Origin of the sequence: Micromonospora sp. H33 (assembly GCF_052068455.1) — a bacterium.
Classification (GTDB): Bacteria; Actinomycetota; Actinomycetes; order Mycobacteriales; family Micromonosporaceae; genus Micromonospora.
This window is the reverse complement of record NZ_JBQHDE010000001.1, coordinates 790975-847619: the sequence shown is the minus strand read 5'-3', so window position 1 is coordinate 847619 and position 56645 is coordinate 790975. Positions and strand designations below refer to the sequence as shown.

Annotated in this window: 52 protein-coding genes and 1 pseudogene (2 of these 53 only partly in view); 28 read left to right on the top strand and 25 right to left on the bottom strand. The window is 72.5% G+C overall.

The features are described from left to right. Together ACTMS0_RS04045 and ACTMS0_RS04040 are read right to left on the bottom strand one after the other, a co-directional pair. A protein-coding gene (locus ACTMS0_RS04045; protein WP_441153698.1) for an LPXTG cell wall anchor domain-containing protein crosses the window boundary here: on the bottom strand, window positions 1-958 show its 5' portion. 596 nt of this gene lie to the left of the window's left edge; only the first 958 of its 1554 coding nucleotides appear in the window; it begins with the start codon at window positions 956-958; its stop codon lies off the left edge, out of view. 276 nt (window positions 959-1234) lie between these two features. Continuing rightward, complete coding sequence (locus ACTMS0_RS04040) at window positions 1235-1447, bottom strand: hypothetical protein (RefSeq protein ID WP_441153697.1); 213 nt, start codon at window positions 1445-1447, stop codon at window positions 1235-1237. 371 nt (window positions 1448-1818) lie between these two features. On the opposite strand from ACTMS0_RS04040, the gene fbaA reads away from it, so the two are divergent. After that, complete coding sequence (gene fbaA, locus ACTMS0_RS04035) at window positions 1819-2841, top strand: class II fructose-bisphosphate aldolase (RefSeq protein WP_441153696.1); 1023 nt, start codon at window positions 1819-1821, stop codon at window positions 2839-2841. Between the two features lie 55 nt (window positions 2842-2896). Here the strand turns inward: fbaA and ACTMS0_RS04030 are convergent, their stop codons facing one another. Next, on the bottom strand, window positions 2897-4144 hold the full coding sequence (locus tag ACTMS0_RS04030; RefSeq protein WP_441153695.1) for an LOG family protein: 1248 nt from the start codon (window positions 4142-4144) through the stop codon (window positions 2897-2899). 227 nt (window positions 4145-4371) lie between these two features. On the opposite strand from ACTMS0_RS04030, the gene ACTMS0_RS04025 reads away from it, so the two are divergent. Then, entirely contained in the window at window positions 4372-4800 is a 429-nt protein-coding gene (locus ACTMS0_RS04025) for a DUF3151 domain-containing protein (protein ID WP_441153694.1), read from the top strand. 52 nt (window positions 4801-4852) lie between these two features. Here the strand turns inward: ACTMS0_RS04025 and ACTMS0_RS04020 are convergent, their stop codons facing one another. Together ACTMS0_RS04020 and ACTMS0_RS04015 are read right to left on the bottom strand one after the other, a co-directional pair. Continuing rightward, on the bottom strand, window positions 4853-7183 hold the full coding sequence (locus tag ACTMS0_RS04020) for a chromosome partitioning protein (RefSeq protein WP_441153693.1): 2331 nt from the start codon (window positions 7181-7183) through the stop codon (window positions 4853-4855). A gap of 69 nt (window positions 7184-7252) precedes the next feature. After that, entirely contained in the window at window positions 7253-8248 is a 996-nt protein-coding gene (locus ACTMS0_RS04015) for a hypothetical protein (protein ID WP_441153692.1), read from the bottom strand. Window positions 8249-8374: 126 nt separating this feature from the next. On the opposite strand from ACTMS0_RS04015, the gene ACTMS0_RS04010 reads away from it, so the two are divergent. The 3 genes from ACTMS0_RS04010 (at window position 8375) to purD (ending at window position 12112) form a co-directional block, all read left to right on the top strand. Beyond that, window positions 8375-9664: an adenylosuccinate synthase gene (locus ACTMS0_RS04010; protein WP_441153691.1), complete on the top strand. Its 1290-nt coding sequence runs from the start codon at window positions 8375-8377 to the stop codon at window positions 9662-9664. Window positions 9665-9841: 177 nt separating this feature from the next. Further along, entirely contained in the window at window positions 9842-10771 is a 930-nt protein-coding gene (locus ACTMS0_RS04005) for a hypothetical protein (RefSeq protein ID WP_441153690.1), read from the top strand. Window positions 10772-10861: 90 nt separating this feature from the next. After that, entirely contained in the window at window positions 10862-12112 is a 1251-nt protein-coding gene (purD, locus tag ACTMS0_RS04000; RefSeq protein WP_441153689.1) for a phosphoribosylamine--glycine ligase, read from the top strand. Window positions 12113-12192: 80 nt separating this feature from the next. Here purD and ACTMS0_RS03995 read toward each other — a convergent pair whose 3' ends face one another. From ACTMS0_RS03995 to ACTMS0_RS03980, 4 genes are all read right to left on the bottom strand, one after another. Next, on the bottom strand, window positions 12193-13518 hold the full coding sequence (locus ACTMS0_RS03995; RefSeq protein WP_441153688.1) for an MFS transporter: 1326 nt from the start codon (window positions 13516-13518) through the stop codon (window positions 12193-12195). A gap of 22 nt (window positions 13519-13540) precedes the next feature. After that, window positions 13541-15103: an AMP-binding protein gene (locus ACTMS0_RS03990; RefSeq protein ID WP_441153687.1), complete on the bottom strand. Its 1563-nt coding sequence runs from the start codon at window positions 15101-15103 to the stop codon at window positions 13541-13543. A 96-nt stretch (window positions 15104-15199) separates the two neighbouring features. After that, the gene (locus ACTMS0_RS03985; protein ID WP_441153686.1) at window positions 15200-16414 is read right to left on the bottom strand and encodes an acyl-CoA dehydrogenase family protein; all 1215 of its coding nucleotides are present in this window, start codon (window positions 16412-16414) and stop codon (window positions 15200-15202) included. Window position 16415: 1 nt separating this feature from the next. After that, window positions 16416-16868 carry an SCP2 sterol-binding domain-containing protein gene (locus ACTMS0_RS03980; RefSeq protein WP_441153685.1) on the bottom strand — a complete coding sequence of 151 codons (453 nt, stop codon included), beginning with the start codon at window positions 16866-16868 and terminating at the stop codon, window positions 16416-16418. A gap of 70 nt (window positions 16869-16938) precedes the next feature. On the opposite strand from ACTMS0_RS03980, the gene ACTMS0_RS03975 reads away from it, so the two are divergent. Then, window positions 16939-17598, top strand: a complete 660-nt coding sequence (locus ACTMS0_RS03975; RefSeq protein ID WP_441153684.1) for a TetR/AcrR family transcriptional regulator — start codon at window positions 16939-16941, stop codon at window positions 17596-17598. 47 nt (window positions 17599-17645) lie between these two features. Here ACTMS0_RS03975 and ACTMS0_RS03970 read toward each other — a convergent pair whose 3' ends face one another. Genes ACTMS0_RS03970 through ACTMS0_RS03960 form a run of 3 tightly spaced genes read right to left on the bottom strand, consistent with a single transcriptional unit; the run spans window position 17646 to window position 20746 of the window. Further along, a complete protein-coding gene (locus ACTMS0_RS03970) occupies window positions 17646-18263 on the bottom strand; it encodes a DedA family protein (protein ID WP_441153683.1) in 618 nt (205 codons plus the stop codon). Between the two features lie 54 nt (window positions 18264-18317). Further along, the gene (locus ACTMS0_RS03965) at window positions 18318-19388 is read right to left on the bottom strand and encodes a MaoC/PaaZ C-terminal domain-containing protein (protein WP_441153682.1); all 1071 of its coding nucleotides are present in this window, start codon (window positions 19386-19388) and stop codon (window positions 18318-18320) included. Next, a complete protein-coding gene (locus ACTMS0_RS03960) occupies window positions 19388-20746 on the bottom strand; it encodes a 3-oxoacyl-ACP reductase (protein WP_441153681.1) in 1359 nt (452 codons plus the stop codon). The genes ACTMS0_RS03965 and ACTMS0_RS03960 overlap by 1 nt, the downstream gene beginning before the upstream one ends. 55 nt (window positions 20747-20801) lie before the next feature. On the opposite strand from ACTMS0_RS03960, the gene ACTMS0_RS03955 reads away from it, so the two are divergent. Continuing rightward, window positions 20802-22094 carry an acetyl-CoA C-acetyltransferase gene (locus ACTMS0_RS03955; protein ID WP_441153680.1) on the top strand — a complete coding sequence of 431 codons (1293 nt, stop codon included), beginning with the start codon at window positions 20802-20804 and terminating at the stop codon, window positions 22092-22094. Window positions 22095-22098: 4 nt separating this feature from the next. On the opposite strand, the gene ACTMS0_RS03950 is transcribed toward ACTMS0_RS03955, so the two are convergent. Together ACTMS0_RS03950 and ACTMS0_RS03945 are read right to left on the bottom strand one after the other, a co-directional pair. Further along, complete coding sequence (locus ACTMS0_RS03950; RefSeq protein WP_441153679.1) at window positions 22099-22584, bottom strand: hypothetical protein; 486 nt, start codon at window positions 22582-22584, stop codon at window positions 22099-22101. Continuing rightward, window positions 22581-22913 (bottom strand): hypothetical protein, encoded by a 333-nt coding sequence (locus tag ACTMS0_RS03945; protein ID WP_441153678.1) that lies wholly within the window; start codon window positions 22911-22913, stop codon window positions 22581-22583. The genes ACTMS0_RS03950 and ACTMS0_RS03945 overlap by 4 nt, the downstream gene beginning before the upstream one ends. Before the next feature lie 452 nt (window positions 22914-23365). Here ACTMS0_RS03945 and ACTMS0_RS03940 point away from each other — a divergent pair, with 452 nt between their 5' ends. Continuing rightward, window positions 23366-23926: a GntR family transcriptional regulator gene (locus tag ACTMS0_RS03940; protein WP_441153677.1), complete on the top strand. Its 561-nt coding sequence runs from the start codon at window positions 23366-23368 to the stop codon at window positions 23924-23926. Continuing rightward, window positions 23927-24664 (top strand): GntR family transcriptional regulator, encoded by a 738-nt coding sequence (locus ACTMS0_RS03935; RefSeq protein WP_441153676.1) that lies wholly within the window; start codon window positions 23927-23929, stop codon window positions 24662-24664. A 222-nt stretch (window positions 24665-24886) separates the two neighbouring features. Here ACTMS0_RS03935 and ACTMS0_RS03930 read toward each other — a convergent pair whose 3' ends face one another. Both ACTMS0_RS03930 and ACTMS0_RS03925 read right to left on the bottom strand, forming a co-directional pair. Next, window positions 24887-27205: a right-handed parallel beta-helix repeat-containing protein gene (locus ACTMS0_RS03930; RefSeq protein ID WP_441153675.1), complete on the bottom strand. Its 2319-nt coding sequence runs from the start codon at window positions 27203-27205 to the stop codon at window positions 24887-24889. A gap of 78 nt (window positions 27206-27283) precedes the next feature. After that, window positions 27284-29584: a right-handed parallel beta-helix repeat-containing protein gene (locus ACTMS0_RS03925; RefSeq protein WP_441153674.1), complete on the bottom strand. Its 2301-nt coding sequence runs from the start codon at window positions 29582-29584 to the stop codon at window positions 27284-27286. A gap of 220 nt (window positions 29585-29804) precedes the next feature. On the opposite strand from ACTMS0_RS03925, the gene ACTMS0_RS03920 reads away from it, so the two are divergent. From ACTMS0_RS03920 to purB, 3 genes are all read left to right on the top strand, one after another. Continuing rightward, entirely contained in the window at window positions 29805-30323 is a 519-nt protein-coding gene (locus tag ACTMS0_RS03920) for a SigE family RNA polymerase sigma factor (protein WP_441153673.1), read from the top strand. Next, window positions 30320-32257 (top strand): hypothetical protein, encoded by a 1938-nt coding sequence (locus ACTMS0_RS03915; RefSeq protein ID WP_441153672.1) that lies wholly within the window; start codon window positions 30320-30322, stop codon window positions 32255-32257. Before ACTMS0_RS03920 ends, ACTMS0_RS03915 begins: the two co-directional genes overlap by 4 nt. A 196-nt stretch (window positions 32258-32453) precedes the next feature. Further along, complete coding sequence (gene purB / locus ACTMS0_RS03910; protein WP_441153671.1) at window positions 32454-33878, top strand: adenylosuccinate lyase; 1425 nt, start codon at window positions 32454-32456, stop codon at window positions 33876-33878. 93 nt (window positions 33879-33971) lie between these two features. Here the strand turns inward: purB and ACTMS0_RS03905 are convergent, their stop codons facing one another. Then, on the bottom strand, window positions 33972-34544 hold the full coding sequence (locus ACTMS0_RS03905; protein ID WP_441153670.1) for a YbjQ family protein: 573 nt from the start codon (window positions 34542-34544) through the stop codon (window positions 33972-33974). A gap of 24 nt (window positions 34545-34568) precedes the next feature. Further along, the gene (locus tag ACTMS0_RS03900) at window positions 34569-35252 is read right to left on the bottom strand and encodes a S1 family peptidase (RefSeq protein WP_441153669.1); all 684 of its coding nucleotides are present in this window, start codon (window positions 35250-35252) and stop codon (window positions 34569-34571) included. A gap of 395 nt (window positions 35253-35647) precedes the next feature. Between ACTMS0_RS03900 and purS the strand changes: the two genes are divergently transcribed. From purS to ACTMS0_RS03880, 4 genes are all read left to right on the top strand, one after another. After that, the gene (gene purS, locus ACTMS0_RS03895; protein ID WP_155329437.1) at window positions 35648-35911 is read left to right on the top strand and encodes a phosphoribosylformylglycinamidine synthase subunit PurS; all 264 of its coding nucleotides are present in this window, start codon (window positions 35648-35650) and stop codon (window positions 35909-35911) included. Continuing rightward, on the top strand, window positions 35908-36591 hold the full coding sequence (gene purQ, locus ACTMS0_RS03890; protein WP_441153668.1) for a phosphoribosylformylglycinamidine synthase subunit PurQ: 684 nt from the start codon (window positions 35908-35910) through the stop codon (window positions 36589-36591). The genes purS and purQ overlap by 4 nt, the downstream gene beginning before the upstream one ends. A 67-nt stretch (window positions 36592-36658) precedes the next feature. Beyond that, window positions 36659-39406 carry a phosphoribosylformylglycinamidine synthase subunit PurL gene (purL, locus tag ACTMS0_RS03885; protein WP_441153667.1) on the top strand — a complete coding sequence of 916 codons (2748 nt, stop codon included), beginning with the start codon at window positions 36659-36661 and terminating at the stop codon, window positions 39404-39406. 4 nt (window positions 39407-39410) lie between these two features. After that, the gene (locus tag ACTMS0_RS03880; RefSeq protein ID WP_441153666.1) at window positions 39411-40166 is read left to right on the top strand and encodes a 2-phosphosulfolactate phosphatase; all 756 of its coding nucleotides are present in this window, start codon (window positions 39411-39413) and stop codon (window positions 40164-40166) included. Window positions 40167-40335: 169 nt separating this feature from the next. On the opposite strand, the pseudogene ACTMS0_RS03875 reads toward ACTMS0_RS03880, so the two are convergent. Further along, window positions 40336-42281 (bottom strand): annotated as a pseudogene (locus tag ACTMS0_RS03875) (hypothetical protein). Window positions 42282-42411: 130 nt separating this feature from the next. On the opposite strand from ACTMS0_RS03875, the gene ACTMS0_RS03870 reads away from it, so the two are divergent. The 5 genes from ACTMS0_RS03870 to amcA all read left to right on the top strand — a co-directional run bounded on the left by ACTMS0_RS03870 (window position 42412) and on the right by amcA (window position 47151). After that, window positions 42412-42765, top strand: a complete 354-nt coding sequence (locus ACTMS0_RS03870) for a sterol carrier family protein (RefSeq protein ID WP_441153665.1) — start codon at window positions 42412-42414, stop codon at window positions 42763-42765. Between the two features lie 159 nt (window positions 42766-42924). Continuing rightward, window positions 42925-44457, top strand: coding sequence for an amidophosphoribosyltransferase (gene purF, locus ACTMS0_RS03865; protein WP_441153664.1), 1533 nt, complete (start codon window positions 42925-42927; stop codon window positions 44455-44457). A gap of 62 nt (window positions 44458-44519) precedes the next feature. Then, entirely contained in the window at window positions 44520-45674 is a 1155-nt protein-coding gene (purM, locus tag ACTMS0_RS03860) for a phosphoribosylformylglycinamidine cyclo-ligase (protein WP_441153663.1), read from the top strand. 168 nt (window positions 45675-45842) lie between these two features. After that, the gene (gene amcB / locus ACTMS0_RS03855; protein ID WP_441154003.1) at window positions 45843-46946 is read left to right on the top strand and encodes a cyclophane-forming radical SAM peptide maturase AmcB; all 1104 of its coding nucleotides are present in this window, start codon (window positions 45843-45845) and stop codon (window positions 46944-46946) included. Continuing rightward, window positions 46915-47151, top strand: coding sequence for a multiple cyclophane-containing RiPP AmcA (amcA, locus tag ACTMS0_RS03850; RefSeq protein WP_441153662.1), 237 nt, complete (start codon window positions 46915-46917; stop codon window positions 47149-47151). Before amcB ends, amcA begins: the two co-directional genes overlap by 32 nt. A gap of 142 nt (window positions 47152-47293) precedes the next feature. On the opposite strand, the gene ACTMS0_RS03845 is transcribed toward amcA, so the two are convergent. After that, window positions 47294-47509, bottom strand: a complete 216-nt coding sequence (locus tag ACTMS0_RS03845; protein WP_091624720.1) for a DUF3073 domain-containing protein — start codon at window positions 47507-47509, stop codon at window positions 47294-47296. 291 nt (window positions 47510-47800) lie between these two features. Then, window positions 47801-48883, bottom strand: coding sequence for a Glu/Leu/Phe/Val family dehydrogenase (locus tag ACTMS0_RS03840; RefSeq protein ID WP_441153661.1), 1083 nt, complete (start codon window positions 48881-48883; stop codon window positions 47801-47803). 232 nt (window positions 48884-49115) lie between these two features. Between ACTMS0_RS03840 and ACTMS0_RS03835 the strand changes: the two genes are divergently transcribed. After that, entirely contained in the window at window positions 49116-49955 is an 840-nt protein-coding gene (locus tag ACTMS0_RS03835; protein WP_441153659.1) for a hypothetical protein, read from the top strand. A gap of 242 nt (window positions 49956-50197) precedes the next feature. Then, entirely contained in the window at window positions 50198-50407 is a 210-nt protein-coding gene (locus ACTMS0_RS03830; RefSeq protein ID WP_007073996.1) for a BldC family transcriptional regulator, read from the top strand. 76 nt (window positions 50408-50483) lie between these two features. Here ACTMS0_RS03830 and ACTMS0_RS03825 read toward each other — a convergent pair whose 3' ends face one another. Beyond that, window positions 50484-50864 carry a PPOX class F420-dependent oxidoreductase gene (locus ACTMS0_RS03825; RefSeq protein ID WP_441153658.1) on the bottom strand — a complete coding sequence of 127 codons (381 nt, stop codon included), beginning with the start codon at window positions 50862-50864 and terminating at the stop codon, window positions 50484-50486. Between the two features lie 54 nt (window positions 50865-50918). Between ACTMS0_RS03825 and ACTMS0_RS03820 the strand changes: the two genes are divergently transcribed. After that, window positions 50919-51701, top strand: coding sequence for a class I SAM-dependent methyltransferase (locus ACTMS0_RS03820; RefSeq protein WP_441153657.1), 783 nt, complete (start codon window positions 50919-50921; stop codon window positions 51699-51701). Window positions 51702-51711: 10 nt separating this feature from the next. Here ACTMS0_RS03820 and ACTMS0_RS03815 read toward each other — a convergent pair whose 3' ends face one another. After that, window positions 51712-52011, bottom strand: coding sequence for a hypothetical protein (locus ACTMS0_RS03815; RefSeq protein ID WP_441153656.1), 300 nt, complete (start codon window positions 52009-52011; stop codon window positions 51712-51714). Window positions 52012-52220: 209 nt separating this feature from the next. On the opposite strand from ACTMS0_RS03815, the gene ACTMS0_RS03810 reads away from it, so the two are divergent. Continuing rightward, on the top strand, window positions 52221-53078 hold the full coding sequence (locus ACTMS0_RS03810; RefSeq protein ID WP_441153655.1) for a 3-hydroxyacyl-CoA dehydrogenase family protein: 858 nt from the start codon (window positions 52221-52223) through the stop codon (window positions 53076-53078). Continuing rightward, the gene (locus tag ACTMS0_RS03805) at window positions 53075-53818 is read left to right on the top strand and encodes an enoyl-CoA hydratase/isomerase family protein (protein WP_441153654.1); all 744 of its coding nucleotides are present in this window, start codon (window positions 53075-53077) and stop codon (window positions 53816-53818) included. Before ACTMS0_RS03810 ends, ACTMS0_RS03805 begins: the two co-directional genes overlap by 4 nt. Before the next feature lie 59 nt (window positions 53819-53877). On the opposite strand, the gene ACTMS0_RS03800 is transcribed toward ACTMS0_RS03805, so the two are convergent. Further along, a complete protein-coding gene (locus ACTMS0_RS03800) occupies window positions 53878-55230 on the bottom strand; it encodes an ABC transporter substrate-binding protein (protein WP_441153653.1) in 1353 nt (450 codons plus the stop codon). Window positions 55231-55385: 155 nt separating this feature from the next. Here ACTMS0_RS03800 and ACTMS0_RS03795 point away from each other — a divergent pair, with 155 nt between their 5' ends. Beyond that, window positions 55386-55775, top strand: coding sequence for a hypothetical protein (locus ACTMS0_RS03795; RefSeq protein ID WP_441153652.1), 390 nt, complete (start codon window positions 55386-55388; stop codon window positions 55773-55775). A gap of 37 nt (window positions 55776-55812) precedes the next feature. Here the strand turns inward: ACTMS0_RS03795 and ACTMS0_RS03790 are convergent, their stop codons facing one another. Then, complete coding sequence (locus ACTMS0_RS03790; RefSeq protein WP_441153651.1) at window positions 55813-56262, bottom strand: hypothetical protein; 450 nt, start codon at window positions 56260-56262, stop codon at window positions 55813-55815. 123 nt (window positions 56263-56385) lie between these two features. Between ACTMS0_RS03790 and ACTMS0_RS03785 the strand changes: the two genes are divergently transcribed. Continuing rightward, window positions 56386-56645: the start of a DUF2786 domain-containing protein gene (locus tag ACTMS0_RS03785; RefSeq protein ID WP_441153650.1), read on the top strand. The gene runs 442 nt beyond the window's last position; only the first 260 of its 702 coding nucleotides appear in the window; it begins with the start codon at window positions 56386-56388; its stop codon lies beyond the right edge, outside the window.

The window sequence follows — 56645 nt, the reverse complement described above, 5'->3', positions numbered from 1 at the left end:
TGCCCTTGACGGTCACGTGGATCTCGGTGGCGTTGTTCGACGGGTCGGTGTCGATCTGCTTGAGCCCGCGAGCAGTGGCGGTCACGGCGGGCACCAGCTCCAGGGCGCTGCCGCTGCCCTTCTCCCAGTCCTCGGCCGGGACGGGGAACTCCGCCAGGAACTCCGCCCAGTCACCGCTGCCGAACCACACCGCCGCGCCGTACTGCTCGCCCGGCGCCCAGGCGTCGTCGGCGATCTTCAGCGCGGACGAGGCGCCCAGCTGCAGAACCGCACCCGGTGCGATCTCGCCGATGCCGCACTGGGCGAACTGGGTGCCGAACGCGAAGAGGTACGAGCAGTTCGAGTGGCGCTGCGCCGGAACGAGGCCCGGAGTCATGGCGAAGAACAGCACCGCGTCGCGGGCGACCGTCTTGCCGACGTTCGTCACGCCGAGCGGCGCCTTCGCCGACGTACCCGGTGCGCCGGAGAACGCGAAGCTCTCCTGCGCCTTCAGGTCGATACCCTCGCCGATCTCGACGGTGGCCGTGGTGCTGACGCTCTTCTCACCCTCGGTGGCGAGGGTGAAGGTCAGGTCGCCCTTGTCGCCGGCGGCGGCCGAGTCCTTGGCCTCGACGGTCAGGTCGAGGAGGTAGTCGATGACGTCCGCACCCTTGAACTTGCAGGTGATGGTGCTGGCGGTGTCGGTGCAACCGGCCAGGGTGTCGGTGAGGGTGACGTCGGCGAAGTCCTTGACCGTGCTCTTGTCGACCGTGACGGTCAGGTCCTCGGGGAGGGCCTCGGTGAAGGCGTGCAGCGTGACGGACTTCGGGTCGCCACCGGGCGCCAGGAGGACGCTGTTCGCGAAGAGGAAGACCTCGTCCCCGCTCTCCTCGGCGGAGGCGGGGGTGGCGGAGGCCGCGATGAGCGCGCCTGCGACGCCGATCCCGGCGAACCAGCGCCGGGTGGAGTGCTTGAGCATGGGGGTTCCTTTAGATGGGGGCCAGGGGTGGTGGCCAGGGGATCTTAAGGAGTCCTTAAGCATGTCCGCTGCCCCCGGCGCGCCCCGAGCGGCAACATCGACCGAACGGCCGATCACCTCCGACGCAATGGCCCGGTCTGCCGTCACGCGAGGTGACGGCATCCACCGCCCCTGGCGTGGGTGCCCCTCCCGGTCACCGCGTCCGCTGAACGGATCCGGCCGGTGCCTGCCCCTGCTCGGGGCGGCACCGGCCGGTCGGTCACGCCTGGCCGCGCCTCAGCGGTAGTCGTCCTCGTCGCCGGCCACGACCCGGGCCTGCTCCATCGCGTCCCAGTCGTCGACCTCAAGGCCGCGGCGCGGCTCGATGTCGACCTCGCCGGGATCGACCATCGTGGCCTGCTCGACCGCGTCGGCCGGCTCCGCCTCCAGGTTCCGCTCCTCCGGAGCGAGGTGGTCGCTCGGGGCGAAGTCCTCGTGGGGCTGACCCATCGTCCCTCCCTGGATCTCGTGCGGACACCTACCCACACACCGTACGGGTTGACCTCCGTCCCCGCTCGGAGCCGGGACGAACCAGGAAACCGGGAATGGTGCCACCCGCCCGGCACGCCGGTGCCACGATGGTGGCATGGGCTTCCTGATCCGGCTGGCGATCACCGCGCGATCGTGATGGCCGTCGTGACCTGGCTGATCAGCGTCGTCGTGCCGGACCGCGTGGAAGGGCGATGACTGCGCGCCCCGGGTCGGTTGTGCCGGCCGCCGCCTTCTACGGGATACTGCCGGCGGTGGACAGCGCGGTCCGGCGCACCCAAGGACAACAGCGGCCGGTGACGGCCGAGAGCGGTAAGTAAGGAGCGTTCGACATGCCCATCGCTTCCCCCGAGGCCTACGCGGAGATGCTGGACCGCGCCAAGGCAGGCCGGTTCGCGTACCCCGCGATCAACGTGACCTCCTCGCAGACCCTCAACGCGGCGCTGAAGGGCTTCGCCGACGCGGAGAGCGACGGCATCATCCAGGTCTCCACCGGTGGCGCCGAGTACCTGTCCGGTCCGTCCGTGAAGGACATGGTGACCGGCGCGGTGGCGTTCGCCGCGTACGCGCACGAGGTCGCCAAGAAGTACCCGGTCAACATCGCGCTGCACACCGACCACTGCCCGAAGGACAAGCTGGACAAGTTCGTCCGGCCGCTGATGGGCATCTCCCAGGAGCGGGTCAAGAACGGCCAGGAGCCGCTGTTCCAGTCGCACATGTGGGACGGCTCGGCCGTGCCGGTCGCGGAGAACCTGGAGATCGCCGAGCAGCTGCTCACCGAGGCCGCCAAGGGCAAGATCGTCCTCGAGATCGAGGTCGGCGTCGTCGGCGGCGAGGAGGACGGCGTCGAGAACGCCATCAACGAGAAGCTCTACACCACCGTCGAGGACGGGCTGGCCATGGTGGAGGCGCTGGGCCTGGGCGAGAAGGGCCGCTACATGGCGGCGCTGACCTTCGGCAACGTGCACGGCGTCTACAAGCCGGGCAACGTCAAGCTCCGCCCGGAGGTGCTCGACCACATCCAGATGGCGGTCGGCGCCAAGTACGGCAAGGAGAAGCCGCTCAGCCTGGTCTTCCACGGCGGCTCCGGCTCGCTGCTGTCGGAGATCCGCGAGGCGCTGGACTACGGCGTGGTGAAGATGAACATCGACACCGACACCCAGTACACCTTCACCCGCCCGGTCGCGGACCACATGTTCCGCAACTACGACGGCGTGCTGAAGGTCGACGGCGAGGTCGGCAACAAGAAGATGTACGACCCGCGGGTCTGGGGCAAGGCCGCCGAGGCCGGCATGGCCGCCCGGGTGGTCGAGGCCTGCGAGCACCTGCGCTCCACCGGCACCAAGATGAAGTGACACGCTGACGCGTACGGCGGCCGGCTCCCCGCAGGGGAGCCGGCCGTTCGCGTCTTCAGGCTGCCGTGAGCAGGCGGACGGCCTCGTGGGCGTCGTCGGTCAGGTGGATGGTCGGCGACAGGTCGCCGAAGGGGGACGCGGAGAGCAGCGGGCGCAGCAGCGACTCCACCGGCAGCTCCCGGGTCCAGTACGCGCGGTCCAGGAACACGTACGCGCCGCTCGCCCCGTCCGTGCCGTAGTAGGTCTTCGTCGCGGCCTGGAACACCTCCTGCACGGTGCCGGCGCGGCCGGGCGCGAACACGATCCCGCCCCGGGCCAGCCGCAGGATCGTGTCCTCCCGGATGGCGTTGGAGAAGTACTTGGCGATCCGCCCGGCGAACAGGTTCGCCGGCTCGTGCCCGTACAGCCAGGTCGGGATGGCGAGCCCGCCGCTGCGCGCCCAGTCCAGGTCGCCGGCCGCGAGGGCGACCGAGTCGGCGCGGGACCGGCTGGAAGCGTCGCCGGTGCCGCCCGGCGGCGGCAGCGCCGCCCCGAACAGCTCCCGGACGCGCAGCGCCGCCGCCGTGTAGCGGTCGTGGTCGGTGAAGTCCGGTGCCTGCGCCAGCAGGTCGATCGCCGCGTCCAGGTCGGCGGGCGGTCGCAGCGCGAGGTACGCCCCGAGGTTCGCCGCCTCCATCACGCCGGGGCCGCCGCCGGTGACCACCAGCCGGTCGGCCCGGGCCAGCTCGCGACCCAGCACGGCCGCCATCCGGTACGGCGTGCTGCCGCGCGGCACGGCGTGCCCGCCCATGATGCCCACCACCGACTGCGGGCCGTGCGTGGCGAGCCAGGCGCGGGTGGCGTCGGCGAGGGCGTTGTCCACACCGTGGTCGTGCAGCCGCTGGCCGAGCGCCTCGCGGACGTCCGGCAGCGCCCCGCCGTGCGCGCGGAAGTGCGCGTACACACGGGTGTCGTACATGCCTTCGAAGCCGCCGTCGGCGAACCCGGCGGCCAAGTCCTCTGGGGTGTAGAGGTGCGACGGCTGCGTCGGGTACGGCAGCCCGGAGAAGGGCGGCACCACGTTCGCGCCGCGCCGGACCAGGTCGGCTCCGACCTCCCGGGAGGCGAACCGGCAGCCGACGAAGAGCGTGCCGGCAACGGTCACGCCGGTGAGGTCGGGAGGATCGAGGTCGAGCCGAAGCCCCTGCACGGTCAGCCCGGCGAGGCTGCCGGTGGCCAGCCGCCGGTCGAACTCGGCGCGGGTCTCGACCTCGTCGGTGCAGATGTGCGGCTCGATGACGTCCGCGGGTGGTGGGCTCGGCACCCGATCATCCTGCCCGGTCCCGGCAACCCGAAACGGGCAGGAGCCCGGTGGCTCGGCCACCGGGCTCCTGCGAAACCGGGTCCTGGGGAGGCTCCGGACCATTAGTTGTAGTGGAAAGTATCCCGCTGCGGCATGGGCCGCAGGCGTGACCAACTCCTCACCCGTTCAGCCAACCGGCTCCGCCAACCCTCTCGCGTGTCGCGTCGCGAAGCGGGTTGAATGGGGCGATGCAGAACCTGTTGCCGGAGCCACCGGCCACCCTCCTGCCCGCGCACGACGAGGCCGAAGCTGCCCTGGCCGCCGCCGAGGAGGCCGGCAGCGACGAGGCGTTCGCCGAGGTGGCGGCGCGTTACCCGACGTTCAGCGCGGCCTGGGCCGCGCTGGCGGCCCGCGCCTTCGCGGCGGGCCAGGTCGTTCCGGCGTACGCGTACGCCCGCACCGGCTACCACCGCGGCCTCGACCAGCTGCGCCGCAGCGGCTGGAAGGGGCACGGCCCGGTGCCGTGGTCGCACGAGCCGAACCGGGGCTTCCTGCGGTGCCTCTACGTGCTGTCCCGGGCCGCCGACGCGATCGGTGAGGCGGACGAGGCGGCCCGCTGCGCCCAGTTCCTCCGCGACTGCGACCCGGCCGCGGGGGACGCCCTGGCCAGCCACTGAGCGCCGGTGCGAGGGCCGGTCCGCTCGGGTCGGCCCTCGCACCGCCTCAGCCCTAGAGACCCTCGGCCACCGCTGCGGCGATCTTGAGCCAGGCGTCCCGGGTGGCCGAGGAGAGTGCGCCGTACCGGATCGGCTCGCCGGTGTCGATGAGCCGCTCGTAGGGGGCCAACAGGACCGCCCGGGTCCGCGCCGAGAAGTGCTCCTGGATGGCCGGCAGATCGATCTCCTTACGCGACGGCGGCATCGAGACCACCGTCACCGCCTGCCGGACCAGCCGCTGCCGCCCGCTCTGCTCCAGGTGGTCGAGCATCCGGGCGGCCGTCTCGGCCGAGTCGTTCCGCGCCGACATGGTGACCACGAGCTGGTCGGTGGCGTCCATCGCGGCCTGCCAGTTCTGCGCCCGGACGTTGTTGCCGGTGTCCACGAAGATCAGCTTGTAGAAGCGGCTGACCACCTCACGGATCTCGGCGAACGCGGCGGCGGTGAGCATCTCACCGCCGGTGGCCGACTCGTCCGAGGCGAGGACGTCGAACATCCCCTCGCCCTGCGACCGGACGTACTGGGACAGGTCGCCGACCCGCCCGTGCGAGCCGTGGAACTGCCCGAGGTCGCGCAGCATGTCCCGCACGGTCCGGGCGTGGAAGTCCTGCTGGGCGCGCATGCCCAGGGTGCCCTGCGTCTCGTTGTTGTCCCAGGCAAGCACGTAGCCGCCGCGCTTCTGGCCGAAGGTCATGGCGAGCAGCAGGATGGCGACGGTCTTGCCGGCGCCCCCCTTCGGGTTGACCACGGTCACCTGTCGCAGCCCGCCGAAGTTGCGGCGGACCATCTCGATGTCCCGCCGCAGCTCCTGCTCCTGCCGGCCGGGCGGCAGGCGCAGCCCGATCCGGTTGGCCACCGCCCGGACGCCCATTGTGGCCACCGGGTCGGCCGGACGCACCTGCCGGCGCCGCGCGAAGTCCTCGGCCGTCGGCGGGGCACCGACCTCGGGGCTCCACCCTGTCTCGGGGTACGCCGGCGGGGCCGCCTCGGGTGTCGGGTACTGCCCCGGCTGCGCCACCGCGCTCTGCTGCCACGGCGGCGGATACCAGCCGGGCTGGGGCGGGAACGGGCCGGGCGGCGGTGGCACGGCCGCCGCCTCACCGGTGGTTCCGCCGGGTGCGCCCGATTCGGGCGGCGTCGCGGCCGGGGCCGCTTCGGTCGGTGCCTCCCACGCGGGGGCGGGCGGTACGCCGGCGGTGTCGTTGCCCCAGGCGGCGGCGGGCGTACCCGCCACGGCCGGCTGCGCGCCGGCGGTGTCGTTGCCCCAGGCGGCGGCGGGCGTACCCGCCTCGGCCGGCGGTGTCCAGGCGGGAGCCGGCGGGGCCGACCCGGCGTCCGGGCGGGCCGGGTCGGCGGGCGATGCCGCCCCCGGATTGCCGGGGGGCTCGATCGGCGCGGGTCGCTGCGGGGGCTGGGCCCAGGGCGACTCGCCCGCCCGGCCGGCTGCCGTGCCGCCGGGGGCGTCGGAGCCCTCCGTGCTGTGCTCGGCCGCCGACGTCCCGCCCCGCGGCCCAGCGGCGCCCGGCCCAGCGGTGCCCGGAGCGCCGGTGCCCGGTCCGCCGGTGCCTGGTCCGCCCGGACCCGCCGGGTCGAGGCTGAACGGCAGGTCGAGGTCGACCCCGGCGGGCTGCCCGGGTCGAGGCGCCGGCACCGCCGCAGCGCCGGACGCCGGTACGGTGCCGCCCCGGCTCGCGCCCGTGCCGCCCCGGCTCGCGCCCGTGCCGCCGGAGGCCGCGCCCGTGCCGCCCGGCCCCGCCCCCGTGCCGCCAAAGGGAACACCGGAGCCGACACCGGCGTCCGGGATGGCGTGCGGGTGCGGGAAGGCCGGGGGCGCGGTGCCGGCGTCCGGTGCGGGGAAGCTCCGCCCGCCCTCGTTCGTGGTCGGGTAGGTGCCGGGCTGGGTGGCGCCCGACGTCGGTCGGGGCGTCGGCGGGGGCATCGGGGTCTGGCCGCTCCACCGGGCGGGGTCACCGGGCTGGGCCGGGTCACCCCCGGGCGCCCAGCCAGACGCGGGAGTGCCGTCGGGGGCCCAGCCAGACGCGGCGCCGCCGGGGGCCCAGCCGGGCGACGCGTCCGCGTCGGGTGCGCCGGTCGGGTTGGCGTTCGGGTCAGGAGCCCATGCGTGGGCGGCTCCGGGCGGGCCGATCATCGCCCATCCGCCCGGGACGCGCGCCCCGCCACTCACCCCGGGTCCGGTGGCCGAGGGTGGCTGGCCGGGGCCGCTCGGTGGCGCCCAGGACGGCGCTCCCTCTGCCTGGGCCGCCGGCCACAGTGGCTCGATGTCCCGCTCGGGCACCGGCTGCTGGCCGGGCGCGTACGACCGGTCGGCGTTCTCGTCCACCACGGTTCCTCCCCATTCCTCCTGCCGAGGATAGGCCCCGGGGGCCGGCCGGGTCGGATCGCCGGGACGGGGTCAGACCGCCCACACCGCCCAGGCACCCGGCTCGGTCCACCAGGACCGCTTGCGGCTCAGCGTGCCCTCGGCGCCGTCGTCGACGAACGGGACGGTGCCCTCGCGCGGCACCACCGCCACGGCCCGTCCACGGGCGCGGCGGACCTCGAGGCGTACCCGCCTGCGACCCCACCGGGACCGGGCGACCACCGGGACGGCCACCGCGACCTCGACCAGACCGTCGGTCGGGTCCGGGGCCGCGAGCAGCGCCACGTCGTCCAGGCGGGCGTAGCCGCCGGCGTTGCCGATCGCGCAGGCCAGCAGCGGGTCGTCACCGGCCGAGAGGATCGTGTCGTCGACCTCGACCCGGCCTCGCCAGTGCAGCGGCCGGCCCCCCTCGTCGGCCGCGCCGAGCAGCGCGCCGTCCAGCGTCACCGAGCCGCCGTCGTTGCGCAGCAGGTCCAGGCGGCGGGGCGTGCCGTCCAGCACCGCGGCGGCCACCGCCGCCGGGTCGCGGGGCAGCCCGAGCTGCGCCGCCAGGTCCCGGTGCGCGCCGCTGCGGGCCGGATCGAGCGGCAGTACGCCGAGAGGCGGCAGGTCCGGCACGGTCCGGTCGGCCGCCAGGTCCGCCGGGCGGCGGCTGGGCGGTGGGGCGTACCGCCGGACCAGCCGGCGCACGACGGTGCGCAACTGTGCGTCACTGGCCGTGGCGACGACGAGCCGGGTCTTGGAGTCGGGGTCGGGCCAGGCGAGGCCGTCCGGTCGGGGCGGACCGTCGAGGCGGGTGAGCACCTCGTCGATCTCCGCGTCCGAGCGGGCGGTCACCGTCGCCACCCGCGCGCCCCGCGTGGTCAGCGCGTCCGCGCAGGCCAGCACCGGTACGCGCGGCGTCTCGCAGCGCTCCTCGGTCGGCTTGGCGGCGGCCTCGCCCGCGCCACCGCAGCAGGCGTCGCCGCTGCCGCAGCCCCCCGGGGCGTCCCGCTCCGAGCCGAGGGTGAGCAGCACCACGTCGTACACGGGTAGGAGCCTCCTGCCTCTCGGCGCGAACCCCTGCCGGCCGCGCCGTCACTACTTGTTAGCCTGACACCCCGGGCTCGCTGACCGGTCGCCACCTGGCACCCGAGCCTTCTGGAGGCGGAGAAGATGCCAGCGATCGTGCTCCTCGGCGCCCAGTGGGGCGACGAGGGCAAGGGCAAGGTTACCGACCTGCTGGGTGAGCGGGTCGACTACGTCGTGCGCTACTCCGGCGGCAACAACGCCGGTCACACGGTGATCACCCCGGACGGGCAGAAGTACGCGCTGCACCTCATGCCCTCGGGCGCCCTCTCGCCGAACGCGAAGATCGTCATCGGCAACGGCGTCGTGGTCGACCCGAAGGTGCTGCTCACCGAGATCGACGGGCTCGCCGAACGCGGCGTGGACGTCTCCCGGCTACGGATTTCCGGCGACGCGCACCTGATCATGCCCCACCACCGGGCGCTGGACCGGGTCGTCGAGCGCTACCTGGGCTCGTCCCGCATCGGCACCACCGGGCGGGGGATCGGTCCCGCGTACGGCGACAAGGTCGCCCGTATGGGCATCCGCGTACAGGACCTGCTCGACCCGGGCATCCTCCGCAAGAAGCTGGAACTCGCGCTGCGCGAGAAGAACCAGATCCTGTTCAAGGTCTACAACCGCAAGGCGATCGACGTCGACGCGACCGTCGAGGAGTACCTGAAGTACGCCGAGCGGCTCACGCCGTACATCGCGGAGACCCGGGCGATGCTCTGGGACGCGCTGGACCGCGGCGAGACCGTGCTGCTCGAGGGCGCCCAGGCCACCATGCTCGACATGGACCACGGCACGTACCCCTTCGTGACCTCGTCGAACCCGACGGCCGGCGGGGCGTGCGTCGGTGCGGGCATCCCGCCGACCGCCATCACCAAGGTCATCGCGGTCAGCAAGGCGTACACCACGCGGGTCGGCTCCGGGCCGTTCCCCACCGAGCTGTTCGACGACAACGGCCAGCACCTGCGCAAGATCGGCCACGAGTACGGCACGACCACCGGCCGGGAGCGCCGGTGCGGCTGGTTCGACGCGGTCGTCGCCCGGTACGCGTGCCGCCTCAACGGCGTCACGGACCTGGTGGTCACCAAGCTCGACGTGCTGACCGGGCTGCCGAAGGTGCCGATCTGCGTCGGGTACGAGATCAACGGCCGGCGCGTCGACGACATGCCGATGACGCAGACCGACTTCCACCACGCCACCCCGGTCTACGAAGAACTCGACGGCTGGTGGGAAGACATCACCAAGGCGAGAACCGAGTCGGAGCTCCCGGACGCTGCGCGCCGCTACATCGCCCGCATCGAAGAACTCTGCGGAACCCAGGTCAGCGTGGTCGGCGTAGGCCCCGGCCGAGAAGAAAACGTCCAATACCACCCCCTCCTCCCCTAACCCAAGCACTCCACCCGGGCCAGCCCCGCCTAGACCCGCGTTGATCATGAGGTTAGCGGCGAAGTCGATCTCCTTTACTGCCGCTAACCTCATGATCAACAATGAGAGGTCAGGCGTTGTCCACAGGGTTATCCACAGGGGCTGTGGTGTGGCGCGGGCTTCGTCCAGGCTCGGCGGATGGATCGGGAGGGGCGGCTTCGTAGGGTCGCGGCGCGGCAGGACGGGCTCGTGTGCCGTGAGCAGGCGCTTGCGCTGGGCTTCACGCGGCATGAGGTCGACAACCTCGTCACCTTCGGACGGTGGCAGTCACTCGCTCGGGCCGTCTATCTCCCCCGTCCCGTCGCGGCGGTGGAACCCTCCCGGCGTCAGCAGATCCGGGCGGCACTGCTGTCGCTGGGGCCGGCTGCGCACGCCGTCCTCGGGACCGCTGCTGAGCTGCACTGCATAGCAGGACTGCCGCCGTCCGACGAGATCCACATCGCCCTGCCGGGCGTGGCCGCCAAGCGGACGCGGGTTGGGCAACCGTACGTGGTGTTGCACCAGCTGGAGCACCCGGCGGAATCGCTTGTCTGCCTGGACGGCCTGCCGGCCACCGATGCCATCTCCACGGTCGGCGAGGTCATCCTGCGACTGGGGCGGTACCCGGCGGTCTCGGTGCTGGACTCGGCGTTGTGCCGAGGGCTGCTCGTGGAGGAGGACTTGGCGACGATCGCGGGTCGCATCAGGCGCAGGCGGGGCGCCGTGGCGGCGCGTGGGTACCTCGCGGAGGCGGACGGGAGGGCTCAGTCTCCCTTGGAGACGCGCGCCCGACTGCGCTGCGTCGACGGACGGGTGCCGCCCGACGCCCTGCAACTTGAGGTCCGCGACGACGACGGATACCTGCTCGGCATCGGCGACCTGGGCTGGCGCGCACCCAGGGTGATCGCCGAAGCGGACGGCCGGGGCCCGCACGGCACCCCGGAGGCAATCTTCGCCGACCGCCGCCGGCAGAACCGCCTGGTCAACGCCGGCTGGACGGTCCTCCGCTTCACCTGGCAGGACACCCTCGACCCGGCCTACATCCCCTGGGTCGTCCGCCAAGCCTTGACCACCGCCCGACGCCGTTGATCATGAGGTTGGCGGCAGTAACAGCGATCCACTTCGCCGCTAACCTCATGATCAACGGGGGCGAGGGTGGGGGTCGGTAGGATCGCCCTTGTGCGGGTTCTTCTTCTTGGTGGTGGCGGGCGGGAGCATGCCCTCGCGCTCGGGCTTGCGTCCGATCCCCGTGTCGAGGTGTTGATTGCGGCTCCGGGGAATCCGGGCATCGCTTCGCTGGCCCAGCTCAGGGACCTGGATCCGGCCGACCCGGCCGCCGTGGCGGCGTTGGCGGTGGAGACCGGTGTCGACCTGGTGGTCGTCGGGCCGGAGGCGCCGCTGGTCGCCGGGGTCGCCGACGCCGTACGCGCCAAGGGCATCCCCGTGTTCGGGCCGTCGGGCGAGGCCGCCCGGCTGGAGGGCTCGAAGGCGTTCGCCAAGGACGTGATGACCGCCGCCGGGGTGCCGACCGCCCGCGCGTACACCTGCGCGGACTCGGAGAGCGCCGGCCGGGCGCTGGACGAGTTCGGCGCACCGTACGTCGTCAAGAACGACGGCCTCGCCGCCGGCAAGGGCGTCGTCGTCACCGACGACCGCGCCACGGCAGAGGAGCACGCACGCTTGTGCGGCCGGGTGGTGATCGAGGAGTTCCTCGCCGGCCCCGAGGTGTCACTTTTCGTCGTCACCGACGGCGAGGCCGCCGTCCCGCTGCTGCCGGCGCAGGACTTCAAGCGCGTCGGCGACGGCGACAGCGGCCCGAACACCGGCGGCATGGGGGCGTACGCGCCCCTGCCCTGGGCCCCTCCCGGCCTGGTCGACGAGGTGATGCGCGACGTCGTCCACCCGACGCTGGCCGAGATGCGCCGCCGGGGTACCCCGTTCGCCGGCCTGCTCTACGTCGGCCTGGCGATCACGGCGGCCGGCCCCCGGGTGATCGAGTTCAACGCCCGCTTCGGCGACCCGGAGACGCAGGTCGTCCTCGCGCTGCTGGAGACGCCGCTCGCCGGACTGCTGCACGCCGCGGCAACCGGCACGCTGGCCGACCACCCGCCGCTGCGCTGGCGCGACGGCGCCGCCGTCACCGTCGTGGTTGCCGCCGAGGGCTACCCGGCGAAGCCGCGTACCGGTGACGTGATCACCGGCGCGGACCGCCCGGGCGTCATCCACGCCGGCACCGTCCGCGGGGCCGCCGACGGCGCGTTGCTCTCCGCGGGTGGCCGTGTCCTCTGCGGTACGGCCACCGGCCCCGACCTGGCCGCCGCGCGGGAGGCCGCCTACGAGCTGGTACGCGGCATCGAGCTGGCGGGCTCGCACCACCGCACCGACATCGCCGCCGCCGCGGTCGAGGGCCGGATCAGAATCCCGGGCTGACCGGGCAACCTGAGGCCCCGCAACCTCCGTTTGAGTCGTGAGACGAGGAGGTGGCGGGGTTGCCCGTCGGGGTTGACGCTCTATCCCTGACCGGGTGGGTCGCGGTGCGCCGAGGGGGTCCACTGCTCGCCGAGCGGCAGGGGCCCCTCGGTCCGCCCCGTCGTCCCGCCGGGCGGGGCGGGCGGGTACCGGGGCGGCTCGTCCAGTGCCCGCAGCACCGGCAGGGGCGCGGCGACGAGCGCCGCCACCAGCAGCGCGCCGGCCAGCACGACGAAGGCCGTGCGCAGGCCGAGCCACTCCACGAGCGGACCGGCGAGCAGGTAGCCGGCCGGGCCGGCCGCGTACGCGAAGGAGGTCATCACCCCGACCACCCGGCCGCGCAGGTGTTCCGGGGTGCGGGTCTGCATCGCGTAGTTGGCCAGCGGGTTGATCGGCCCGTACGCGAGCCCGATGACCACGGCGACGGCGAGCAGCACCGGGTACGCCGGCAGGAACGCGAGCCCGAGCAGGGCCACGCCGGTGACCACGAGCGCGACGGCCATCAGCGTCCGGCGGCGGACCAGCCGCCCGGCGGCACCAGAGCCGAGCGCGCCCACCACCGACCCGGCACTCATCGCCATCAGGACGCTGCCGAGCCGGGCGGGCTCCCCCTGGGCGACGAACCACGCGGGCAGCAGCACGCCCTCGACCGGCAGGTAGAGCGCGACCAGCACCATCGTGATCAGGGCGATGGTGCGGAGCAGCCGGTCCCGCCAGACGAAACGCAGACCCTCCGCGGTACCGCGCCACACGCCGCTCGGCGGGCGTTCCGGCCGGCCCGCGCCGGGCAGCCGGACGGCCGCGATGAGCAGGACGGAGAGCGCGAAGCCGGCGGCGGTGACCCAGAACGTCGCGCCCGGGCCGACGGTGGCGATGAGCAGGCCGCCGAGGCCGGGGCCGACCAGGAAGGCGAGGCCGAAGACCGCCTCGTGCACTGCGTTCGCCCGTTCGATCCGCCATCCGGCGGCCTGCGCGGCGGCGGGCAGCAGCGTCTCCCGCGCGGTCAGGCCGGCCGGGTCGAAGACCGCGCCGAGCACGGCCAGCGCGACGATCCAGCCGAGGTTCAGGCCGAGCAGGGCGTCGACGAGCGGGATCGCGGCGACCGAGACCGCCGACAGCGCGTCGGAGACCAGCGCGGTCCGCCGGCGCCCCAGCAGGTCGACCACCGTGCCGGAGACGAGGCTGGACAGGAGCAGCGGCAGCCCGCTGGCCGCGGCGACGACGCCGGCGGCCGTGGCGCTGCCGGTGCGCTCAAGCACCAGCCAGGGCAGGGCCACGATGGCGACCCCGTTGCCGGTGGCCGACAGCAGCGTCGCCGCCTCGACCAGGAGCAACGGGGTACGGCGGCGGCGCCCGGCGAGGATCACGGTGACCGAGCGTAGAGGGCGGTCAGTCGTAGTAGCGGCGAAGTTCCCGGGTGAGCACCTTGCCGGTGGCGTTGCGCGGTAGGTACTTCACGAACACCACGTCGCGGGGCACCGAGAACCGGGCCAGGTAGTGCCGCACGTACTCGCGGACCGCGTCCGGGTCGAGCGTCTCGCCGGGGTGCAGGGCGAGGAACGCGGCGAGCCGCTGCCCGTACTCGGCGTCCGGGACCCCGATCACGGCCGCCTCGCGGATCTGGGGGAGCTGCGCGAGCAGGTGCTCCACCTCGGACGGGAAGACGTTCTCGCCACCGGAGACGATCATGTCGTCGGCGCGGCCGTCGACGAAGAGCAGCCCGTCGGTGTTCATCCGGCCCAGGTCGCCGGTGTCGACCAGGCCGTCGTGGCGTTCCCGGTCCGCTCCCGAGGTGTAGCCCTCGAAGAGCATCTCGTTGCCGACGAAGATCCGGCCGACCTGGCCGCGTGGCACGGGGTCGCCGACCTCGTCGAGGATGGCCACCCGGGTGCCGTGCGGGGGCCGGCCGGCGGTGGTCGGGGCGGCGCGCAGCTCCGCCGGGCCGGCGATGGACGCCCAGGAGACCTCGGTGGAGCCGTAGAGGTTGTAGAGGACGTCGCCGTACGTGTCCATGAAGGCGGTGGCGAGGCCGCCGGGCAGCGCGGACCCGCTGACCGCGACGACCTTCAGCCGGGGTTTCGGGTCCGGCGGCGGCACCTCCATCAGTCGCTGCACCATCACGGGTACGGCGAACAGCGCGTCGCACCGATGAGTGACGAGGGCGGCGAGCGTGGCGGCCGGGTCGAACCGGCGGTGCAGCACGATGGTGGCGCGCAGCGCGAAGCACACCTGGAGGGCGGCGAAGCCCCAGGTGTGGAAGATCGGGGCGGCGATCAGCACCCGGTCCCGGGTGTGCAGCGGGATGCGGTCGATGATGGCGACCAGCGGGCCGAAGCCGTTCGGGGTGGGCCGCCGCGCGCCCTTCGGCGCCCCGGTGGTCCCCGACGTGAGCACGATGATCCGCCCGTCGCGTTCCGGCGGGCGCAGCGAGCCGGGGAGGGCGTTGGCGATCAGCTCTTCACGGGCCCGCTCGTCGAGGCGGGGCAGCTCGTCGGGGAGGCCGAGCAGCCGCTCGGCGAACTCGTCGTCGTGCACCAGCACCCGGAGCCGCTGCTCCTCGGCGACGGTCGCGAGCTGCGCGGCCGAGAGCCCGGTGTTCACCAGTACGGCGTCGACACCGAGCAGGGTGGCGGCGACGATCGTTTCGATGAGGCCGTGGTGGTTGCGGCAGAGCACCCCGATCCGCTCCCCGGCGTGCAGGCCGTACGCCGCGCGCAGCGCCCGCGCCAGCGCCTCGGACCGGTCGAGCAGGTGGCCGTACGTCAGCTCGGCGCCCTGCTCGTCGATCACCGCGGTGCGGCCCGGGTCCCGCGCGGCGGCCTGGCGCAGCTCGCCGGCGAGGCTCCATCCCCACCGGCGCAGCGCGCCCAGCTGGGAGGCGACCCGGATCGGCCGGCCGGGGGTGAGCAATCCGCGCCGGGTCAGGGTGGCGACGACGAACGGCAGGTCCATGCCTCGGGCCTCCTTCGGCGGTACGCGAAGGGCCCCCGAAGCCGGGGGCCCTTCCTCGACGAACGGTGCGGCCGCGGACCGGCCGGGCCGCGCGGCTCAGCGGATCTGGACGCCGGAGATGGCCCGGGAGATGACGAGCCGCTGGATCTCGGAGGTGCCCTCGAAGATGGTGTAGATCTTGGCGTCCCGGTACCAGCGCTCGACCGGGTGGTCGCGCAGGAAGCCCGCGCCGCCGAGCAGCTGCACCGCCTTGTCGGTGACCGCGACGGCCACCTCGCCGGCCTTCAGCTTGGACATCGAGCCCTCGCCGGCGGTGAAGGGCCGGTTGTTGCGCCCCATCCATGAGGCGCGCCAGACAAGCAGCCGGGCCGCGTCGATCTCCATCTTCATGTCGGCCAGCGCGAACGCGACCGCCTGGTTCTCGATGATCGGGCGTCCGAACTGGACCCGTTCCTTCGCGTAGTCCAGCGCGTACTCGTAGGCGGCCCGGGCCACGCCGAGCGCCTGCGCGCCGACGGTGGGCCGGGACAGCTCGAACGTGCGCATCGCGGCCTGACCGGAGGCGCGCTGCCCGGAACGGGCCCGGGCCAGCCGCTCGTCGAGGGCGTCCTTGCCGCCGAGCAGGCAGTGCCCGGGTACCCGTACGTCGTCGAGGAACACGTCGGCGGTGTGCGAGGCGCGCAGGCCCAGCTTGCGCAGCTTGCGGGTCGCGCTGAGCCCGGCGGTGCCCGGCGGGACGACGAACGCCGCCTGCCCCCGCGACCCCAGTTCCGGGTCGACCGAGGCGGTGACGACGTGCACCCCGGCGATGCCGCCGTTGGTGGCGTACGCCTTCTGCCCGCGCAGCACCCACTCGTCGGTGGCCTCGTCGTAGACGGCCCGGGTGCGCATCGCGCCGACGTCGGAGCCGGCCTCCGGCTCGCTGGTGCAGAACGCGGCGACGGCGGGCGAGTCGATGTCGCCGAAGCACTGCGGCACCCACTCGACGAGCTGGTCGGGGGTGCCGGCGCCGTAGATGGCGGCGACGGCGAGACCGGTGCCGAAGATGCTCAGGCCGATGCCGGCGTCACCCCAGAAGAGCTCCTCGCTGGCGATGGGCAGGGAGAGCCCGGTGGGGTCGGCCCAGCAGGTGGCGAGGAACTCGAAGCCGTAGAGGCCGACCTTGGCGGCCTCCTGGATGATCGGCCAGGGAGTCTCCTCCCGCGCGTCCCACTCCGCCGCGGCCGGGCGCACGACCTCGGCGGCGAAGCCGTGCACCCAGTCGCGTAGGTCCCGCTGTTCCTCGGTCAGGTCGAGCGAGAACTCGGCCATGTCAGGCCTTGGGGATGTCGAACAGGTTGGCGATGTTGGCGGCGAGGCCCAGGTCGCCCTTGGCCTTCAGCTTGCCGGTCATGAACATCATGACCGGGTTGGCGCCGCCGGAGACGGTCTTGAGGAACTCGACCGGGCCCATGGTGAGGCTCAGCTTCGGGTCGTGCTGCGGGGTCTCGTTGACCGTGCAGGTGCCGTCGGCGATGACGACCTCGTAGCTGTCGGTGCCACCGTCGGGGCGGCCGGTGATGTTCCAGTGGATGACCGCGTTGGTCGAGCCGGCCCGGTCGGCGCGGAACAGCTGCGGCATCCGGCCGAAGACCTCGCTGAGAATCTTGCCGCGCAGGTCGCCGGACATCACCTCGGCGATCTTGTCGTCGGGGGTGGACTTGACCAGCTGCGCGAACTCCTTGGGGCCGACGTTGGCGAAGTTGGCCGGGTCGAAGTCAGTCATGCGGGCGCACCTTCCGGGGGAATTGGCTACTCGTGCGTAACCTTACGCACGAGTAGGTATGCTCGCAAGGGTGTCCAGCAACCCCACCTTCAAACGGCTGCCGCGGGCCGTCCGTGAGCAGCAGATGCTCGACGCGGCCGTCAAGGTCTTCTCCCGACGGGGCTACCACGCGGCCAGCATGGACGAGATCGCCGAGGACGCCGGCATCTCCAAGCCCATGGTGTACGCGTACCTGGGCACCAAGGAGGAGCTCTTCGTCGCCTGCCTACACCGCGAGGGGACACGGATGATGCAGGCCATCGCCGGCGCCGCCGCCCCCGACCTGCCCGCGGACGAGCGGCTCTGGCGCGGGCTGCGCGCCTTCTTCGCGTTCGTGGGCGCGCACCGGGACGGCTGGGCGGTGCTCTACCGGCAGGCCCGGGGTGAGCAGCCGTTCGCCGGGGAGCTTGCCGCGATGCGGGCCCGGATGGTCGACGTGGTCGCCGGGATGCTCGACCACGCGCTGCGCGCCGAGGGACGCGAGGTGGCCGAGGCCGAGCTGGAGGTCGTCGCGTACGCCCTGGTGGGCGCGACCGAGTCCCTCGCCGACTGGCTGGCCGACCACCCGGAGGCCGACCCGGAGAAGACCGCCACCCGGATGATGAACGTCGCCTGGCTCGGCGCCGCCCAACTTCTGCACGGCACGACCTGGCGCCCCCCGCCTGCGGCGCAAGGAAGGGCCCCTTCTTAACGCCTCCGGTAGAGGAAGGGCCCCTTGTCAACAGCCGCCGCGTCGGCTCAGCGGCGGGCGGTGGCCCGGTGGCGGGCGCGACGGCGGGCCCGGCGCACCGTCTCGATCAGCACCGTCACCACCACGGACAGGCCCAGGCCGGCCAGGATGCCCCGGAGCGGGTCCCGCTCGAAGGCGAGCCCACCGAAGTAGCCCAGCAGCACGTTGTACAGCGCCCAGCTCACCGCCGCGATCGTGTCGAACAGCAGGAACGATCGCAGCGGGTAGCGCACCGCGCCCATGGTCAGCGTCACCGCCGTCCGCCCGCCCGGGAGGTAGCGGGCGGTGGTGAGGATCAGCCCGCCGCGCCGGTCCACCGCCCGGCGGGCCCACTCCGACGTGGCCCGCCGCCGGCTTCCCTCAGGGAAGCGGGTCAGCCGCCGCGCGCCGCCGCCGCGCCCGATCGCGTACGAGACGTGGTCGCCGACGATCGCGCCGAGCGCTGCGGACGCGAGGACCGCGACCACGTCCGGGTTGCCGCTGGTGGCGAGCACGGCGGCGGTGATCACGGCCGCCTCGCCGGGCACCATCGGGACGACCGCGTCGACCGCCGTGAGCGCGAAGATCAGCAGGTACACCCAGGGTGAGGTGACCGTCTGTCGCAGCAGGTCGAGCACGGACTCCATGCCCTCATGCTCGGGCCGGGCTGTTAATAAGGGGCCCTTCCTATGCAAAAGACGTTAAGAAGGGGCCCTTCCTTCCTCCCGCACCGTCCCCAGGAGGTGCGGGCGGCCGTGGGAGTCGTGCAGGGCGAAGTCCCCGGTCGGGGTGCTGCTGAAGCCGACCGTGCTGGGCAGCGGCAGCGGCAGCTTGAACGCCACGTCGACCGTGTAGGCGTCCGGCAGCCGGGGCTCCAGCGTGGCCAGGCAGCGCGCCTTGCTCCACATGCCGTGGGCGATCCGGCGCCGGAACCCGAACAGCCGGGCGCCGAGCCGGGAGGTGTGGATCGGGTTGTGGTCGCCGGAGACCCGCGCGTAGGCCGTACCGACCGACGGTTCGACCCGCCAGCGGGCCGAGGCGGCCGGCGCCGAGGGCAGCTCGCCCCGGTCGCGCCGCTCGCCGCCGCCGGGCGTGCGCTCCTTCCCGAGGTACGTGGACACGCCGCGCCAGACCTCCTTGCCGCCGACCGAGCCGACCAGCACCACGTCCAGCTGCCGGCCCCGGTCGTGCGGGCGCAGGTTCTCGGCGTACGTGGTGAAGTCGAGCGTCTCGTCGGCGCTGATCGGCCGGTGGACGGTGATCCGGTTGCCGACGTGGACCACGCCGGTGAGCGGGATCGGGAAGTCCGGGGCGGTCATCAGGCGCAGCGCCAGCGGGAAGCCCATGATGTGCGGGAACGTGGCGGGCAGCCGGTCGGTGAGCCGGAACCCGCAGACCCGGTCGTACGCGGCGAGGTGGCTCCGGTCGACGGCGACACCGGCGACGGTCAGCTCGACCGACGGCGGCTGCGGAGCGCGCCGGCGGCCGAGGCCGGGCAGCGCGCCGAGCAGCGCCCGGCGGTAGAGCGCGCCCGCCGCGGGGACCTCCGCCAGCTCGACGCGGGAGCGGACGACCCGCGCCGCGCTCGCGGTCAGGTCGTGCGTCCGGTCGTCGGCGAGCGCGGACAGGTCCTGGGTCGACTCGATGCTCACGTCGTGGTCGGCGGCCGACGCGTGGACCGCCGAGAGGTCGCGCTCGGGGATGACCTGCGTGGGGCCCTCGATCAGCTCGTGGACGGTGAGGTCGTCGGCGGGCTCCTTCCGGTCTGCCATCACGCCCCCAGCAGGCTCTGGCCGCAGACCCGGACGACGTTGCCGCTCACCGCGCCGCTCGCCGGCCAGGCCAGCCAGCCGATCGTCTCGGCCACGTCGACCGGCAGACCGCCCTGGGACATGCTGTTCATCCGCCGGCCCGCCTCGCGCAGCATGAGCGGGATCCGGGCGGTCAGCCGGGTCTCGATGAACCCCGGGGCGACCGCGTTGACGCTGATGTCGCGGCCGCGCAGCGCCGGGGCGAGCGACTCCACCAGGCCGATCACACCGGCCTTGCTGGTGGCGTAGTTGGTCTGCCCGCGGTTGCCGGCGATCCCCGCGATCGAGGAGACCGAGACGATCCGGCCGCCGGCCGGGATCAGCTCCCGCTCCAGCAGGACGTCGTTGATCCGCTCCTGGCTGGACAGGTTGACGTCGAGCACCGAGTCCCAGCGGTCGACGTCCATCCGGCCGAGGGTCTTGTCCCGGGTGATGCCGGCGTTGTGCACCACCACGTCGACCCGGCCGTGCCGGGTGGCCAGGTGCTCGGCGAGTCGGGTCGGCGCGTCCGGGGTGGTCAGGTCGAGCTGGACGGCGGTTCCGCCGATCTCGTTCGCGACCCGGGCCAGCTCGTCCCCGGCGGCCGGGATGTCCAGGGCGACCACCTGGGCGCCGTCCCGGGCCAGGACGCGGGCCAGCGCCGCGCCGATCCCGCGCGCCGCGCCGGTGACCAGCACGATCTGCCCATCCAGCGGGCGGTCCCAGTCGGCCGGCGGCTCCGCCCGCCCGGCACCGACCCGGATCACCTGCCCCGACACGTACGCGGACCGCCCGGAGAGCAGGAACCGGAGGGTGGCCTCGAGGCTGGTGAGGGTGCCCGCGTCCCCGTTCGGCGTGACGTGTACGAGCTGGGCGGTGACGCCCCGGCCGAACTCCTTGCCGATGCTGCGGGTCAGCCCCTCCAGGGCCCGCTGCGCGGTGGCCTCCCGGGGGGATGAACACTCGGCGGGCGTGGTGCCCAGCACGATCACCCGGCCGCTGGGCAGCACCGACCGGGCGTGCGGGTGGAAGAAGTCGTACAGCTGGCGCAGCCCGGTCGAGTCGGTGATGCCGGTGGCGTCGTACACCAGGGCGCCGAAGCGCGCCGTGGCGTCGCTGCCGGCGGCCGGGTCGCACAGTTCGACCCCGGCGGCGGTGAGGATCTTGCCGACCGGCTCGGCGAGGCGACCACCGACGGCGGCGCCGAGCAGGACGGGCCCGGGGACGAGCGGGTCGCCGGGGCGGTGCCGGCGCAGGCGCGGCGGGTCGGGCAGCCCGAGGCGCTTGACCAGCGCGCGGCCGACCCCCGATTGGACGAAGCTCGCGTACCTGTCGGTCATAGGCGTAGCCTACTGGCGAGTAGGTTGAGGGCAAGCCTTTCGAGGAGGCGGGATCGTGCAGAACATCCGGCGGGTCGCGGTCATCGGCGGCAACCGCATTCCCTTCGCCCGCTCCAACTCGCGGTACGCGGAGGCGTCCAACTCGGACCTGCTCGGCGCGGCGCTCGACGGGCTGGTGGCCCGCTTCGGGCTGGCCGGCCAGCGGGTCGGCGAGGTGGCTGCCGGGGCGGTCCTGAAGCACTCACGGGACTTCAACCTCACCCGGGAGGTGGTGCTCGGCTCGAAGCTCGACCCGCACACCCCCGCGTACGACGTCCAGCAGGCCTGCGGCACCGGCCTGGAGGCGACCATCCTGGTGGCCAACAAGATCGCCCTCGGGCAGATCGACGTCGGCATCGCCGGTGGCGTCGACACCACCTCCGACGCGCCACTCGCCGTCAACGAGGAGATGCGCCGCACGCTGCTCAAGCTGAACAGCGCCCGCACCCTCGGCGAGCGGCTGAAGATCGCCGCCCGCCTCCGGCCGACGCAGCCGTTCCGGCCGGACATCCCGCGCAACGCCGAGCCGCGCACCGGGCTGTCCATGGGCGAGCACGCCGCCCGCACCGCCGTCCGGTGGCAGATCGACCGGCGGTCGCAGGACGAGCTGGCGCTGCGGTCGCACCAGCGGCTGGCCGCCGCGTACGAGCGCGGGTTCTTCGACGACCTGATGACGCCGTACCTCGGGCTCACCCGCGACCAGAACCTGCGGCCGGACACCACCCTGGAGAAGCTCGGCGGCCTGCGGCCGGTCTTCGGCGCGAAGGGTCCGGACGCCGACCAGGCGACCATGACCGCCGGCAACTCCTCCCCGCTGACCGACGGCGCCTCCACCGTGCTGCTCGCCAGCGAGGAGTGGGCGCGGGAGCACAGCCTGCCGGTGCAGGCCTGGTTCACCTGGTCGGAGACCGCCGCCGTGGACTTCGTGCACGGCGACGAGGGGCTGCTGATGGCACCCGCGTACGCGGTGCCCCGGATGCTGGCCCGCGCCGGCCTGACCCTCCAGGACTTCGACTTCTACGAGATCCACGAGGCGTTCGCCTCGCAGGTGCTGGCCACCCTGGCCGCGTGGGAGTCGCCGGAGTTCTGCAAGGACCGGCTCGGCCTGGACGCCCCGCTCGGCGCGATCGACCGGGAAAGGTTGAACGTCAACGGGTCCTCGCTGGCCGCCGGGCATCCCTTCGCGGCCACCGGCGGCCGGATCGTGGCGACGCTGGCCAAGCTGCTCGCGGAGAAGGGCAGCGGTCGGGGCCTCATCTCGATCTGCGCTGCCGGCGGGCAGGGCGTGACGGCGATCCTGGAGCGTTGACCGGTCATGCGGTCGGCCCCGGCCGGTCCCTGTCGCGCAGCCAGCCGAGGAATCGCGCGTACAGCGCCTCGGCGGGCAGGTGACGCAGGTCCGACGCAGCATCGACCAACTGCATGCCCAGGTAGACGCCGAGCGTTGCGCGGTCCCCGGCGTACCGGTCGAGCAGGCGCTGTCGCCGGTCCGGGCACGGCCACGCCTGGCCACAGCCGGCGCAGTCCCAGCCCGGCCGGACCGGCACGTGCGCGACCGGGCGCGGTGCCGGCCTGATTCGGACGGCGTCGATGCGGGCGAGCACGCGGCGCTGGCGCGGGCCGCGCGGGTCGCCGAGTTCGATGCCGCGCAGGTGGATCCAGAGGCCGTCGCTGTGTCGCTCCCGCCGGCCTACCTCGACCACCCGCAGGGTGAGGGTGCCCAGGCCGTAGCAGTAGTGCTGCTCGGCTACCTGCACGATGTCACCGACCCCGATCCGCTGCACGCGGCGGGCCGTCAACGCGTCACCCCGACATCGGACCCGAACCGAAGCACCCAGACGAAGGTCAACAGCGGTGCCCGGCGGGGCATCGGCCGCCGCCGTGGCCCAAACCAACCCCGCCAAGCGGTACGCCGACGTTTCGGCGCGTCCGGCGGTAGCAGCGGCCTGCCCAGGTCGACCAGGCGATTCGCTGCGGCGTTCGCTGGCCGACACGGCCCGGCCACGAAGCAGACCACGCACAGATTGGTTTCCGGATCGGGTACGTGGCTGCGCAGAATCTCCCTCGCGGCCTCGGCTTCCGCCTCGTCCCGGCACACCCGGCCGATCGTCGACTGGTAGACGCCCATCTCCCACTCCTGTCAGACGCGGGGCGGGCGCACGGCGGAGCCCCGGGCCGCAGGGGTATGCGGCCGGCGGCGGGTCGCTTGCCGTACGACGGGCCACGCGCCCGCCCTTGTCACGGTCCCGCGTCACGCCGTCGCGTCCACGGGACACCGGATTTGGTGAGGAGCGGCCACGGCCGGACGCGCCACATCACCGCCCGGGTACGCGGAAGCGCGTACGGGTGGTAGACAGGAGGGGAGTCGTCCCCCGGGACGCGATCCGGTGTGGTTGCTCCCTTCGACTCGTGCCGGACCGGGAGTGGGAGAGGCGCCAAACCAGCACCCACCCCGGTCCGTTTCTTCGGAGGTAACCTTACTGCCGTTTGTATAAGGTGCCAAGGGTGTCGGACGCGGCGACACGCCGGGCGGAAGGGATCTACCCTTGCCGGACCGGTGGAGTGGGAAGGAGGCGAGCCATGAATGGACGACCGTGGCTCAGCGTGTCGATGCCGTACGTCCATCCGCAATCCCCTGGTCAGGAAGACGTCTGGGCCGCCGACGCGGCGCAACAAGGCGGTGTTGGTACCCAACGCCTTCTTGAAGTCACGGAGACCATGCCGACGACTGAGGTCGCCAAAGCGTTGCAGCTCGAGGCGGGAACACCGGTCGTCGTTCGCCGACGACTGATGCTGTTGGACGATCGCCCTGTGGAATTGACCGACTCGTACTACCCGCTGTCCATCGCCCAGGGCACCGCGCTCGCTGAGCCTCGCAAGATACGGGGTGGGGCGGTCGGTCTGCTCGCCGAACTGGGCTATGCACCCGGGTTGGTGAGGGAGGACGTCTACACGCGGGTGCCTGACGAGGACGAGCGACGCGTGCTCGGCCTGAGCGGGCGGGAGTGGGTGCTCGGGCTCACGCGACTGCTCAGCACCCGCGGCGGAGTGCCGATCGAGGTCAGCGTGATGACCATGGTGCCGCAGGGGCGGCGCCTGCGGTATGAGATGTCGATCAGCGAGCCGAACGGGGAGAGCTGAGTGGCCGGCGGAAGCGATGGACGCCCCCGACACGAGCAGGTCGCGGCGGACATCCGCGCCCGCATCATGTCCGGCGAGTTTCCACCCGGCTCGCAGTTGCCCTCGATCCCAAGCCTGGTGACCCGCTACGCCGCCGCGACGGCGACGATCCAGCGAGCCCTCGCCGCATTGAAGGCGGAGGGATCGATCTTCAGCGAGGTTGGCAAGGGGGTCTACGTCCGTCGGCGGCGGCCACTCGTGGTGGGGGCCTCGACCTACCTCGCTCCCACGCCCAGCGGATACTCGTACCGTCTACTGGACGTCGCGGAGGTCGTGCCGCCGCGGGATGTCGCAGAAGGTTTGGGCCTCGGCGAGGGCGAAAAGGCGGTGCTGCGGCATCGCCTGATGCTGCACGATGGTGAGCCCGTCGAGCTGTCTTGGTCCTACTACCCGAGTTCGATCGCCGCCGGGTCCGAACTCGCCGAGCGTAAAAAGGTCAACGGCGGGGCGGGCCGTGTCATGGCGGAACTGGGCCTGTTGCAGCGGAGGATGGTTGATCGGCTGTCGGCACGGATGCCGACAACAGAGGAGGTCGCGATGTTGGACCTCCCTGCCTACGTTCCGGTGATCCGTCAGCTCCGCGTGATCCATACCGACGACGAACGACCTATCGAGGCGTCTGTGCTCGTCAAGGGCAGCCACCTGCACGAGCTGCGCTACGAACAGCAGCTCTCTGACGGACCACCGCGCGTCACATGATCGAGCCCGCATGGGTGCGAGGAACACCCTGCGTACGTGCACCGCAGTGGCCCGGTCCAGATGGTCGAGGCTGAAGAGGGAACGGCCTGGTGTGCCCGTGACACCGGTCATGAGGGGTGGCCTGGCCGCGGCCATCAGTCCGCTTTGGAGCCACCCCCGTCGCTCAGACGGCCAGCGCCCGCCACGACGGAGTTTCGTGGCGGGCGCCGACTCTTCGACACCTCAGCGGAGGATGAAGCGCTCCGAGCGGCCGATGGTGGTCCGGCTGGCGGTCAACGGGCCCGTGCCGGTCACACCCGCGGTGACGTAGCGGTTGTTGACGGTGGCCTTGAAGCTGACCGTGCCGTCCGAGTGGCGGACCACCGTGAACGTCCCCCAAGGGCTGACCGCGCCGCTGCTGTTGACCAGCGGCAGGGCCCCGGAGTTCGGTGCGAAGACGAAACGGTTGTTGGCGTGTGCGAACAGGGCGACCTTGCCGTTGCCGAGGTCGACGACGTCGAACCGCTGGTTGGTGCCGAGGGTCACGCTGGTCGCAGCCAACGGCTTCTCCGCGGCGGTGTCGGCGGTGACGAACCGTCTGAGCGCCACGGGCTGCAGGGACCGGTTCGCGTCGGCGAGGTTCACCCGGTGGAACTTCTCCCATTGGCCTACCGTGGTCGCGCTGGTGGACAGCCCGAGGTTGGAGGCGGACACGCTGACGTACCGGCCGTTGGACGCCTTCAGGCTGAAGCTGCCGTCCGTGTAACGGGTCATGGCGAAAGTCTCGTTCGGCCCCACGCTCGGACTGCCCGCCGAGACCACGTCGATCCCGACGCGGTCGAGGGTGACGTAGCTGCCGGTGCGGTGGGCGAACAGAGCCACCTGTCCGGTGCCGACGTTGACCAGATCGAACGCCTCGGTCGCGGCCAGGGTCGGACGGTTGGCGAACAGCGCGGGGCTGGGGTGCGACCCGCTGCTGACGCCGACGTAGCGGAAATCGGCCAGGCCCAGGAGGCCGATGGTGCCGGCCCGCGGCAGGTAGCTCACCTGGTACGACCTGGCCGCCGTCATGGTGTCCACGAGGGTGGCCCGGATCGTGACGGTGCGCGTCCCGTGGCTGGTGTACCGGTGCCGGGCCACCGGGCCGGCCTGGGTCACGACCGTCCCGTCCCCGAAGTCGAACCGGTACGACGCGACGGGTGTGAAACCCGGTCGGGTGGCTGCGGCGTCGACGGTCACCCATCCGGTGCCGGGCTCCTGGGTGACGGTGGCCGTCACGACCGGAGCGGCGAGGGTTTCCGACGGGCCGCGGTCGGCCCAGGGGACCGGTCCGGCGCCGGTGTTCGCCCGGGACGGGTCGTCCCCGCGGCCACGCCCGTTCCTGTCCGTGGCCGGGAAGCCCGACGCGGCCGAGTTGGCCGAGTCGATCCGGCTTGCGTAGGTCAGGTCGTAGAGGTCGTGGGCCGCCTGACCGGAGGCGACCCGGAACGCCGCCAGGTCCATCGGCTGGTCCCAGGCGTAGCCCAGCGGATTGCCGGTGTTGTTGTAGTCGACAACGGTCCTCCCGCGCGACTCGCCGTACACCCCGATCTCCACACCGTCGGTCGGGGCTGCTGCACAGAGAGTCGCGCCGGTCCGGCCTCCGTTCCGGTATACCAGGTTGTTCTGGATGGAGACGCGATCGGACGGACCGTCGACCCGGACACCGTTGCGGCAGCGCGCACTGACGATGTTGTTGCTGAGCGCCGTCCCGGTCGCGCCCCGGATCTGGACGCCGTCGCCGTAGCCGTGGCCGATCTGGTTGTTCGCGATCACGGTGTCAGCCGCACCCGGCCGGACGGCGATGGCCGCGCCGCGGAAGCCGACCACCGTACTGGCGAGGATCGTGGTACCGGCGGAGGCGACGTCGATCCCCACGCCCTCCCCCGCGTCGGTGTTGCCGTTGGTGAACCGGGCCGCGGTGATGGTGACCCCGCTGCTGGCTGCGTCCAGGGAGAGGCCGGTGGTGAGCTGCGTCCCGCTGGCGACGACACGCTGCACGCTCGACCCAGTCACCGCGGCCAGCCGGAACGCGGGTTGTGCCGAGGCCGCCGTGGCACTGACCGACACACCGTCGAGGACGATGCCGCTGGCGTCGTGGACGTCGACGGCCGGCGCCTCCAGCGCGCCGGAGACCGCGAGGCCGCTGACCGTGACGTGGTGCTGGTGGTGGATGACGACGCCGGCGGTCGGCCCGGTGAGGGTGACCGTACCGCCGGTGGCCGACCGGCCACCCAGGATCGTGATCGGCTGTTCCGCCGTGCCGGAGGCGGCAAGGGTGACCCGTTCCGCGTACGGCCCGCCGTCAATCTTGACGGTCTGGCCGGGGCGGACCTTGGCGACGGCCGCCCCGATGGTGCAGAAGGCCTGATCGATGCCGTCGCTGCTGTCGGAGCAGGCTTCGGGGACGAGGTTGTTGACGTACAGGGTGGTGGTGTCGGCGTGGGCCGGGGACGCGGTCGGCAGCAGTGCGCCACCCAGGGTGGCGACCGCCACGAGCGCGGCGAGTCGGGATCTGCGCATTGGGAGCCTCTCGACGAGGAGGGGAGGGACTATGTGGTCGGCACCCGCCCTGGTCGTTGCGGGCGCGTGCGTGACACGTCAGCGCAGCAGGAAGCGCTCCGCGCGGCCGATGGACATGCGGCTGGCGATCAGGGGCGTGGTTCCGATGCCCGCGGTGACGTAGCGGCTGTTGACGGCGGCCTTGAGGCTGACCGTGCCGTCTGAGTTGCGGGCCACCGTGAACCGTTCCCAGGAGCCGACGGCTGCGGCGCGCGCGACCAGCGGCTTGCTCCCCGCACCGTCGGCCAGGACGAACCGGCGGTTGGCGTGCGCGAACATGGCGACCTGGCCGTTGCCCAGGTCGACGAGGTCGAACCGCTGCGCGGTGCCGAAGGTCGTGCTGGTGGCGGCCAACGGCTTCGTGCCCGCGGTGTCGGCGGTGACGTAGCGCCTCAGCATCGCGGGCTGCAGGGACCGGTTAGCGTCGGCGACGTTCACCCGGTGGAACTTTTCCCGCACCCCGATGGTGGACGCGGTCGCAGACAGGCGCAGGTCGGTGGCTCTGACACTGAGGTAGTGATTGTTGGCGGCGGCCTTCAGGCCGAGGCTGCCATCCGCGTTGTGAACCATGTTGAACTGGTGCGACTCGTTGACGTATGCACTCGACGGGGAGATCTCATCTCTACTGCTGATGACTTCGACGTACTGGCCGGTGGAGTGGGAGAGCAGCGCCACCCGGCCCGCACCGGCGTCCATGAGATCGAACGCCTCTGCCCTGCCGAGGGACGTGCGGTCGGCTAGCACGTCGGAGGAGTTCCCGCCGCTGGTGACACCGACGTAGCGATGATTGGCGAGGGCGAGCAGACCGAGCGTGCCGACGCGGGGCAGGGTGCTGACCAAGCCGGTGTTCAACCCCGCCCTGCCGGCGGCGTCTCTCGCTACGACTTCGAGGTAGTAGGTCCCGTACTTCTCGTACCGGTGCCGCACCACCGGGCCGCTCTGCGTGACGACCGTTCCGTCCCCGAAGTCGAAGCGGTACGAGACGATCGGCGCCCAGCCGGGCTTGGACGCCGAGGCGTCCAGGGTGACCACACCAGTCCCCGGCTCGATGCTGACGGACAACCGCGGGACAGGATCGGCGTTGTGGAGGTGCTCCTGCGGCCCCCGATCCGCGAACGGGATCGGGCCGGCACCGGTGTTGGCAACCGCCGGGTCGTCCACCCTGTGGCTCCCGAACATCTCCGTCGCCGCGAAGCCCGGAGCCGCCGAATTCGCCGAGTCGATCTGTCGCAGCCAATCCTTGGTGACGATGTCGTGCACCCCCTGACCAGAGGCGGTGCGAAAATCGGCCAGACTGATGGGAGGGCTGTTCCAGGCGTATCCGGCCGGCTGGCTGTGGTGAGTGTTGTTGTAGTCGACGACGGTGTCCTGCACAGCGTCGCCGTACACGCCGACCGCGACGGTGTCGGCCACGGCTGGCGTACAGAGGCTCGGGTTGTTGTTCGGGCCGTTGTCGAAGATGACGTTGTTCTGGACGGAGACCCGCGTCGGTGAGCCGTCGACCCGGATTCCGTTCCGGCACCGATTCTGCACCGTGTTGTTGCTGATCGCCGTGCCGGTACCACCCGCGACGTGGATGCCGTCACCAACTCCCCGCTCGATCCGGGTGTTCGCGATCACGGTATCTGCCGCACCCGGCCGGACGAGGATCGCTGCCCTGCCGAAGCCGAGGACCGAAGCGTGAAGGATGGTCGTCTTCGACCCGGCGACATCGATGCCGACGCCGCTCTCCGGGCCCCCGCCGTTGTTGTAGATCCCCGACGAGAGGACGGTCACCCCCACGCTTGCACTGTCGATGGTCAAACCTGCGGTGAGTTGCTGAGCGTCGGCGGACATGCCGCTGTATACGGTATCGAGGGTTGCTCCGGTGACGGCCGCGAGACGGATGGCGGGCTGGGACGAGGTGGCCGTGGCCAAGACGTCGATCTCCTCGACGGTGATGTCGCCGGCGTCCTGAAGGTCAATGGCCGGCGCCTCGAGAGCACCATCGATCCGGAAGTTCTTGATCACGACGTGGCGCTGACCCTGGACGACAATCCCCGCGGTCGGGCCCTTCAAGGTCGCCGGACTCACCTGGGGTCGAGTCGAGACGATCGTGATCGGCCGCTCCGCGGTGCCGGAGGTGCGAACGGTCACCCGCTCGGTGTAGCCGTAGCCGGTCACCTCGACCGTCTGGCCGGGGCCGACCTTCGCGACGGCGGCGCTGATGGTGCAGTAGGGCTGTGCGACGGTGCCGGGGCCGGTGTCCGAACAACCGGCGACTGCCTTGTTGACGTAGAGGACGGTGGCGTCGGCCTGAGCCGGGGCGGCGGGCGCGGCGAGGGCGCCGCCGAGCGTCACGACGGCCGCCAGGCCGGCGAGGCGGGATCTGCGCATGAGTGTCCTCGGGCGAGGAGGGCGGCCGGAGATCGGCCGGGAGGTCATAAGATCATCGAGCATGCCCGCCGGGCTTGTCAGTCCCGTCGGGGGAGAACCGGCGACAATCCGCCGTCCGGCCAGGCAACCTTGGCGGAAGGTCTCTCCGTCCCCTGGACATGAAACCGACGAGAGGCACCGCGCGGTGAACCGGGCCGACGAGGACGAGTACCGGCAGTTCGTCGGTGCCCGGCTGGAGTCGCTGCGCCGGACGGCGTACCTGCTCTGCCGGGACTGGCACACCGCCGACGACCTGGTCTCGATCACCATCGGCAAGCTCTACCGCCACTGGCGGCGGGTGAAAGCGGCAGAGAACGTCGACGCGTACGTCCGGGGCGTGCTGACCCACGCCTGGCTGGACGAACGTCGGCGCCCGTGGCGCCGCGAGCGCAGCACCGACGAGGTGCCCGACCAGGTCGACGTCCAACTCCCCGAGCCGGCCCTGGTCGACCGGGAGATGCTGCTCGACCTGCTCGGTCAGCTTCCGGCCCGCCGGCGGGCAGTGGTCGTGCTCCGCTTCTACTGCGACCTGTCCGTGGAGGAGACCGCCGCGATCCTCGGCGTCAGCGCCGGCACCGTGAAGAGCCAGGCGGCTCGCGGGCTGGAGGCGCTGCGGCTGCTGATGACCTCTCCCGCACCGACGACCCGGGGGGAGCTGTCATGACGTACCAGCAGGTGTTCGACGAGGCGATGGGCGACGTGCCGGTCTCGACCGTCGACGTGGAACGTGTCATCGGGCGGCAGCGCCGCGCCCGTCGCCTGCGCCTGGGCGCGGGCGGCGCGGCGGTCGTCGCGGCCGTGCTGGCGGTGGTGCTCGGCACCAACGCCCTCGTGGCCCCGCACGCGAAGGCACCGACGACCGACGTGTCCCCGGCACCGACCACCGTCCCGGGTACGCCGGAGGACCTCGACCGCATCGACGCGGCCGTCGTCGCTGCGCTGGTCCGCGCCGAACCGAGCCTGGTCTGGTCGGCGGACGGGGTCGACTCCGGTACGACCCCGAACTGGCAGTCCCAGGCGGGCGGCGCCGCGGTCAACGCCTCTCCCGCCTCGGGCTACCGGGGTGGCGGCAGCATCCGGGTCGGCGCCGGCGAGGTGACGGTCTCGGTGTGGATCGAGCGCGACGGCACCCGGATGGGGAAGCCTCTCATGGGGTGCACGAGGCGGCCCGACCTGAAGTGCAGCGACCGGACGGGCCCGGGGGGCGAGCAGATCTCGATCTGGCAGCAAGCCTACGAGGGCCGGGAGGTCCCGGAGCCGCTGAAGGGCAAGGAGCACGGCACCGGCGAAACCCTGAAGGTTCGGGCGCTGCGGCCGGATGGCTCGTTCATCGAGGTCGGGGCCTACACGACCGACGGGAAGCCTCGGCTGCCGGTCACGGCCGACCAGATGGTCGCAGTCGCCCTGGACGGGTCCATCACCCTTGCCCCGCTACCCTCCGCGTCCCCGGCTCCGAGCTCGACTGTGACCACGGTCGCCGGCACCGACGAGGACGGTGTGCGGCTCGGCAACGCCCTCACGGCCGCGTTGAAGCGGCAGACGGCGGACTTCACCTGGGTGACCAAGTGGGGCGGACCGGTGAGTCCCGGACCGGTCTGGGCGGACGGCAAGGGCCGCCTCAGTGTCGACGTGCCTTACCTCGGTTTCGCCGACTTCCGCGTCGGGGACCGCAGCGGCCAGATCTCGCTGGCACTGGCACGTGACGGCCGGACGGCCTGGGAGTACGCGTCGCCCTGCCCGACCGCCGGCCTCGCCGCACGCAACTGCACCGTCAGCGAGGGCGCGGCCGGGGAGAAGGTCCGAGCGCGTCACCTGGTTGGTGAGATGGGTCGGCGTGGCGACCTGCACCGGCCGGCACTGAGCTCGCACCGGCAGATCGAGGTGCTGCGTTCCGACGGCACGTACCTGTTCCTGGCGGTGTCGGGTGGCGAGACGGTGCTGTCCATGGCGCAGCTGACGGACGTCGCTCGGGACCCGGCGCTCGCCATCGCACCTCCGCCGCCGCCCGGCACGAAGGCGTCCGGAGGCTCCGGGCCGCCGTTTGACTTCGACATGGGCGCGGGGACCACGGCCGCCGCTGCCGCACTGGACGACATCGTGGCGGACGGAAGCATCTTCCTCCGGCTGTTCAAAGGCGGTGGCGGCGGAGTGACTGGAAACGACTTCATGTCCTTCTCCTTTCTGGTACAGCGGGACGGGCTGGCCGGGGATGGCGAGATCCTCGTCCAGCGGCGCATCAGCACGACCCTGACCTGTGCGAGCGTGCGCGCGCTGCTGCCGACCGATCACCCCCGGCACCAGCACACCGGTGAGTGCGCCGAGTCGACCCGTCCGGACGGCAACCGGGTCGTCACCGTCATCTCGCGGTCGTCCGGCACGGTCACCTACACGGCGTTCGTGCAGCGGCCGGATCGGGGCACGGTCGAGGTGGTGCTCGACAACCGGCCGAACACCGGCGCCGCCACCGACATGCCGGAAGGCGGTCAGATGGAGAACATGTGGCCGAAGGGCACGAAGGGCGGGGCGACCCCGCCGCTGACGCTGGAGCAGGTCGTGGAACTGGCCGCGCATCCCGACCTGGTGAACCTGCTGCCCTGACACCTCGCTCCGGGGCCGGGATGCACGGGGATCCCGGCTCGGAGCGGGCGTACGGCGGCGAACGCCGTGGGTGCCGGACCGGTGGGCACGGAAGGCGTGAGCGCGACCGTGCACGACGTCCGGGAGGTGTGACACGACCCCGGCCGGACCGGAGACCCCTGAGGTCGCGGCCGGCGCGTACGGGAGAATGCGGTACGTGACGACGATCCCGAACGTGCTCGCCAACCGGTACGCCTCGCCCGAACTGGCCGCCCTCTGGTCCCCGGAGGAGAAGATCCGGATGGAGCGGCGGCTCTGGCTCGCCGTCCTCGGGGCCCAGCGGGATCTCGGCGTCGTCGTGCCGGACGGGGTGGTCGAGGCGTACGAGCGGGTGCTCGATCAGGTCGACCTGGCCTCGATCGCCGAGCGTGAGCGGGTCACCCGGCACGACGTGAAGGCCCGGATCGAGGAGTTCAGCGCGCTCGCCGGGCACGAGCACGTGCACAAGGGGATGACCTCCCGGGACCTCACGGAGAACGTCGAGCAGTTGCAGGTGCGGGCGTCCCTGGAGCTGATCCGGGACCGGGTGGTCGCCACCCTGGCCCGCCTCGCCCGGCTCGCCGTCGAGCACTCCGACCTGGTCATGACGGGTCGCTCGCACAACGTCGCGGCGCAGGCCACCACGCTGGGCAAGCGCTTCGCGTCGGCCGCGGAGGAGTTGCTGATCGCGTACGAGCGGCTGGACGACCTGATCGGCCGGTACCCGCTGCGGGGGATCAAGGGCCCGGTGGGCACCGCCGCGGACCAGCTCGACCTGTTCGACGGCGACGCCGACAAGGTCGCGGAGCTGGAGCGGAGGGTCGCGGAGCACCTCGGCTTCCGCCGGGTGCTGGACAGCGTCGGGCAGGTCTACCCGCGTTCGCTCGACTTCGACGTGCTCTCGGCGCTGGCCCAGGTCGCGGCCGGGCCGTCGTCGCTGGCGACCACGATCCGCCTGATGGTCGGTCAGGAGCTGGCCACCGAGGGCTTCAAGCCGGGCCAGGTGGGTTCCAGCGCGATGCCGCACAAGATGAACACCCGCTCGTCGGAGCGCGTGAACGGCTTCGCCGTGATCATCCGGGGCTACCTGTCGATGGTCGGCGAGCTGGCCGGCGACCAGTGGAACGAGGGCGACGTGTCCTGCTCGGTGGTGCGCCGGGTGGCCCTGCCGGACGCCTTCTTCGCCGCCGACGGGCTGTTCCAGACGTTCCTCACCGTGCTGGACGAGTTCGGGGCGTACCCGGCGGTGATCAACCGGGAGCTCGAGCGGTTCCTGCCGTTTCTGGCCACCACCAAGATCCTGGTGGCGGCGGTCCGGCGGGGTGTGGGCCGCGAGGTCGCCCACGAGGTGATCAAGGAGCACGCGGTCGCCGTCGCCCTCGCCATGCGCGAGAAGGGCGCCGCCGAGAACGACCTCTTCGACCGCCTCGCCGCGGACAGCCGACTGGGCCTGAGCCGCGCCGACATCGACACCCTGGTCGCCGACCGCACCGCCTTCGTCGGCGCCGCGCCGACCCAGGTCCAACGCGTAGCCGACCGCGTAACCGAGGTGGTCGAGTCCAACCCGACGGCCGCCACCTACACCCCACCCCCGATCCTCTGACCCGCCCCTCCCCCCGCGTTGATCATGAAGTTACAGCGGCGACACGCCGAGCCGGACCGCTATAACTTCATGATCAACGAGGGCGGGTGAGGGCTAGGGTCCGGGCTCGCGGGTGGGGGTTTCCGCGGCTGTGCGGAGGTTGGGGGCGCTTGCGGGTTCGGCGATGCCGCCGGGCTCCTCCGCGATCTCGCCCTCGTGCGCCGTTTCCGCCGCGACCAGGGGCTGGTCGGGGGGCATGACGTCGGGGACCTTGGGTACGACGATCACCGCCGTGCCGTACGCGCAGATCTCCATCCACATCTCGCCGCAGTCGCGACTGTCGAACCGCATCCCGATCACGGCGTTCGCGCCGAGCCGGAGAGCCTCCTCACCGAGCCGGGCCACCGAGTCGGTACGCCAGCGGGTCAGGTTGTCCGGCGCCATCGGGTCGTACGCGCCACCGCGCAGGTTCTTCACGCCCTCGCGGTACGGGTTCCGCGTCCTGGCCATCGAGGAGACCACCTCGCCGAGGATCTGGCGGATCTCGTAGCCGGGAAGTTGATCCGTCGTCACGACCAGCACGACTCCGATGCTGTCAGCCGATCGTGGACCCCATCGTGAGCCTTGTTCACCTGATCGGATGCTGAAAAACGGCGCGGCGCGGACGGCCGGCGCTCCGCCGACCATCCGCACCGCCCGGGGCGCTAACCGTCAGACACCGGCCACCGAGGTGATCCAGGCCCGGTTGTACGCGACGCTGCCGTAGTTCTGGATGTTGTAGCCGTCGGCGGTCGAGGCGACGCCCACCTGGCGGCCGTTGTAGAACTGCGGGCCGCCCGAGTCGCCCCGCCACGCGTTGCCGTTGATCCGCGTGCTCCGGATGGCCTGCCCGCCGTACGCGTCGCTGGCGCTGTTGCTGGTGACCTGGACGCTCGCGGTCTTCAGCTGGCTGGAGGCGGAGCAACCGCTGTAGCAGGTCATGCCCCAGCCGTAGATCGAGTTCGTCGAGCCGATCGGCGGGTTGCTGCTGGCCAGCGTCACGTAGCTGGTGCTCACCGAGCTGGACAGCCGCATCAGGGCCAGGTCGTACCGGCCGTAGGTGGCGCTCACGGTGCGGGTGACCCCGCCGGAGGAGCGGTAGACGCTGCCGACTCGGACGGACATCGACCCGCCGAGGCAGTGCCGGGCGGTGAGCACCCACTGCGGGGCGATGATCGTGCCCGAGCAGGTGAACGAGCCGTTGCTGAACACCGCGGCGGCCCACGGCGCCGACGAGACGTAGCTGCCGCCGATGATGTACGGCGTGGGTGTCGGGCTGGCGACGGCGCCGGAGCTGGCGCCGAGCACGCCGGCCACCGCGGTGGCGAGGACCGCGATCAGGGATCGGATGCGCATGTGCGGGGCTCCTTCGGGGATGGGCCCGGGTTCACCGGGTCTGACCTGCCGGCCGACGGGCGGGGGTGGCGCGCCGGCCGGGACCTCTATCGATGTCTGACGATGTACGGTAGGGCTCTGAGATGTGGTTCACAAGTGTTTCATCGAAAAGAATCCATTGATTGGCGCCGTGGCACCCGGCCCGGCAAAGGCGGGCGAACGGGGTCGGACGGCAACGGAACCGCATCGGGATCGCAACGAACCCGCATCGGTCTCCGGCCCCCCGCGCTGACAATGTCGATCACTGCCTGAACCGCGTACGGCCGGTGCGTCCGGGGCGGCCTCTGCCAGGTAGGCTGGCTGCGCTCGCCCGTAGTGGGTCGGCACCCAACTGCGTACACAGTCAGGAGTGCCCAGTGCCTCGCGTCGTCGTCGACGTCATGCTCAAGCCCGAGATCCTCGATCCGCAGGGCCAGGCCGTCGCAAACGCGCTGCCCCGGCTCGGCGTCAGCGACGTCGCCTCCGTCCGGATCGGCAGGCGGATCGAAATCGAGTTCACCGGTGAACCGGACCTGGACCGCGCTCGGGAGATCGCCGACAAGCTGCTCGCCAACCCGGTCATCGAGGACTTCACCGTCCGCCTGGTCGAGGCCGACGAGACCGTGGACGCCCGCTCGTGACCGCCCGGGTCGGTGTGGTCACGTTCCCCGGTTCGCTCGACGACGGGGACGCCGCGCGGGCCGTCCGGATCGCCGGCGCCGAGCCGGTCTGCCTCTGGCACGGTGACCCGCAGCTGCACGGCGTGGACGCGGTCGTCCTGCCGGGAGGCTTCTCCTACGGCGACTACCTGCGCTGCGGCGCGATCGCCCGGTTCGCCCCGGTCATGGAGACGATCGTGGACGCCGCCCACGGCGGCCTGCCGGTGCTCGGCATCTGCAACGGCTTCCAGATCCTCTGCGAGGCCCACCTGCTGCCCGGCGCGCTGACCCGCAACCAGCACCTGCACTTCCGCAACCGCGACCAGGTCCTCCGGATCGAGTCGGCCGGGACCGCCTGGACCAACGCGTTCCAGCCCGGCCAGGAGGTGCTGATCCCGGTCAAGAACGGCGAGGGCTGCTACGTCGCCGACACCGCGACGCTGGACCAGCTCGAGGCCGAGGGCCGCGTGGTCGCCCGCTACGTCGGCGGCAACCCCAACGGGTCGCAGCGCGACATCGCCGCCATCACCAACTCCGCCGGCAACGTGGTCGGCATCATGCCGCACCCGGAGCACGCGGTGGAGGCGCTCACCGGCCCCTCCCTGGACGGCCTCGGCTTCTTCACCTCGGTGCTCAAGCACCTGGTGGGGGCCCCGGCGTGACCGTTCGCGGCATCATCGGTCGGCTCACCCGCCCGACGGGCGGCCCTGAGCGCAGCGAGGAGAGCTCATGACCACGCAGGACCCGGTCCGGGAGACCTCGGACGCCATTCCGGCCGAGCCCGTCGCGCCGGCCCGGGAGACCGTGCCCAGCGACTGGGCCGACGGCGTGGACACCGTCCCCCGCGCCGGCGGCACGCCCGGTGAGCTTCAGCCGTACGCCGAGCTGGGCCTCCGGGACGACGAGTACGACCGGATCCGGCAGATCCTCGGCCGCCGGCCCACCCAGGCCGAGCTGGCGATGTACTCGATCATGTGGAGCGAGCACTGCTCCTACAAGTCCAGCAAGGTGCACCTGCGCCAGTTCGGGGAGAAGGCCCCGCCGAGCGACCGGCTGCTCGCCGGCATCGGCGAGAACGCCGGCGTGGTCCGGGTCTCCGACGAGCTGGCGGTGACCTTCAAGGTCGAGTCGCACAACCACCCGAGCTTCGTCGAGCCGTACCAGGGCGCGGCGACCGGCGTCGGCGGCATCGTCCGGGACATCCTGGCGATGGGCGCCCGCCCGGTCGCGGTGATGGACCCGCTGCGTTTCGGTGCGGCCGACCACCCCGACACCGCCCGGGTGCTGCCCGGCGTGGTCGCCGGCATCGGCGGCTACGGCAACTGCCTCGGCCTGCCCAACATCGGCGGCGAGGTCGTCTTCGACCCCTGCTACCAGGGCAACCCGCTGGTCAACGCCCTCTGCCTCGGCGTGCTGCCGGTCAACCGCCTGCAGAACAAGGCCGCCGCCGGCCCGGGCAACGTCGTGGTGCTGATGGGCGCCAAGACCGGCCGGGACGGCATCGGCGGCGTGTCCGTGCTGGCCAGCGCGACCTTCGACGAGGGCAGCGAGCAGCGCCGCCCGTCGGTGCAGGTGGGCGACCCGTTCACCGAGAAGCTGCTGATCGAGGCCTGCCTGGAGCTGTACGACGGCCAGCTGGTCGTCGGCATCCAGGACCTGGGCGGCGCCGGCCTGACCTGCGCGCTCACCGAGACCGCCGCCGCGGCCGGCACCGGCATGCGGGTCTGGCTGGAGCGGGTCCCGCTGCGGGAGCCCTCGATGGAGCCGCACGAGATCCTGGCCAGCGAGTCCCAGGAGCGGATGCTGCTGGTCGTCGAGCCGGACAAGCTGGAGGCGGTGCTCAAGACCGCCGAGAAGTGGGGCGTGCTCGCCACCGCCATCGGCGAGGTGACCCCGCCCGCGCCGGACGGCCAGCCGGGCCGCCTGCTCATCACCTGGCGGGACCACCTCGTGGTCGACGTACCGCCGGGCTCGCTGGTCGACGACGGGCCGGTGTACGCCCGCCCGATGCGCGAGCCGGCCGACCTGATCCTGCTCCAGGCCGACCGCGCGGAGACGCTGCCCCGGCCGAGCGACCCGGAGGCGCTGCGGGAGACCGTGCTGCGCATGATCGCGTCGCCCAACCTGGCCGACAAGACCTGGGTCACCGAGCAGTACGACCGGTACGTCCTGGGCAACACCGTGCTCGCCCAGCCGGAGGACTCGGGCGTGATCCGGATCGACGAGCGCACCGGCCTCGGCGTCGCGCTGTCCGTCGACGGCAACGGGCGGTACGCGCGCCTCGACCCGTACCACGGCACGAAGCTCGCGCTGGCCGAGGCGTACCGGAACGTGGCGGTGACCGGCGCGAAGCCGATCGCCGTCACCAACTGCCTCAACTTCGGCTCTCCGGAGGACCCGGGCGTGATGTGGCAGTTCGCCGAGGCGGTCCGCGGCCTCGCCGACGGCTGCGCCGAACTCGGCATCCCGGTGACCGGTGGCAACGTCAGCTTCTACAACCAGACCGGAGCGGCGGCCATCCACCCGACGCCGGTCGTGGGTGTGCTGGGCGTGCTCGACAACGTGGCCGACCGGGTGTCGATGGGCTTCGCCCCGCGCGGCAGCGGCGAGCACGACCAGATCTACCTGCTCGGCGAGACCCACGTGGAGCTGTCCGGCTCCGAGTGGGCGTGGGTGACCCACGAGCACCTCGGCGGCGTACCCCCGCAGGTCGACCTGGCCCGCGAGCGGGCGCTCGCCGACCTGGTGGCGGAGGCCGCGCGGGTCGGGCACCTCAGCTCCGCGCACGACCTGTCCGACGGCGGTCTGGCGCAGAGCCTGGTCGAGTCCTGCCTGCGGAAGGGCGTCGGGGCCCGGATCGCCGTGCCGGAGCGGTTCGAGGGCGGGTCGATGCCGTTCGTCTTCCTGTTCAGCGAGTCCGCCGGCCGTGCGCTGGTCTCGGTGCCGCGCGGGCACGAGAAGGCCTTCACGGCGCTGGCCGCGGAGCACGGCGTGCCGTTCGAGCTGATCGGCGTCACCGACCCGGCCGGCGGAGCGCTGGAGGTGCACGGCCAGTTCCGGATCGGCCTGGACGAGCTGCACGCCGCCCACAGCGCCACCCTGCCCCGCCTCTTCGGCGGGCCGGAGGTCCTGGAGCGGGACGCCCCGGCGGCCGGCGTGGCCGGCGCCGTCGAGGCGGCGCCGCTGCCCACCGGGACCGACGCCGAGCCGGTGGACCCGGCCGAGGTCGTGAGCGAGCCGATCGCGTCGTCCGGCCCGGACCCGGTGACCGGCGCACCCGAGCCGGTCGCCACGCCGTCGGCGGAGGAGTCGACGGACGAGCCCGCGGCCTCGGGCGGCGTCGGCTCGCCGGGCGGCGTGATCGCCACCCCGCCGGTCGAGACGGCCGAGCAGTTGGCGGCGACCGACGACGCCACCGGGACGTCCGACCCGGACTCCGGTGACTCCGAGCAGCCCTCCACGCCCGACAAGCGCTGAGGCGTTGGCCGCCGCCGTCTACGCCCAACCCGGATCGGGTGCCCGGTTCGAGTGGGGGTTGGCGGGGGCGGCCGAACTCGGCCGCGTCTGCGCGGCCCTGGTGGTGGTGGACGTGCTCTCGTTCACCACCGCCGTGGAGGTGGCGGTCGCCCGCGGCATGCGGGTGCACCCGTTCCCGTGGGGCGAGCAGGCCGCCGAGTACGCCGTTCGGGTCGGCGCCGTCGCCGCGGTCGGCCGCCGGCGCACCACCCCGGACCATCCGTGGTCGCTGTCGCCAGCGGCCCTGAGCATCGCGCCGGCCGTCGCCGACCTGGTCCTGCCGTCGCCGAACGGCTCGGCGATCAGCGCCGCCGCCAGCGCAACCGGCCGGCCGGTCGTCGCGGCCTGCCTGCGCAACGCCCGCGCCGTCGGGCGTTGGCTCCGCCAGCAGGGGTACGGCTCGACGGACGCGCCGATCGGCGTCATCGCCGCCGGGGAGCGCTGGCCGGACGGGTCGTTGCGCCCCTCGGTGGAGGACCAGCTCGGCGCCGCCTGCGTCCTCGACGCGCTCTCCGGGGTGCCGGGCGGCCTGTCCGTCGAGGCGGCCGTGACCCTCGCCGCGCTGGCCAGCACGCCGGACGTCCCGGCGGCCGTCCGGGGCAGCGTCTCCGGCCGGGAACTCACCGAGAGCGGATTCACCCGGGACGTGGACATCGCCGTGGAGGTCGGTGTCTCGGACGTGGTGCCGGTGCTCCACCGGGGCGTCTTCACCCACGCCTGACCGCGCCACTCCCAGTTGGTGGCGGCGCAGGATCGCGCTGAATCCGGGATGTAGTTGCCTCGTGCGGCGTGCGAAGCCACGACAACCGGATCGAGCGCGATCATGGTGCGGACGTGCTGAGGGGCCGTCCGATGCCGGACGGCCCCTCGACGTTGTCGTGTTCTCGGTGTCAGTCGTCCAGCCAGTCCAGGCGGCGACCGCCCCGGTCCTGCGGCGGGCCGTCGGGCCGGCCCCGGCCGGCCTGCGCCGGGTCGCCGTAGCCGCCACCGTGACCGCCCTGGTCGTAGCCGCCGCGCTCGTCGTAACCGCCACGCTGGGCCGGGGGCTCCTGGCCGTAGCCGCCCTGCTGGCCGTACCCGCCGCCGTAGCCGCCCTGGTCGTAGCCGCCGCGGTCGTCGTAGCCGCCACGCTGGGCCGGGGGCTCCTGGCCGTAGCTGGCCTGCTGGCCGTACCCGCCCTGGTCGTAGCCGCCCCGCTGGTCGTAGCCACCGCGCTGGTCGTACCCGCCGGTGGGCTCGCCGCCCTGGCCATAGGGTGCGGGATCGGCCTGGCCGTAGCCGGAGTCCTGCGGGTACGTGCCGGTCGCGTACGGGTCGGCCGGGGCCGGGTACTGCGTGGAGTCGCCCTGGTAGCGGCCGGTCGGCTCGTCGTACCGGTCGCCGTAGCCGGGCGCGCCGCCGGGAGCCGGCGGGTAGCCCGCCCCGGCCGGTGCGCCGGCGGGAGCGCCGTAGTTGTTGCCGCCGTACCCGCCGCCGGAGGAGGGCGTGGTGCCGTAGCCGCCGCCGGACGACGGGGCGTTGCCGTAGCCGCCTCCCGAGGACGGGGCGTTGCCGTAGCCGGGGGCGCCGTAGCCGGCCGGTGCGGGCGGCTCGTCGCCGTAGCCGTTGCCGGCCCAGCCACCCTGGCCGGCGGGAGCGCCGTACTGCTGCGGGGGAGCGCCGTACGGGTCCGGCGGGACGTCGTCCACCACCGGGCGGTGCATCATAGTCGGGGCGTCGCTGAGCGCGGCGCCGCCGACCATCGTGGGAGCCGCGCCGGCCGGGTTGACGACCCGGGTGTGGTCGTCCGCCCCGCGGTACGCGCCCCGGGCGGCTGGCACGGCGCCGGCGGGAGCCGCCCCGCCCTCGTCCTCGTCGCCGTTCTCCTTGCGGCGCATCCACAGCAGCACGATCGTGCCGACACCAGCGGCGACCAGAAGACCGCCGAGCAGGATGATCAGCAGCGAGCCCATCCCGCCCGAGTCCTCGTTGCTCGCGTTGGTCTGGGCGCCAGCGGCGGCGTCGGCCGACTCCTCGGTGCCCTCCTCGGCGACCTCCTCGGTGGGCGCCGCCTCGGCCGTGGCCGACGGCGTGGCGCTCGGCGTCACCTCGGTCTTGATCGCGAGGGCGATCCGCTGGCCGGTGATGGACTGCCCGGCGGAGGCGTTGAAGCTCTTGGTGGCGTAGATGTTGTCGAAGCTCGCGCCGATGTCCAGCCGGCCGGGCGCGATCGGGTTGCTGGTGCTGCCGGTGAAGCGGAAGTTGCCGTTGTCGTCGCTGATCGTGTCGAACTTCTTGCCGCTCGCGTCCTGAAGGATCACCACGGCGTTCGGCACGGCGTCGCTGGTGGCCTGGTTGACGACCTTGCCGGAGACCGACCGCACGGTCTGCGTCGGCTGCGGGGCGGCCTTGGCGACCAACGTGACCGTCGTGGACGCCTCGTTGGACGATTTCACCACGCCGTTCGAGTCGGTGGCCTTCACAGTGATCTGGGCAGATCCGCTGGCCGCGTCGTCAGCCAGCCTGAAGGTGGCGTCGTAGGTGCCGCTGTCGGTGACGCGGGACCGGGAGCATCCATCGACGCAGTCAAGCTTCGGGTTGTTCGAGGTGAAGCTCACGTCGGCGGGCGATCCGGTTTCGTCGAAGGTGAGCCGGTAGCTCACCTTCGTCGTTTTCCCGGCTTCGACCGAGCTTGGCGACGCGGACACGTTCGTGACTTCCGGTGCCGCGAGAGCCGGGGTCGCGGGGACGGTGAGCAGGGCGCCGACAACCAGCGCCACGACCACACCGGCCCGCTGCTTCCAGGCACGTCGGTGTGTTGACACGTCCACCGCCCTTCCGGACTGACCTACTCCACGGCTGGCGGGCGCCGGGCCGGGGATCATCACGGTACGAATACGCCGTCGGCAACTATGCCTTGTCTGACCGGATCAGCGCGACCCAGGGCCGGCGTGATACGCACTGCGCGTGCGTCGTATCGTCCCGTCGTGTCCTCTCCGCACGTTAAGTCCGCCGCGGTCGCGGCGGCGTTGTCGGCGCTCGACGAGGGGCGTACGCCCGATCGGCCGGTGTTCCGAGGGGCGGTCCGTGCCCTGTTGACCGCCCTCGCGGAGCGCGCCCCCGGCCGATCGGTGGAGGTGCGTGTCCCACCTTACGGTGCAGTTCAGTGCGTTCCGGGTCCCCGACACACCCGCGGCACCCCACCGAACGTGGTGGAGATGGATCCGGAGACCTGGCTGCGGGTCGCGACCGGCCGTCTCGACTGGGATTCGGCGGTCACGGAGGGTCGCGTACGGGTGAGTGGGATCCGAGCGGACCTCTCCGCGTACCTGCCGCTCTAGCTGCGGCTACTCCGACCGGGCGGTAACGGCTCGCAGCCATTTCGTGACTTTCTGTGGCGACTTCTGTTCGCGTACACTGTCAGGCGACGACAGTGGTCCCGGCCGAGGAGTGCGGATCCCGTGATCCCGCCAGGCCAGTCCAGCATGAGGGAGCGGCAGGTGCCCCGAGGCGATGGCCGGCTGAGCCACGACCTTGATCCCCAACGTCCCGGCCCCCAGGACGCGTGCGGCGTCTTCGGCGTCTGGGCACCCGGCGAGGAGGTCGCCAACCTGACCTACTTCGGGCTGTACGCGTTGCAGCACCGAGGCCAGGAGGCGGCCGGCATCGCGGTCAGTGACGGCTCGGGCGTGGTGGTCTACAAGGACCTCGGCCTGGTCGCCCAGGTCTTCGACGAGCCGACCCTGGCCAGCCTGCGCGGGCACGTCGCCATCGGCCACGCGCGCTACTCGACGACCGGCGCCTCCAACTGGGAGAACGCCCAGCCGACGATCCGGGCCACCACCGCCGGCACGACGATCGCGCTGGCCCACAACGGCAACCTGGTCAACACCGCCGACCTCCAGCGGGAGGTGGGCGAGCGGGGGCTGGTCGCCGACGGCGCCACCAATGACACCTCCCTGGTGACGATGCTGCTCGCCAGCCGGCCCGACCTGTCGGTCGAGGCCGCCGCGCTGGAGGTGCTGCCCCGGCTGCGGGGCGCGTTCAGCTTCGTCTTCATGGACGAGTCGACGCTCTACGCGGCCCGCGACCCGCACGGCGTGCGCCCACTGGTGCTCGGCCGGCTGGAGCGCGGCTGGGTGGTCGCCAGCGAGACCGCCGCCCTCGACATCGTCGGCGCCAGCGTGGTCCGCGAGGTCGAGCCCGGCGAGCTGATCGCGATCGACGAGGACGGGCTGCGCTCCACGCGGTTCGCGCCGCCGGAGCCGAAGGGCTGCCTCTTCGAGTACGTCTACATCACGCGTCCGGACGCCACCATCGCCGGCCGCAACGTGCACGCGGCGCGCGTGCAGATCGGCCGGCAGTTGGCCAGGGAGCACCCGGTCGAGGCCGACCTGGTGATCCCGGTGCCGGAGTCCGGCACGCCGGCCGCCATCGGCTACGCGGCGGAGTCCGGCATCACCTACGGCTCCGGCCTGGTGAAGAACCCGTACGTCGGGCGGACGTTCATCCAGCCGTCGCAGACGCTGCGCCAGCTCGGCATCCGGCTCAAGCTCAACCCGCTCCGCGAGAACGTTCGCGGCAAGCGGCTGGTCGTGGTCGACGACTCCATCGTCCGCGGCAACACCCAGCGGGCCATCGTGCGGATGCTCCGCGAGGCCGGTGCGCTGGAGGTGCACGTCCGCATCTCCTCCCCGCCGGTGACCTGGCCGTGCTTCTACGGCATCGACTTCGCCACCCGGGCCGAGCTGCTCGCCAACGGGCTGGACAACGAGGGCGTCCGCCGGTCGATCGGCGCCGACACCCTCGGGTACGTCTCGCTCTCCGGTCTCATCGCGGCCACCGAACAGCCGAAGAACCGGCTCTGCCGGGCCTGCTTCGACGGCGAGTACCCGATCGAGCTGCCGGCCGCCAACCTGATCGGCAAGCACGTGCTGGAGGGGGTCGGCCGGCGCGTCACTGCCGAGACCTCCGAGCAGCACACCCCTCCGCTCGTCGCCGTCCCGGGCGGCGCGACCCACCACCGCCCGTAGCACCACCGGGTGCGGGCACCGCCACCATCGGACCCGTACCGGAACCACCAAAGGGGAGAACCGTGACTCACGTGTCCGAGCGCAGCGGCGCAGGAAGCAGCCCGACCGGCGCTGGCGGCGACCGCCAGCCCTGGACGGCCGGCACCGGCCGCCCGGCGCGCAAACGCTCGGTCTCGTACGCGGACGCCGGCGTCTCGATCGAGGCGGGTGACCGCGCGGTCGAGCTGCTGAAGTCCAAGGTCAAGCAGACCCGGCGGCCCGAGGTGATGGGTGACCTGGGCGGCTTCGCCGGCCTGTTCCGGCTGGACACGAAGAAGTACAAGAACCCGATCCTCGCGTCGTCCACCGACGGCGTGGGCACCAAGCTGGTCATCGCGCAGCAGATGGACATCCACGACACGGTGGGCATCGACCTGGTCGCCATGGTGGTGGACGACCTGGTCGCCTGCGGCGCCGAGCCGCTGTTCCTGCTGGACTACATCGCCACCGGCGAGGTCGTCCCGGACAAGGTCGCCGAGATCGGCGCCGGCATCGCCGACGGCTGCCGGTACGCGGGCTGCGCGCTGCTGGGCGGCGAGACCGCCGAGCACCCGGGCGTCCTCCGCCCCGACGAGTACGACATCTCCGCCACCGGCGTCGGCGTGGTGGAGGAGAGCGAGATCCTCAGCTCGGAGCGGGTCGAGGTCGGCGACGTCGTGATCGCGATGCGCTCGTCCGGCCTGCACTCCAACGGCTACTCGCTGGTCCGGCACGTGCTGCTCGGCGCCGGCCGGATGCGGCTCGACGTCGTCATCGAGGACTTCGGCCGCCAGCGCACGCTCGGCGAGGAGCTGCTGACCCCGACGAAGATCTACGCGCAGGACTGCCTGAAGCTGATCGCCGAGGCGGACGTGCGGGCGCTCGCGCACGTCACCGGCGGCGGCATCCCGGGCAACCTGGTCCGGATCCTGCCGGAGCACGTCGACGCGGTGGTCAACCGCGCCACCTGGAAGCCGCAGCCGATCTTCGACCTGGTGCAGTCCAAGGGTCGGATCGAGGACGCGGAGATGGAGGCGACGTTCAACATGGGCGTCGGCATGTTCGCGATCGTCTCGGCCGAGGACGCGGACCGCGCGCTGGCCACCCTGACCGGCCGTGGCGTCGACGCCTGGCAGGCCGGCGAGGTCATCGAGGGCTCCGGCAACGTCCAGATGATCGGGCAGCACACCCGCGGGTGATCACGCTCCGGTGATCGTACGGGCACCTGATCAGGGCTTCACCCGAGTGGCCGTCGCCGCCTAGCCTGAAGGGCACCCTCAACGCTGCCGGGCACGCCTGGTGCCTGGACAGCTCTTCAGGCACGGCAGAGGAGGGCGATGGCTGCTCGGGGACAGTCGATCGACGGGATGCGTGGCCTGGCCACCGTCCCGACGTACGTCGTGATGCAGCCCACCACCCTCTGCAACCTCGACTGCGCGTACTGCTATCTGCCGTTCCGGGCGGTCGACCGGCGCATGCCGGTGGCGGTCGCGGAGGCGGTGGCGACGTCGGTCAACCCGTGGGCGCGGGCCGGCCGGTTCTCGGTGGTGTGGCACGGCGGTGAGCCCCTGGCCGCCGGCTGGGAGCACCTCGCGGCGCTGATCGCCCCGTTCGGGCCGGAGGTCGAGCACCACGTCCAGACCAACGCGACGCTGATCGACGACGCCTGGTGCCGGTTCTTCGCCGAGCACCGGATCCGGGTCAGCGTCAGCGTGGACGGGCCGCGGGAGCGCAACGGTGACCGGGTCACCCGGGGCGGGCAGCCGGCGTACGACCGGATCGTGCGCGGCGTCGATGCGCTGCGCCGGCACGGGCTGCCCTTCTCGGCGCTGGCCGTCGTGGGCCGCCCGGAGCCGGGTCTCGCCACCGAGCTGTACGACTACTTCCTCGACCTCGGCCCCGACGTGCTGGGCGTCAACATCGAGGAGACCGAGGGCGTCAACACGCGGGACAACAGCCACGATCCGGCGGTGGTGACCGCCTTCTGGGCGGAGCTGGTAGCGGCCTGGCGCCGGGACCCGCGGATCCACCTGCGCGAGGTCGAGTGGTCGCTGCGGTACGCCGCGGCGGTGCTCGACGGCACCGCCGACGACCTGCTGCCCCGCCGGCTGGATCCGATCCCCACGGTCGGCCACGACGGGTCGGTGACCGTCCTGTCGCCGGAGCTGGCCGGCTTCGCCGATCCCCGGTACGGGGACTTCAGCAGTGGCAATGTGCTGGTCACATCCCTGGCGGAGATCCTCGCCGGCGCCGAGGGGACGCCCTGGGTCGGCGAGTTCCTCACCGGTGTGGAGGCCTGCCGCACGTCCTGCCCGTACTTCGGTTTCTGTGGCGGCGGCCACGCCGCGAACCGCTACTTCGAGCTGGGGCGTTTTGACGGTACGGAGACCGAGCACTGCCGCAACAGCAAGATCCGCCTACTGGAGGGAGTGTTGGAGCATGCCCGAGACCACCGGTCACCGGCAGTCTGAGCGCGCGGCGGGGGCCGCCCTGGACGAGATCGCCGATCGCGTCCGCGCGGCGGGCCTGGGCCTGTCCGCGTTGCTCCACGAGGCGGAGGTCGCGCGACGGCTGCGCGCGGAGGTGGCCGGTGGCGACGGCGCCAGCGCAGTCTGCGCCTGGAACCACTTCGAGAACATCCCGACGTTCTACAACTGGAACAACCGCCCGCGCTGAGGCAGACCGCGATCAGGGACCTGCCGCTCGGCCGGAGCGCTCTCCGGCACGGTCAGGTCCCTGATCGCAGTCATGGCGCCGCTTCGATGGGCACATGCGTGAGCACGCGGGAGGTTGCCGCGTGCTCAGCTGCGACCGGAGGTCAGCGGGTCGGCCGGACCCAGGTGTCCGGGTCCTCGCCCGCGTGATCCTCATCATCGTCGTCGACATACTCTTTGTAGTCGTCGTCGAAGTTGTGCTCAGACTTACCAGCACCCGCCAGTTCGCGCTGCAAGGCGGTGAGGTCGGTGTTCGGGGAGTGGTACTTCAACTCCCGCGCCACCTTTGTCTGCTTGGCCTTAGCACGGCCGCGCCCCATGGCTCGACCCCCTCGCACAGAATGCGGGGCAGCCCGAAGGCGGGCCCCGATGACGTCAGGCATCTCTCGTGGCTCTTACGGTACATGGGGATGCCGCCGTTCGGCACCTCGGGTTACCGTCGACCGGCTCCGCGCGTCGCGGTGGTCCAGCCGTCACACAGTGTACCCGGTAAGGACCGGTCCCGTGTGCGCTCATGACACCGGACGAATCGCCTCGAAATACAGCTTAACGGCGTCAGCAGGGTTCGGAGGCCGGGGGCGGAACCGGCCGGCACCGCCCCCGGGCCCGGATCAGGGAAGGTGGATCGTGCGCAGCCGGCCGACCTCGGCCATCCGCCGCTCGGCCAGCCGGTCCGCCGCCACCGCCGGCGGCACGCCCTCGGCGTCGGCGAGCCGGAGGATCTCCCGCGTGGTGTCGTAGATCTTCGTGGCCCGCAGCTTGGCCCGCTCGAAGTTGAAGCCCTCGATCTCGTCGGCGACCTGGATCACACCGCCCGCGTTGACCACGTAGTCGGGCGCGTACAGGATGCCCCGGTCGGCGAGGACCTTCTCGATGCCCGAGTGGGCGAGCTGGTTGTTGGCCGCACCGGCGACCACCTTGGCGCGCAGCACCGGCACCGTGTCGTCGTTCAGGGCGCCGCCCAGCGCGCACGGGGCGTACACGTCGATGTCGGCGGCGACGAGCGCGGCGGCGTCGTCGACCAGCGCCACCTGCGGGTGGGTCGTGCGGGCCCACTCCAGGGCCTTCGGGTTGACGTCGGTCGCCACCACCTCGGCACCGTCGTCGAGCAGGTGGCCGACCAGGTACTTGCCGACCTTGCCCAGGCCGGCCACACCGACCCGCTTCCCGTGCAGCGTCGGCGCGCCCCAGACGTGCTCGGCGGCGGCGCGCATGCCCTGGAAGACGCCCCAGGCGGTGAGGACCGAGGAGTCACCCGCGCCACCGTGCTCGACGCTGCGGCCGGTCACGTACCGGGTCTCCCGGGCGATCACGTCCATGTCGGCGACGTAGGTGCCGACGTCGCAGGCGGTGTAGTAGCGGCCGCCGAGCGTCTCCACGAAGCGGCCGTACGCGCGCAGCAGCGCCTCGCTCTTGATCTGCTCCGGGTCACCCCAGATGACCGCCTTGCCGCCGCCCAGGTCCAGACCGGCGAGGGCGTTCTTGTACGCCATGCCGCGGGACAGGTCGAGCACGTCGGCGAGGGCGGCCTCCTCGCTCGCGTACGGGTAGAACCGGGTGCCACCGAGCGCGGGGCCCAGCGCGGTGGAGTAGATGCCGATGATCGCCTTGAGGCCGGTCTGCTTGTCCTGGCAGAACACGACCTGTTCGTGGCCGGTCGACCCCGGGTCGTCGGTGGTGGCGAATACGCCCATGACTCGCTCCTGGTGTGGTGTGCGGCCTTGTGGGCCGCGGACCTCTGGACGCCGGCGGGATGCTGCCGGTGCCGCTGAGCCTAGTATCGGCCGATGCCGTCCCGCCGTCCCCGGCGGCCGGCGTCCGTAGGCCGGGACCGGCGGTGGGCCGGGACCGGCCGTGGGCCGCCCGTGGCGCGTACCGGCGCGGTGCGGGCGGGGCTACGCGTCCGACTCGTGGGAGGATCGCGCCGTGCCGTCGCTCTTCGCTTCATACCTGCGCGTGTACGAACCGCTGACCGCCTTCGACCGCGACCGTCAGTCGTACTGGCGGCGCTACGTCGAGCAGGGGCGGGCCGTGGCCCCGGTGGAGGGCCCGGGACGGCAGCGGACGTCGGTGATCGAGGCGCTCGGTGCGGGCTGGACGCGCCTGCCGGACCTGCCCGACGAGGCGTACGTCCTGGAGACCGACGACACCCTGCTGGTCTGCCCGTGGAACCTGCGCATACGGGTGGCGGAGGCGGCGCTGAGCGCGCGGGACGGCGTACCTCCGGTGCTGGCCGACGCCTTCGTGCCCCCGGTGCTGGCCGGGCAGGCCAAGGCGGTGGTGGACGACTGGCGCAGCGGGGCGCGCGTGCTGGAGCACGGCGTACCCCGGGTGCACGAGCAGATCGCGACCTGGGGCGTACCGCTGCGGTGGTTCGTCCTCTTCGATCCGGAGGAGCGGCACCACGTGACCCGGCCGGGCCGGCGGGCGCTGCGGTACCGGACGGAGATCTCCAAGGCGCGCCGCCGCTCGTCGCGGGCGCTCGCGGTGCTGCGCAAGTCGGTCGGCGCGGCACCGATCACCGAGGCCGTGGAGGAGGCCGCCCGCTGGCTGGAGGAGTTCCACCCGCGGTCGGTGGTGGAGCTGGACTACGGCGGGCTGGTCGAGCTGCTCTCCGACGAGACGCTCGCCGCCGACGACTCGCCGGAGCTGGTGGCGGCCGGTCTCGCCGGGCTGTCCCGGGGCGAGGCGGAGGAGGCGTCGGCGGCGTACGACAAGCTGGTGGCGCGGTGGCGCGCGGTGCAGCTGCTCGAGCGGTGCAATTAGCGCCAAAACGTCCCAGTTACGCGAGGCTGCTTCGTAGTTGACGCATCACGAAGCGTGATCATGAGTCCGAATAAGGTACTTTCTGCCGTGTAAAAGTCGCATAATTCGGGCATGGTTCATCCGTCCGTCTAGGGACGTTCGGCCGTTCGGCCCATGTCGGACATCGGGGACTAGCCGGACCATGGGAGACGCGTCGGCCGGCGGGACCCCGGCCGATGTCTATACATGTGGAGGAGTGACCCATGGCATCGCGAACGCACGAACCGGAGCCGCTGCTCACGCCGGCCGAGGTGGCGTCGATGTTCCGTGTCGACCCGAAGACGGTGACCCGGTGGGCCAAGGCGGGCAAGCTGAGCGCCATCCGGACCCTCGGCGGACACCGTCGGTACCGGGAGTCGGAGGTCAGGGCCCTGCTGCAGGGGCAGATCCCGCAGCAGCGCCAAGGGGACTGACCGCACCGCAGTCAACCAGACGATGTGCGAAGGGCGGCGGACCGATCGGTCCGCCGCCCTTCCGCGTGTCGGCGCCCTAGTCCTTGAGGGTGACCCGGATGCCGACCGTGCCCTGCTCGCCCCGGCGCATCCGGCTCCCGAGCAGCGTGAGCCGGCCGAGCAACCGGTACTTCTCCTTGATCAGAGCCCGGACCCGCCGGGTGCCGGCCGGATCGGACAGCCTGGCGTGACCGGGCACCGCCGGCCCGTGCGGCCGGCCCCGGACGTCGCACGGCGCCACCGTCACGTCCCCGCTGCGACGGATCCGCTTCACCTTGCCGGAGTCGGCCACCGTCCACACCGCGAGCGCGTCGCCGTCACGGACCGCCCACACCGGCGTCGGCACTTCCCGACCGTCCCTGCGGAAGGTCGTGAGCAGGATGTACTTCTCCGCCGCGAGGCGGTCCAGCGTGGTCACGCCGCCAGGATACGGCTGCTGCGGCCGCGCGACCGTACGGTTAGCGTGAAGGGCGTGATCGGCGAGCCGTGCATCGGGGACGTGGTCGGGGAACTGCTGCGCGACACCCTCGCCGTGGCGACCGGGGTCGGCCCCCGACCGCTCGTGGGCGGTCGGCTACCCCGCCCGGTCATCGAGATCATCGAACGCGACGACGGCCTGATCAACGGCGCTCCGGCGGCGCACTACCTGGACGGGCCCGAGCACTGGCAACCGTACGACCACCGGGCGGTCGACCGGGCGCGCGGCGCCACCCTTGACGTGGGCGTCGGGGCGGGCCGGATCGCGCTGCTGCTCCAGGAGCGGGGCGTCCCGGTGACCGGGCTGGACACCTCAGCAGGCGCGCTCGACGTGTGCCGCCGCCGGGGCGTACGCGACCTGGTGCACGGCACGGTCGACGCGCACGTCGCCGACGGGCAGCGCTACGACACCTTCCTGCTGCTCGGCAACAACCTCGGGCTGATCGAGGGACGGGAACGGGCACCCGGCTTCCTCGCCGCCCTTGCCGCGCTCGCCCGCCCCGGCGCGCAGGTCATCGCCCACGGCACCGACCCGTACGGCACCCGCGATCCGGTGCACACCGGGTACCACGAGCGCAACCGCCGCCGGGGCCGCCTCGGCGGGCAGCTCCGGCTGCGGCTGCGCTACCGGGAACTGGGCACGCCCTGGTTCGACTACCTGGTGTGCTCGCCGGAGGAGCTGGCCGCGCTGGTCCACGGCAGCCCATGGCGGCTGACCGACGTGGACGACCGCGACGCCCCGTACTACCTGGCGACGCTCCGCCTGCCTGAACGGTAGGAGCGGAGGCTCAGACCTCGACGGTCGGCGGGAGCTGCTCGGGAGGAATACCGCCGTCGCCGTCGACCACCGTGTCCGGGGTGCCGTCCTCGTCCAGGTCGACCATCGTCACGTCCACCGTGCCGTCGCCGTCGGTGTCGAACTGGAACAGGTCCGGCTTGCCGTCCCCGTCGGTGTCCACCACCCACACGTCGGTCCGGCCGTCGTTGTTGGTGTCGGCGCGCAGCAGGTCCACGCGGTCGTCCCCGCGCGTCTCGACGGTCTCCGCGGCCGTGTCGACGGCGTCCGTGGTCTCCGGTGTCTGACTCATCTCGTCGTCCTCCCTCGATCGATGACCGGACAAGTACCCGTACCCTCCCGACGCCACGCCTACCGCGCCGGGGGACCGCCCGGACCGGACCGGGTGCGGGCCCGCCGGCCCATTGTGACCACGCCCTAATAGGGTCGCCGCATGAGCGAGTGGAGCAGGCGGAGGGGCGCGGGCGATCCCCGCGGCACCGCCAGAGGCAGGGAGGCGTCATGAACGAGCGCTGTGTCGTCGTCGGGGCCGGCACGATGGGGCTCGGGATCGCGTACGTGGCGGCCGGCGCCGGGTACGCCGTGGAGCTGGTCGAGGTCGACCGGGAGCGGGGCGAGACCGCCGTGGCGCGCCTGGGCGAGCTGTGGGACCGGGCGGTGGGCCGGGGCAAGCTGACCGCCGAGCAGGCCGCGACCAACCGGTCGCGGATGACCCTGCGTGGTGCGCTCGCCGAGGTCGCGGAGCGACCGGACGTCGTCGTGGAGGCCGTACCGGAGCGGACCGACCTCAAGCGGACCGTCCTGCGCGAGGCCGAGGCGCTGCGCCCGGCGCTGCTCGGCAGCAACACCTCCAGCATCTCGATCGCCGAGCTGGCCGAGGGGCTTGCGCGACCGGACCACTTCCTCGGCCTGCACTTCTTCAACCCCGTCTGGGCGATGGCGCTGCTCGAGGTCGTGGTCGGCCCGGCCACCGCCCCGGAGACCACCGACGCGGCCGTCGCGCTCGCCGGCCGGCTCGGCAAGGACCCCGTCGTCGTACGCGACATGCCCGGCTTCGCGACCTCCCGGCTCGGGGTCACGCTGGGGCTGGAGGCGATCCGGATGGTCGCCGACGGCGTCGCGAGCCCGGCCGACATCGACAAGGCGATGGTGCTCGGATACCGGCACCCGGTCGGCCCGCTGGAACTCACCGACCTGGTCGGCCTGGACGTCCGGCTCGACATCGCGCGCACCCTTCAGGCCGCGTACGGCGACCGGTTCGCGCCGCCCCCGCTGCTGGTGGAGATGGTGGCCGCCGGGAAGCTGGGCAAGAAGTCCGGGCAGGGCTTCTACCGCTGGGAGAACGGGGTCAAGGCGTGACGGGGCTGCGCGTCGAGGAGCACGCCGACCGGGTGGTCGCCACGCTGGACCGTCCGGAGAAGCGCAACGCCATCGACGCCGACCTGGTGCGCAGCCTGCACGAGCTGTGCGCCGAGCTGGAGGCGCAACCCCGGCTGCTGCTGCTCACCGGCGGCACCGACGGCATCTTCGCCGGCGGCGCCGACATCGGGCAGCTCCGCGAGCGGGGTCGCCTGGACGCGCTCGCCGCGATCAACTCCGCCGTGTTCGCCCGGATCCGGGCGCTGCCCATGCCGACCGTGGCCGCCGTCGACGGGCCGGCGCTGGGCGGGGGCGCCGAGCTGGCGTACGCCTGTGACCTGCGGGTCTGCACGGCGCGCGCGGTCTTCGGGCAGCCGGAGGTGCGGCTGGGGATCCTGGCCGGCGCCGGTGCGACCCACCGCCTGCCGGCGCTGGTCGGCGAGGCGCGGGCCAAGGAGCTGCTCTTCACCGGCCGGCGCGTGGACGCCGACGAGGCGCTGCGGATCGGCCTGGTCAACCGGGTGGTCGCCGAGCCGGCCGACCTGCTGCCGGCGGCCCACGGCCTGCTGGACGAGATGGCGAAGGGTTCCGCCCTGGCGCTGCGGCTCACCAAGCTGGCCGTGGACGCGCCGGCCGCCGCGCACCCGCACCTCGACCTGGTCAGCCAGGCGGTGCTCTTCGAGGACGAGGAGAAGCACCGGCGGATGACCGAGTTCCTGGAACGCCGCCGCGACCGCTGACACGGAAACGGCCGCACCGGTTCACCCGGTGCGGCCGTCGCGGTCCGTTCGACGGCGGCTCAGCGCCGCAGCTGCACCCCCGCGTCGGCGAGGGCGCGGATCACCGCGGCTGACTCACCGAAGCCGATGATCAGGACGGCGTCTGCCCCGAAGGACTTGATGTCCTGCGCACCGGCGGTGAAGTCGACCGGCTTGGCCTTCGCGTCCTCCGGCGGCTCGTACGTGAGCAGCTTCACCCGGTCGGCGCCCATGCCGGCCTTCTCCAGCTCGGTCCGGACGAAGCTCTGCAGGCCCTCGCCGTAGGAGTCCTTGCGGGCCACGATGGCGATCTTCTGCGGACCGTCCCGCATGATCACGTCGGCGAGCGCCCGGCCCTGCAGGCTGTCCGGCGGCGCGGTGCGGAAGTAGAGACCCTTGTCGTCCATGTCGGTGAGGCCGGCGTCGGTGTTCGACGGGGAGAACAGGACCAGCCCCGCCTTCACCACGTCCGGCAGCACCTCCCGGGAGATGCCCGACCCGCCCGCGCCGATGATGACGTGCACGCCCGCCTCGACGTGGCTGGCCACGGTGGCCTTGGCCACCGCCGGGTTGGTGCCGTCGTCGCCGTCGATCCAGGTGACCGGGTCGCCGAGGACACCACCGGCGGCGTTGATCTCCTTGATGGCGAGCGCGGCACCGGCCGACAGCGGCGGGTTGGCGATCGCGAGGTCACCGGTCTTCGGCAGCAGGCCGCCCAGCACCAGCGGGGAGCCGTCGTTGCGGTCGGCCGCGCCGGTGCCCTGCTTCTTCGGCCGCGGCGGGGCCTTGGTGCTCGCCGCCGACTCGATGCCGGCGCCGACGAACTCGGTCTTGCCGTCGTTGATCTGCTGCCCGTCGAAGTGCATCGTGGCGTAGCTGGCCGTGGACGGCTCACCGGCGTCGGTGAAGCCGGCCCGGGTCAGGGAGACGCTGCGGTACTCGATGTCCTGCCCCTTGCGGGCCAGATCCAGGCAGACGGCGGCTGTCTCGCAGCGCTGCCCGTTGTTGGTGACGCCCACGATCTGCTTCGCGATGGCGGCCGGGTCGGTGCTGCCGGCGAGCTGCGCGGCGAGCGCGCTGATCAGCACCGCGTCGTACGCTTCCGCCGAGTAGAGGAAGTCGGTCAGGTCTGGGTCGACGGCCAGCAACCGGCGCTTGAAGTCCTCTGGTAGCGGCGTCAGCGGGGTGGTGCCCTTCATACCGTCGACCAGACCGGCCCGCTCCTTCAGCTCTGCGGCGTAGGAGTTGAGCATGTTGCCGTCGGTGCCGTAGAGGCGCACCTGGGTGGTGGTGCCGCCCTCCTCGGGCTTGTCGGTCCCGCAGGCGCTGGTGGCGAGCAGGAACGTCGCGCAGGCGGCCAGGGTGGCTGCCCGCGAGGCGCGTGAGATGAGCATGGTCGTCCTTCCTCCGGCGAAGGTCCGCTGCGCAGATTAGCGTGCCGCGCTTCCACGTGGGACCGTGGCTGTGCCTCAATCCGCAGGTAGACCGCCTCGCTTACGGAGAGTGACGGCCCGGCGGGTGCTTGACGGCCCGTCCTACCGTGCCCTGCGTGACCGATTCACCACAGCAGACGCAGGACGACGCCGCAGCGGTGCTCCGCTCGGCGCTGGCCGGCGACGGGGACGGGGTCTGCGGCACCTTCGACGCCGTCGTCGACCGGTCCGGTCTGGCCGGCGCGTACGGGGTTGCGTGGTGTCTCGCCGCGACGATGGTGGGCGAGCCGGCCGCCTCCGGCACCTGCGCGCTCGACTTCCCCGGGATCGACGAGGCCGGCTACGACGCCCGCTGGGTGGCGCGCTTCGTCAGCGCGTACGCCAACTCCGACGCCGATACCGGCGCGGCGCTGTTCGGGGCGGCGGCGGCCGACGGGCTCCTGCCGGACTGCCTGCTCACCCTGGCCGGGTCGACGGTGGCCACCCTCCGCAGCCGTGCCGGGTAGCGCGGCGCCCGTCGGGGGGCGGGCGCCGCGCCACACCTCAGAAGGCGTGGTACGAGATCAGCGGCTCGTACTCGTACCGGAGGTTCTCGAAGCGAACCCGGAAGTTGACCCCGTCGCGCACGTTCGTCGCCACCACTTTCCAACCAGAGCGGGGCGGCAGGTAGGTCCAGTAGTTGCAGCTGTCCGTGCGGTCCACGAAGATCACACAGGCGTCGGTGCCGAAGTCGCTGGAGTTGCGGACGTTGATGTCCCGGCAGCGGCTCGTGGTGCGGAAGGGGCCGGCATCGCCGCCCCAGCCGCCGGTCGCGAAGTAGGTGCGCTTCGCGCCGCCGTAGCAGGTCGCGAGCGGGGCCGCCACGTTGGTGGCTTCGGCCGTGGCGGTCTCGGGGATCCCGTCCGTTCCGGGGGTGGCGCGGGCGGGCGACCCGACGGCGAGCACGGCCAGTGCCGCCGTCGTGGCCAGCACCCGGGTTGCCGGAGCTGACATGCGTGCCTCCAACTGCACATTGACCGTCCGTATCGGACGGTGTTGCGGGTCGTGACGATGGTACGCATCGATGTGTCACACCGTTGCCCCGCGGCCGTCGCCCGGCGTGGTAGGCCTGTGCACATGTCCGAGGCGATGCTGAGCAAGGTCCGCAAGCTGCTGGCCCAGGCGGAGGACCCGGCCTGCACACCCGCCGAGTCCGCGGCGTTCATGGCCAAGGCGACCGAGCTGATCGCCCGCTACGGCGTCGACCGGGCGCTGCTGGCCGCCCGCGATCCCGCCACCGACCCGGTCGGCGACCGGGTGGTCGAGGTCGTCGCCCCGTACGCCCGGGACAAGGCGGGCCTGCTCGCGGCCGTCGCCGATCCGCTGCGCTGCCGCTG

Excerpts from the sequence above, each read along its gene's own strand:
- ACTMS0_RS04040 (WP_441153697.1), bottom strand. The coding sequence starts at position 1,447 with ATGGGTCAGCCCCACGAGGACTTCGCCCCGAGCGACCACCTCGCTCCG.
- ACTMS0_RS03790 (WP_441153651.1), bottom strand. The coding sequence starts at position 56,262 with ATGTCAGCTCCGGCAACCCGGGTGCTGGCCACGACGGCGGCACTGGCC.
- purL (WP_441153667.1), top strand. The coding sequence starts at position 36,659 with ATGACCACGCAGGACCCGGTCCGGGAGACCTCGGACGCCATTCCGGCC.
- ACTMS0_RS03990 (WP_441153687.1), bottom strand. The coding sequence starts at position 15,103 with ATGGACCTGCCGTTCGTCGTCGCCACCCTGACCCGGCGCGGATTGCTC.
- ACTMS0_RS03945 (WP_441153678.1), bottom strand. The coding sequence starts at position 22,913 with ATGGGCGTCTACCAGTCGACGATCGGCCGGGTGTGCCGGGACGAGGCG.
- ACTMS0_RS03960 (WP_441153681.1), bottom strand. The coding sequence starts at position 20,746 with ATGACCGACAGGTACGCGAGCTTCGTCCAATCGGGGGTCGGCCGCGCG.
- amcB (WP_441154003.1), top strand. The coding sequence starts at position 45,843 with ATGCGTGGCCTGGCCACCGTCCCGACGTACGTCGTGATGCAGCCCACC.
- ACTMS0_RS04005 (WP_441153690.1), top strand. The coding sequence starts at position 9,842 with ATGGATCGGGAGGGGCGGCTTCGTAGGGTCGCGGCGCGGCAGGACGGG.
- ACTMS0_RS03965 (WP_441153682.1), bottom strand. The coding sequence starts at position 19,388 with ATGGCAGACCGGAAGGAGCCCGCCGACGACCTCACCGTCCACGAGCTG.
- ACTMS0_RS03900 (WP_441153669.1), bottom strand. The coding sequence starts at position 35,252 with ATGCGCATCCGATCCCTGATCGCGGTCCTCGCCACCGCGGTGGCCGGC.
- ACTMS0_RS03800 (WP_441153653.1), bottom strand. The coding sequence starts at position 55,230 with ATGCTCATCTCACGCGCCTCGCGGGCAGCCACCCTGGCCGCCTGCGCG.
- ACTMS0_RS03840 (WP_441153661.1), bottom strand. The coding sequence starts at position 48,883 with ATGGGCGTATTCGCCACCACCGACGACCCGGGGTCGACCGGCCACGAA.
- ACTMS0_RS03970 (WP_441153683.1), bottom strand. The coding sequence starts at position 18,263 with ATGGAGTCCGTGCTCGACCTGCTGCGACAGACGGTCACCTCACCCTGG.
- ACTMS0_RS03915 (WP_441153672.1), top strand. The coding sequence starts at position 30,320 with ATGACGTACCAGCAGGTGTTCGACGAGGCGATGGGCGACGTGCCGGTC.
- ACTMS0_RS03980 (WP_441153685.1), bottom strand. The coding sequence starts at position 16,868 with ATGACTGACTTCGACCCGGCCAACTTCGCCAACGTCGGCCCCAAGGAG.
- ACTMS0_RS03930 (WP_441153675.1), bottom strand. The coding sequence starts at position 27,205 with ATGCGCAGATCCCGACTCGCCGCGCTCGTGGCGGTCGCCACCCTGGGT.
- ACTMS0_RS03815 (WP_441153656.1), bottom strand. The coding sequence starts at position 52,011 with ATGAGTCAGACACCGGAGACCACGGACGCCGTCGACACGGCCGCGGAG.
- ACTMS0_RS03940 (WP_441153677.1), top strand. The coding sequence starts at position 23,366 with ATGAATGGACGACCGTGGCTCAGCGTGTCGATGCCGTACGTCCATCCG.
- ACTMS0_RS03905 (WP_441153670.1), bottom strand. The coding sequence starts at position 34,544 with ATGGTCGGCGGAGCGCCGGCCGTCCGCGCCGCGCCGTTTTTCAGCATC.
- ACTMS0_RS03810 (WP_441153655.1), top strand. The coding sequence starts at position 52,221 with ATGAACGAGCGCTGTGTCGTCGTCGGGGCCGGCACGATGGGGCTCGGG.
- ACTMS0_RS04025 (WP_441153694.1), top strand. The coding sequence starts at position 4,372 with ATGCAGAACCTGTTGCCGGAGCCACCGGCCACCCTCCTGCCCGCGCAC.
- ACTMS0_RS03985 (WP_441153686.1), bottom strand. The coding sequence starts at position 16,414 with ATGGCCGAGTTCTCGCTCGACCTGACCGAGGAACAGCGGGACCTACGC.
- ACTMS0_RS03830 (WP_007073996.1), top strand. The coding sequence starts at position 50,198 with ATGGCATCGCGAACGCACGAACCGGAGCCGCTGCTCACGCCGGCCGAG.
- ACTMS0_RS04010 (WP_441153691.1), top strand. The coding sequence starts at position 8,375 with ATGCCAGCGATCGTGCTCCTCGGCGCCCAGTGGGGCGACGAGGGCAAG.
- amcA (WP_441153662.1), top strand. The coding sequence starts at position 46,915 with ATGCCCGAGACCACCGGTCACCGGCAGTCTGAGCGCGCGGCGGGGGCC.
- fbaA (WP_441153696.1), top strand. The coding sequence starts at position 1,819 with ATGCCCATCGCTTCCCCCGAGGCCTACGCGGAGATGCTGGACCGCGCC.
- ACTMS0_RS03845 (WP_091624720.1), bottom strand. The coding sequence starts at position 47,509 with ATGGGGCGCGGCCGTGCTAAGGCCAAGCAGACAAAGGTGGCGCGGGAG.